Annotated in this window: 48 protein-coding genes and 4 pseudogenes (1 of these 52 cut by a window edge); 29 read left to right on the forward strand and 23 right to left on the reverse strand. The window is 72.3% G+C overall.

Annotated features, from left to right (window positions below; translation table 11 throughout):
* The 3 genes from fxlM to ACWDBE_RS22770 form a co-directional block, all read right to left on the reverse strand.
* A protein-coding gene (gene fxlM / locus ACWDBE_RS22760; protein ID WP_449808887.1) for a methyltransferase, FxLD system crosses the window boundary here: on the reverse strand, positions 1-782 show its 5' portion. The gene continues 430 nt to the left of window position 1, outside the view; only the first 782 of its 1212 coding nucleotides appear in the window; it begins with the start codon at positions 780-782; its stop codon lies beyond the left edge, outside the window.
* Positions 783-870: 88 nt separating this feature from the next.
* A complete protein-coding gene (locus tag ACWDBE_RS22765) occupies positions 871-1218 on the reverse strand; it encodes an ATP-binding protein (RefSeq protein WP_449808922.1) in 348 nt (115 codons plus the stop codon).
* 67 nt (positions 1219-1285) lie between these two features.
* A complete protein-coding gene (locus ACWDBE_RS22770; RefSeq protein WP_449808888.1) occupies positions 1286-1495 on the reverse strand; it encodes a hypothetical protein in 210 nt (69 codons plus the stop codon).
* A 512-nt stretch (positions 1496-2007) separates the two neighbouring features.
* Between ACWDBE_RS22770 and ACWDBE_RS22775 the strand changes: the two genes are divergently transcribed.
* Entirely contained in the window at positions 2008-3237 is a 1230-nt protein-coding gene (locus tag ACWDBE_RS22775) for a helix-turn-helix domain-containing protein (protein WP_449808889.1), read from the forward strand.
* A 108-nt stretch (positions 3238-3345) separates the two neighbouring features.
* On the opposite strand, the pseudogene ACWDBE_RS22780 reads toward ACWDBE_RS22775, so the two are convergent.
* A pseudogene (locus tag ACWDBE_RS22780) lies at positions 3346-3733 on the reverse strand (IS30 family transposase); the annotation flags it as partial.
* Positions 3734-4042: 309 nt separating this feature from the next.
* Between ACWDBE_RS22780 and ACWDBE_RS22785 the strand changes: the two are divergent.
* From ACWDBE_RS22785 to ACWDBE_RS22845, 13 genes are all read left to right on the forward strand, one after another.
* Positions 4043-7435 (forward strand): type 2 lanthipeptide synthetase LanM family protein, encoded by a 3393-nt coding sequence (locus ACWDBE_RS22785; RefSeq protein ID WP_449808890.1) that lies wholly within the window; start codon positions 4043-4045, stop codon positions 7433-7435.
* Positions 7432-9642: a peptidase domain-containing ABC transporter gene (locus tag ACWDBE_RS22790; RefSeq protein ID WP_449808891.1), complete on the forward strand. Its 2211-nt coding sequence runs from the start codon at positions 7432-7434 to the stop codon at positions 9640-9642. The genes ACWDBE_RS22785 and ACWDBE_RS22790 overlap by 4 nt, the downstream gene beginning before the upstream one ends.
* A gap of 89 nt (positions 9643-9731) precedes the next feature.
* Positions 9732-9923: a hypothetical protein gene (locus ACWDBE_RS22795; RefSeq protein WP_402399431.1), complete on the forward strand. Its 192-nt coding sequence runs from the start codon at positions 9732-9734 to the stop codon at positions 9921-9923.
* Between the two features lie 46 nt (positions 9924-9969).
* Positions 9970-10158: a hypothetical protein gene (locus ACWDBE_RS22800; protein ID WP_449808892.1), complete on the forward strand. Its 189-nt coding sequence runs from the start codon at positions 9970-9972 to the stop codon at positions 10156-10158.
* A gap of 22 nt (positions 10159-10180) precedes the next feature.
* Positions 10181-10369 carry a hypothetical protein gene (locus tag ACWDBE_RS22805; protein ID WP_449808893.1) on the forward strand — a complete coding sequence of 63 codons (189 nt, stop codon included), beginning with the start codon at positions 10181-10183 and terminating at the stop codon, positions 10367-10369.
* Positions 10370-10391: 22 nt separating this feature from the next.
* Positions 10392-10580, forward strand: a complete 189-nt coding sequence (locus tag ACWDBE_RS22810) for a hypothetical protein (RefSeq protein WP_449808894.1) — start codon at positions 10392-10394, stop codon at positions 10578-10580.
* Between the two features lie 22 nt (positions 10581-10602).
* On the forward strand, positions 10603-10794 hold the full coding sequence (locus ACWDBE_RS22815; protein ID WP_449790592.1) for a hypothetical protein: 192 nt from the start codon (positions 10603-10605) through the stop codon (positions 10792-10794).
* A 208-nt stretch (positions 10795-11002) separates the two neighbouring features.
* Positions 11003-11425: an XRE family transcriptional regulator gene (locus ACWDBE_RS22820; protein WP_449790593.1), complete on the forward strand. Its 423-nt coding sequence runs from the start codon at positions 11003-11005 to the stop codon at positions 11423-11425.
* 110 nt (positions 11426-11535) lie between these two features.
* Positions 11536-12051 carry a ParH-like protein gene (locus tag ACWDBE_RS22825; RefSeq protein WP_449808895.1) on the forward strand — a complete coding sequence of 172 codons (516 nt, stop codon included), beginning with the start codon at positions 11536-11538 and terminating at the stop codon, positions 12049-12051.
* A complete protein-coding gene (locus ACWDBE_RS22830; RefSeq protein WP_449808896.1) occupies positions 12044-13222 on the forward strand; it encodes an MAB_1171c family putative transporter in 1179 nt (392 codons plus the stop codon). The genes ACWDBE_RS22825 and ACWDBE_RS22830 overlap by 8 nt, the downstream gene beginning before the upstream one ends.
* 282 nt (positions 13223-13504) lie before the next feature.
* On the forward strand, positions 13505-17872 hold the full coding sequence (locus tag ACWDBE_RS22835; protein WP_449808897.1) for a LamG-like jellyroll fold domain-containing protein: 4368 nt from the start codon (positions 13505-13507) through the stop codon (positions 17870-17872).
* Positions 17873-17961: 89 nt separating this feature from the next.
* Positions 17962-24477, forward strand: coding sequence for an RHS repeat domain-containing protein (locus tag ACWDBE_RS22840; RefSeq protein ID WP_449808898.1), 6516 nt, complete (start codon positions 17962-17964; stop codon positions 24475-24477).
* A 4-nt stretch (positions 24478-24481) separates the two neighbouring features.
* Positions 24482-25255 carry a hypothetical protein gene (locus tag ACWDBE_RS22845; protein WP_449790598.1) on the forward strand — a complete coding sequence of 258 codons (774 nt, stop codon included), beginning with the start codon at positions 24482-24484 and terminating at the stop codon, positions 25253-25255.
* 223 nt (positions 25256-25478) lie between these two features.
* Here the strand turns inward: ACWDBE_RS22845 and ACWDBE_RS22850 are convergent.
* Positions 25479-25637 (reverse strand): annotated as a pseudogene (locus ACWDBE_RS22850) (ATP-grasp ribosomal peptide maturase); the annotation flags it as partial.
* Positions 25638-25725: 88 nt separating this feature from the next.
* On the opposite strand from ACWDBE_RS22850, the gene ACWDBE_RS22855 reads away from it, so the two are divergent.
* Positions 25726-26103, forward strand: coding sequence for a nuclear transport factor 2 family protein (locus tag ACWDBE_RS22855; protein WP_449790599.1), 378 nt, complete (start codon positions 25726-25728; stop codon positions 26101-26103).
* A 58-nt stretch (positions 26104-26161) separates the two neighbouring features.
* Here ACWDBE_RS22855 and ACWDBE_RS22860 read toward each other — a convergent pair whose 3' ends face one another.
* The gene (locus ACWDBE_RS22860; RefSeq protein WP_449808899.1) at positions 26162-26299 is read right to left on the reverse strand and encodes a DUF397 domain-containing protein; all 138 of its coding nucleotides are present in this window, start codon (positions 26297-26299) and stop codon (positions 26162-26164) included.
* Entirely contained in the window at positions 26262-27209 is a 948-nt protein-coding gene (locus ACWDBE_RS22865) for a helix-turn-helix domain-containing protein (protein ID WP_449808923.1), read from the reverse strand. Before ACWDBE_RS22865 ends, ACWDBE_RS22860 begins: the two co-directional genes overlap by 38 nt.
* 161 nt (positions 27210-27370) lie before the next feature.
* Between ACWDBE_RS22865 and ACWDBE_RS22870 the strand changes: the two genes are divergently transcribed.
* The 5 genes from ACWDBE_RS22870 to ACWDBE_RS22890 all read left to right on the forward strand — a co-directional run bounded on the left by ACWDBE_RS22870 (position 27371) and on the right by ACWDBE_RS22890 (position 30394).
* Positions 27371-27805 (forward strand): ATP-binding protein, encoded by a 435-nt coding sequence (locus ACWDBE_RS22870; protein WP_449790602.1) that lies wholly within the window; start codon positions 27371-27373, stop codon positions 27803-27805.
* Between the two features lie 15 nt (positions 27806-27820).
* Complete coding sequence (locus ACWDBE_RS22875) at positions 27821-28390, forward strand: hypothetical protein (protein WP_449808900.1); 570 nt, start codon at positions 27821-27823, stop codon at positions 28388-28390.
* 40 nt (positions 28391-28430) lie between these two features.
* Complete coding sequence (locus ACWDBE_RS22880; RefSeq protein ID WP_449808901.1) at positions 28431-28967, forward strand: hypothetical protein; 537 nt, start codon at positions 28431-28433, stop codon at positions 28965-28967.
* A gap of 512 nt (positions 28968-29479) precedes the next feature.
* A complete protein-coding gene (locus ACWDBE_RS22885; protein ID WP_449790605.1) occupies positions 29480-29749 on the forward strand; it encodes a hypothetical protein in 270 nt (89 codons plus the stop codon).
* 192 nt (positions 29750-29941) lie between these two features.
* A complete protein-coding gene (locus tag ACWDBE_RS22890) occupies positions 29942-30394 on the forward strand; it encodes a hypothetical protein (RefSeq protein WP_449790606.1) in 453 nt (150 codons plus the stop codon).
* Positions 30395-30557: 163 nt separating this feature from the next.
* Here ACWDBE_RS22890 and ACWDBE_RS22895 read toward each other — a convergent pair whose 3' ends face one another.
* The 11 genes from ACWDBE_RS22895 to ACWDBE_RS22945 all read right to left on the reverse strand — a co-directional run bounded on the left by ACWDBE_RS22895 (position 30558) and on the right by ACWDBE_RS22945 (position 42874).
* Positions 30558-33107, reverse strand: a complete 2550-nt coding sequence (locus tag ACWDBE_RS22895; protein WP_449808902.1) for a collagenase — start codon at positions 33105-33107, stop codon at positions 30558-30560.
* Between the two features lie 156 nt (positions 33108-33263).
* Positions 33264-33635: a transposase family protein gene (locus ACWDBE_RS22900; RefSeq protein WP_449790614.1), complete on the reverse strand. Its 372-nt coding sequence runs from the start codon at positions 33633-33635 to the stop codon at positions 33264-33266.
* A 43-nt stretch (positions 33636-33678) separates the two neighbouring features.
* On the reverse strand, positions 33679-34158 hold the full coding sequence (locus tag ACWDBE_RS22905; protein ID WP_449790608.1) for a hypothetical protein: 480 nt from the start codon (positions 34156-34158) through the stop codon (positions 33679-33681).
* Between the two features lie 65 nt (positions 34159-34223).
* On the reverse strand, positions 34224-34844 hold the full coding sequence (locus ACWDBE_RS22910; RefSeq protein ID WP_449790609.1) for a hypothetical protein: 621 nt from the start codon (positions 34842-34844) through the stop codon (positions 34224-34226).
* Complete coding sequence (locus tag ACWDBE_RS22915; protein WP_449790610.1) at positions 34841-36613, reverse strand: alpha/beta hydrolase; 1773 nt, start codon at positions 36611-36613, stop codon at positions 34841-34843. Before ACWDBE_RS22915 ends, ACWDBE_RS22910 begins: the two co-directional genes overlap by 4 nt.
* Positions 36613-36987, reverse strand: coding sequence for a type VII secretion target (locus ACWDBE_RS22920; RefSeq protein WP_392870403.1), 375 nt, complete (start codon positions 36985-36987; stop codon positions 36613-36615). Before ACWDBE_RS22920 ends, ACWDBE_RS22915 begins: the two co-directional genes overlap by 1 nt.
* Positions 36988-37266: 279 nt before the next feature.
* The gene (locus ACWDBE_RS22925) at positions 37267-37554 is read right to left on the reverse strand and encodes a hypothetical protein (protein WP_449793207.1); all 288 of its coding nucleotides are present in this window, start codon (positions 37552-37554) and stop codon (positions 37267-37269) included.
* 149 nt (positions 37555-37703) lie between these two features.
* The gene (locus ACWDBE_RS22930) at positions 37704-38399 is read right to left on the reverse strand and encodes a hypothetical protein (RefSeq protein WP_449808903.1); all 696 of its coding nucleotides are present in this window, start codon (positions 38397-38399) and stop codon (positions 37704-37706) included.
* Positions 38399-39040, reverse strand: coding sequence for a SigE family RNA polymerase sigma factor (locus tag ACWDBE_RS22935; protein WP_449808904.1), 642 nt, complete (start codon positions 39038-39040; stop codon positions 38399-38401). The genes ACWDBE_RS22930 and ACWDBE_RS22935 overlap by 1 nt, the downstream gene beginning before the upstream one ends.
* A gap of 165 nt (positions 39041-39205) precedes the next feature.
* A complete protein-coding gene (locus tag ACWDBE_RS22940) occupies positions 39206-40429 on the reverse strand; it encodes a glycosyltransferase (protein ID WP_449808905.1) in 1224 nt (407 codons plus the stop codon).
* Positions 40430-40462: 33 nt separating this feature from the next.
* Positions 40463-42874: an ATP-binding protein gene (locus tag ACWDBE_RS22945; RefSeq protein WP_449808906.1), complete on the reverse strand. Its 2412-nt coding sequence runs from the start codon at positions 42872-42874 to the stop codon at positions 40463-40465.
* Positions 42875-43040: 166 nt separating this feature from the next.
* On the opposite strand from ACWDBE_RS22945, the gene ACWDBE_RS22950 reads away from it, so the two are divergent.
* The 3 genes and pseudogenes from ACWDBE_RS22950 to ACWDBE_RS22960 all read left to right on the forward strand — a co-directional run bounded on the left by ACWDBE_RS22950 (position 43041) and on the right by ACWDBE_RS22960 (position 45107).
* Positions 43041-43892 (forward strand): hypothetical protein, encoded by an 852-nt coding sequence (locus tag ACWDBE_RS22950; protein WP_449808907.1) that lies wholly within the window; start codon positions 43041-43043, stop codon positions 43890-43892.
* Between the two features lie 307 nt (positions 43893-44199).
* Positions 44200-44283: pseudogene (locus tag ACWDBE_RS22955) on the forward strand (short-chain dehydrogenase); the annotation flags it as partial.
* 104 nt (positions 44284-44387) lie between these two features.
* On the forward strand, positions 44388-45107 hold the full coding sequence (locus tag ACWDBE_RS22960) for a hypothetical protein (protein ID WP_449808908.1): 720 nt from the start codon (positions 44388-44390) through the stop codon (positions 45105-45107).
* Between the two features lie 229 nt (positions 45108-45336).
* Here ACWDBE_RS22960 and ACWDBE_RS22965 read toward each other — a convergent pair whose 3' ends face one another.
* Positions 45337-45903, reverse strand: a complete 567-nt coding sequence (locus ACWDBE_RS22965; RefSeq protein WP_449808909.1) for a GNAT family N-acetyltransferase — start codon at positions 45901-45903, stop codon at positions 45337-45339.
* Between the two features lie 218 nt (positions 45904-46121).
* On the opposite strand from ACWDBE_RS22965, the gene ACWDBE_RS22970 reads away from it, so the two are divergent.
* The 5 genes from ACWDBE_RS22970 to ACWDBE_RS22990 all read left to right on the forward strand — a co-directional run bounded on the left by ACWDBE_RS22970 (position 46122) and on the right by ACWDBE_RS22990 (position 53184).
* On the forward strand, positions 46122-47066 hold the full coding sequence (locus ACWDBE_RS22970) for a hypothetical protein (protein WP_449808910.1): 945 nt from the start codon (positions 46122-46124) through the stop codon (positions 47064-47066).
* A gap of 118 nt (positions 47067-47184) precedes the next feature.
* Complete coding sequence (locus ACWDBE_RS22975) at positions 47185-51024, forward strand: wHTH domain-containing protein (RefSeq protein ID WP_449808911.1); 3840 nt, start codon at positions 47185-47187, stop codon at positions 51022-51024.
* 187 nt (positions 51025-51211) lie between these two features.
* Positions 51212-52090: a universal stress protein gene (locus tag ACWDBE_RS22980; protein WP_449793217.1), complete on the forward strand. Its 879-nt coding sequence runs from the start codon at positions 51212-51214 to the stop codon at positions 52088-52090.
* 70 nt (positions 52091-52160) lie between these two features.
* Entirely contained in the window at positions 52161-52634 is a 474-nt protein-coding gene (locus ACWDBE_RS22985; RefSeq protein ID WP_449793218.1) for a nucleoside deaminase, read from the forward strand.
* 94 nt (positions 52635-52728) lie between these two features.
* Positions 52729-53184, forward strand: a complete 456-nt coding sequence (locus ACWDBE_RS22990) for an alcohol dehydrogenase catalytic domain-containing protein (protein WP_449808912.1) — start codon at positions 52729-52731, stop codon at positions 53182-53184.
* Positions 53185-53310: 126 nt separating this feature from the next.
* On the opposite strand, the gene ACWDBE_RS22995 is transcribed toward ACWDBE_RS22990, so the two are convergent.
* Positions 53311-55431, reverse strand: coding sequence for an FAD-dependent oxidoreductase (locus tag ACWDBE_RS22995; protein WP_449808913.1), 2121 nt, complete (start codon positions 55429-55431; stop codon positions 53311-53313).
* Here ACWDBE_RS22995 and ACWDBE_RS23000 point away from each other — a divergent pair.
* Positions 55429-55686 (forward strand): annotated as a pseudogene (locus ACWDBE_RS23000) (phospholipase); the annotation flags it as partial. The gene ACWDBE_RS22995 and the pseudogene ACWDBE_RS23000 sit on opposite strands and share 3 nt — an antisense overlap.
* 178 nt (positions 55687-55864) lie before the next feature.
* Here the strand turns inward: ACWDBE_RS23000 and ACWDBE_RS23005 are convergent.
* The 3 genes from ACWDBE_RS23005 to ACWDBE_RS23015 all read right to left on the reverse strand — a co-directional run bounded on the left by ACWDBE_RS23005 (position 55865) and on the right by ACWDBE_RS23015 (position 57472).
* Positions 55865-56233 carry a hypothetical protein gene (locus ACWDBE_RS23005; protein WP_449808914.1) on the reverse strand — a complete coding sequence of 123 codons (369 nt, stop codon included), beginning with the start codon at positions 56231-56233 and terminating at the stop codon, positions 55865-55867.
* Between the two features lie 169 nt (positions 56234-56402).
* Positions 56403-57023, reverse strand: coding sequence for an RNA 2',3'-cyclic phosphodiesterase (gene thpR / locus ACWDBE_RS23010; RefSeq protein WP_449808915.1), 621 nt, complete (start codon positions 57021-57023; stop codon positions 56403-56405).
* A gap of 185 nt (positions 57024-57208) precedes the next feature.
* Positions 57209-57472: a dsRBD fold-containing protein gene (locus ACWDBE_RS23015; protein ID WP_449793223.1), complete on the reverse strand. Its 264-nt coding sequence runs from the start codon at positions 57470-57472 to the stop codon at positions 57209-57211.
* Between the last annotated feature and the right edge of the window lie 199 nt (positions 57473-57671).

Raw genomic sequence — 57671 nt, forward strand, 5'->3', positions numbered from 1 at the left:
TGCTTCAACGCGGCTGCCAGAAGTGCCCCGTCGGCCTGCTGCCCGTTATCCACCCGCAGTGCCACGGTGTCCTCGTGCAGGTAGACGACCTCCTCGCCGAAAGCTCCGGCCCCCTGCATCGCGACGAAGCCGGCCCGCTCGATCGACCGGCTCACCAGACTGCCGCTGTCCAGCTGGAAGGCCACGGATCGGTTGAGGCTGCGCACCCTGATCGGGACGACGATCCGGCCGCCCGGCGCCAACTGCTCCCACCAGGCGGGAGGCAGGTCCCAGGCTCCGACGGTCACCACGATGCGGTCATACGGAGCGTGCTCCGGGACGCCGAACTCGCCGTCGGCGAGCACTACGTTCACCCGCGCGTACCCGGCCTGCGGCAGGAACCGCCTGGCGCGGTCGATGACGAACGGGTCGATGTCCATGGTGGTGACCTCGCCGGCCTCGCCGACCAGTTCCGCGAGGTACGCGGCGTTCACCCCGCCCGAGCCGATCTCCAGCACCCGCATGCCCGACTGAATATCAGCCTGCTCCAGCATGAACGCCTGGATGCGGGGGGCGGAGACGGTGCTGATCGCCAGCCCGCGTTCGTCGCGTTTGGTCACAATGGGCTGGTTGGAGTAGATCTCCTCCATGGGGGCCTCGGGGGCGAAGAGGTGGCGCGGGACCGTGCGGAACGCGTCCGCCACCCGGTCGGAACGGATCGCGTTCAGGTCGCGCAGTTGGTTGATGAGAGCCGCGCTCAGCGACTCGGCGAAAGTGACGGTCTTGTCACTGTCAGTGGTCATGTCCGGGAGCTTAGACACTGTGGTTCCTTCGGTTGAGCGCTTGCAGAAGAACCTTCGTGGTACAAGGAACTTGCCGTGTGGCGCGAAGTCAGCGGATCTTGAGAGTCGCGTGCACGGTCTTGCCGCGAGGGTCGAGGTCGGCGCCCCAACAACCCTTGGCCAGGCGGTTGACCAGCGCCATCCCACGGTGCCCTTCGTCTTCGTTTCCGGCCTGGATCGCCATCGGCAGCGTGCGGGAGCCGTCGCGAACGGAAATCCGGACGGCGCCGGCGTCGATATGGCGGATGCGGACCCGCATCGTCGTCAGGCGGCGGGTGTGTCGGGCGGCGTTGGCGACCAGCTCCGAAAGGATCAGCTCAGCAGTTCCGGTCAGATCGCCAAGGTCCCATTCGCGGAGTTTCCCGCGCCCCGGACGCCGGGCGACGCCGGCCGGTATTTCAGGTCAGCGGTCGCCGGCTGCTTCGCCACCAGGTCCACGAGTTCCTGGGGCGCCATGGCGGTGTTCACCGGGCTGCCCGGCACGCGGCCCGTCTGCGCCGTCCCGCCGCGAGCTGTGACAGCACCGACTTCCGCCGCTTGGCTCTGGTCAGGTTCTCCGCAAAGATCTCGCGGCCGTCGTGATCGGCGACCCAGATGCCCCAGGAGTGCCAGCCGGACGCGGCCTCGATCAGCTCCTGACGCCGGATCTGCTGATCCGCCGAGAGCCTGCTCACGCCGCACCCCCATACCGGATCTCCCGCACCACGGCGCACGGCCACGGCTCTTCGCACCGGTCGCACCGGCCGTAGTTCGCGCGGTGCTCGTCCAGGAGAATCCGGTCCGCGGTCGCGGGGGGTGACCTCCTCACGGTGCACCGTGCGGCGCATCGGCGACGGGTTCGCGGCCGACAGTGTCGCGGCCCCGTTCAAGCTCCACGGGTGCGGTCTGTCGCGGGCAGAATCAGCGCTGGTCACGATCGCTCCTTTCGCCGGGTAATTGGCGGTCCGCCGATGACGGGGGCACCGACGGGCTGCCGCAGCAGCTCAACGTCCGGAGTCCAAAGAGGGGTTGGTCTCCCTCTGCCGAGCGGCATGCACCAACCAAACCGCGTGACGCACCGCCAGGAAACGGTGTCTCCGCGTAACTTCGTGATCGCTTCTCGTGAACTAATACGCCGTGTAGTAGTTCGCCGTGATCAGCGCCGGAAAGGGGTACCGTCCCCCATGACGACAGGGGGTCGGGAACCATGAGCGGAGAGCCGACGATCGGCGAGAACCTTGCCCGGCTGCGCAACCAGGCCGGGCTGACCCAAGAAGAACTCCACACCAAGTCGGGTGTGAGCGTCGCCACCATCCGGGCCCTGGAGCAGAACCAGCGCACCACGGCGTTGATGGGCACGATCTCCAAGCTCGCCACCGCACTGGACGTGAACCGGTCCAGCTTGCTCGGCCAACGCGAGACGCTGCACCAGGACGACGGCCGACGCGACGAGAGCGTGTCCGCGCTGCGGCGCGTGATCCACCCCATCGCCTTCCTTCCGGTCACCATCGTGGAGGCCCCGCCGCTGTCCGAGCTGGACCGCTCGATCACCGATGCGTGGGAGACCTACCACCGCGGCGAGTTCGCCGACCTGGTCGCCGACCTGCCCGTCCTGCTCGAAGGGGTCCGCGCAGCTGTGCGCGACGCTGGAGGAGCCGACCGCCGCAAGGCTCGCGCCGCGCTCTCCCTCGCCTACCAGGTCGCCGCCCAGGCCGCCGGACACCTCGGTCAAGACGACCTTGCCCGCTCGGCGATCGAGTACGCCATGGCCGAAGCCGACCTGGCGGAAGACCGGGTGCTGATCGCCGGGGCTCGCAACGCCCTTTCCTGGGTGCTGCTGCGGCAGAACGAGGGGAAGCTGGCCGGCCTGGTCGCCACCGCCGCCGCCGACGAGCTGAACCCGCGGTTCACCCGCGACAATTATGCGGCCGTGCGGATGTGGGGCAGGCTGCGGCTGTCGGCCGCCACCTCGGCGTCCAGGCAGGACGACTACCAGGCGGCGAAGGAGATGCTGGCGGACGCCAAGCGGTGCACGACGGTGGTGGACGTGGACGCGATGGACTACCTCCACGGGGGCCACCACGCGGCCTTCGGCCCGTCGAAGGTGGCCATGGTGATGACCGAGGTGGCCATGTCCCAGCACAAGCCCGCAGACGCGCTCAAGGCTGCCCGCTCGGTCTCGCCGACGCCGAGGATTCCACCGATGACGCGCGGCCGTCACCTCCTGGACGTGGCTCACGCCCAGACCTGGCAGGAGCAGTACGGCGACGCGGTGGCGACCATGAACCGCGTGTATGGGATGGCCCCGGAGTGGCTGCGCTACCAGGTGCTCGGCCGCGAGGTGATCAGGCAGGTCCAGGAGAACAAGGGACGTCGCCAACTGGCGGGGCTCGCTCAGCTGGCCCGTCATGTCGGCCTGGCCGGACGGAACCGCTGACACCTCGAATCCGGAGCGGACGAGCGGGCGACGGCGTGAGTCCGGAAACGACGAAGCCCCCCGCCTCGGGGCGGTTTCCAGGGGTCGTTGCAACACGTGGTTAGTTGATCAAGCGGCGAGCAGATTGTGCAGGCGCTCGGCTGGGTTTTCCCAGCCGAGCGTTTTGTGTGGACGGCCATTGAGCTCGGCGGTGACCGCCACGAGGTGTTCGGGGCTGTGGATGGACAGGTCGGTGCCCTTCGGGAAGTACTGCCGCAGCAGGCCGTTCGTGTTCTCGTTGCTGCCGCGCTGCCTTGGACTGGCCGGGTCGCAGATGCAGACCGGGATGCCGGTGGTGACCGTGAAGGAGCCGTGCGCGACCATCTCCGCGCCCTGGCCCCAGGTCAGCGAGCGCACCAAGTGGGCGAGCAGTGTCTGGACGGTTTCCACGAGGGGCGTCGCGCACGTGCTCGGCGGTGCGGCCGTTCGGCAGGTGCAGGAGCATCACGTAGCGGGTGTGGCAACGACCGCTGGGACCCAAGCGTCCCGGGGGCGCCTGCGCGCGTTCCGCCAGGTCACGCCGTCCGGCGCGGCCGGGCCGGCCTTGGCAGCTGAGATAAATGGCTTGGGCATGGCTATTCACACCACTTGACGGGCCGTCACGGAGCAAGCAGACTCACTTCGCGGCCATCAGCTCATGTGAATCGATCGGGCACTGATCGAGCACTCTCATTCACAACAGCTGAGCCAGCTCCTCTCCCTCCGGTACCGCGCCAATCCCGTCCGGCCCCCGGATCGTCCGCCCTCCGCGTCCCAGGAGTTCAGCATGCCCTCGAAGACCCCGCCCGATGCCGCGGACACCGCCGCCCCCTGGTCACGCGTCGACCGCGCACCGCTGACCGGCAGCTGGTGGGCGCGCGGCCTGTGGCTCGCCGAGCGCCTGACCGCCGACGGCGAACCGCCCGCCCCGGTGCCCGACAGCCCGGCCGAGGGCAGCCTCGGCTGGCGCGCCGACCGCCGGCTGGCCCGCTGGCGCTCGGCGTTCCCCGACCACACCCCGGACACCGCCGACGCCCAGGCCCGGGCCCTCGGCATCGACCCGCCGCTGCTGCGCCGGCTGCTCGCCGAACACCCCGACAGCCTGGCCTCCCGGACCGCCAAACCGGACTGGGCCCGGTTCGTCGAGGACGTCATGGCGCGCGCCGCACAACGGCCGCCGACGCCCGACGAGGCGCACCGCGGCGAGCCCGGCGACGAGCACGACGCGGCCCCCGGCGACCAACACCAGCACGGCTTCGCCGACTTCGCGGTCCTCGTCGAACCCTTCCTCACCGAGGCCCACCGCCTGCTGGCGGCCTCCGACCCCGCCTCCACCCCCGCCGGGAACGCCACCGCCGACCCGGCCGAGGACGCCCGCACGGCGGTCCGGCGCTCGCTCACCGACAGCCTGCGGGACCAGCTGGTCTCCTCGCTCGGCCGCACCCTGGTCCTGGAACTCCACGTGGCCCGGCTCTCCGGCCAGTTGGCCGGCGACACCCCGCGCGAACGCTTCCGCTCCTTCGTCGCCTGGCAGCGACAGCCCGAGCGGCTGGCCGCGCTCCTCGACGAATACGCCGTCCTGGCCCGGCTGTTGGCGTCCGTCACCGCGAACGCCGTCCACGCGCACCGGGAGTTCCTCGACCGCTTCACCGCCGACCGGCCGTCACTCGTCGAGCGGCTCTTCGACGGGCGCGACCCCGGCGAGCTGACCGACGTCCGGATGGGCCACGGCGACGGCCACGAGGCGGGCCGCTCGGTCGCGCTGCTGACCTTCTCCTCCGGCGCCCGGCTGGTGTACAAGCCCCGGCCGCTGGCCGTCCACGAGCACTTCAACGCGGTGGTCGACTGGTACGACACCGCCCTGCCGGACCTCGGCCTGGGCACCGTGGCGGTGTGGGACCGCGGCGAGTACGGCTGGATCGAGTTCGTGGAGCCGACGCCCTGCGCCGACCACGCGGCGGCCGAACGGTTCTACCACCGCCTCGGAGCGCTGCTCGCCCTGCTCTACGCGCTCGCCGCCACCGACTTCCACTTCGAGAACGTGATCGCCGTGGGGGAACAGCCGATCGCGGTCGACCTGGAGTCGCTGTTCCACGTGGGCGTGCCCCACCTGAGCGGCAGCCCGCTGGTCGACGACGACCCGGCGCAGCACCTGCTCGCCCACTCGGTGCAGCGGGTGGGCCTGCTGCCCTCGGTGCTGGTCGGCGACGGCGGCGCGGTGCTGGACGTCGGCGGGATGGGCGCCGACAAGGGCGCCGTACTGCCCTTCAAGATGCCCGCCTGGGAGGACGGCGGCACCGACGGGATGCGCCTGACCCGGGTGCAGCGCGCCTTCGGGGGCAGCGCGAACCGGCCGAGCCTGGACGGCCGGGACGTCGACCCGGCGAACCACCTGCCGTCCCTGCGCGCCGGGTTCGAGGCCGGCTACCGGACGATCGCCGCCCACCGCGAGGCACTGCTCGCGCCCGACGGCCCGCTGGAGCGGTTCCGGGAGGACACCGTCCGCACCATCGTCCGCGCCACCCGCGTCTACGCCCACCTGCTGAGCGAGAGCACCCACCCGGACGTCACCCGGGACGCGCTCGACCGCGACCGGGTGCTCGGGCTGATCTTCGCCCAGTCCGCCGAGAACCCGGCGCTCCGGTCGCTGCTGGCGCTGGAGGCCGAGGACCTCTGGAGCGGCGACGTCCCGCTGTTCCGCGCCGTCGTCGGCTCCCGCGACCTGCACACCCACCGCGGGCACTCGCTGCCGCGGGCGCTGCCCGAGTCCGGGCTCGACCGGGCCCGGCGGATCATCGCCGCCATGGACGAGCACGACCTCGCCACCCAGGACTGGATCATCCGGGCGGCCTTCGCCGCCCGCGCCACCAACCCGCCGGCGGGCGGACCGGAATCCGCGGCCACCGCCACCCGGCCGGCCCGGCCCGCCCCGGCCGACCCCGACCGCTCCCCCGCCGAGCGCGCCCTGCGCCTCGCCCGGTCCGTCGCCGACCGCCTGATGGCCGACGCGCGCCACACCGGCACACGGACCGGCTGGCTCGGGCTCGACCTGGCCCGGGACCAGTGGCGGGTCACCGCCCTGCGCGACGACCTGTACGGCGGCTACCCCGGCCCGGCGCTGTTCCTCGCCCAGCTCGCCTCCGTCACCGGGGAGGAGCGCTACGCCCAGTGGGCCCGCCGCGTCCTGGCACCGTTCCCGGAGCACCTCGCGCACGCGCTGCACCGCACCCCGAAGCGGACCTGGGGGGCGTTCGGCGGGCTGTCCGGCACCGCCTACGCGCTGGACTGCGCCGCCGTCCTGCTCGACGACCCCGCGCTGGCGCAGCCCGTACCGGAGCTGCTCACCGCGGCCGCCCGCGGCCTCGACGACGACCGGCAGCTCGACCTGATCGGCGGCGCCGCCGGCTGCCTCGCCGTGGCCGAGGCCCTGGTGCGGCGGCACGGCAGCGCCGCGCGGGACTGCGCCCGGCGCTGCGCCCGACTGCTGGTGGAGAAGGCCGAGCCGCATCCCGGCGGCACCGTCTCCTGGCGCACCCCGCTGACCGGCGAACGACCGCTGCTGGGGCTGTCCCACGGCGCCGGCGGGATCGGCTGGGCACTGCTGCGCCACGCCGCCCGCACCGGGGACGCGGACGCGCTGCGCACCGGGCGGGCCGCCCTGGCCTACGAGGAGGACGGCTTCGACCCCGAGCTCGACAACTGGCCGGACTTCCGGGAGCAGACCCCCAGGCCCTGGCAGGCCACCCCGCCCCCGGGCACCATCGCCCACGTGCACGCCTGGTGCCACGGCGCCCCGGGCATCGGACTGCTCCGGGCCGACCTGCCCGCCGCGGTCCGCACCCCGGCGAACGACCGGGCCCTGCTGCGCGCCGTACGCTCGACCGCCGCCTTCGGCCAGGACGGCAACGACAGCCTCTGCCACGGCGGGCTGGGCAATCTGGAGCTGTTCGCCGCGGCCGCCCGCGCCGGCGTCGCGCGGGCCGGGGACCACTTCCGGCGGACCCGCGACACCCTGCTGGCCGGGATCGAGGAGCGCGGCCCGGTCTGCGGCACCCCCGGCGGCATCCCCACGCCCGGTCTGATGACCGGCCTGGCCGGCATCGGCCACGGCCTGCTGCGGATCGCCGCACCCGACCGCGTCGCCCCCGTGCTCCTGCTCGCGCCGCAGGAGGCCCCGTGACCTCCCCGTCCGACGCCGCCCGGACCCGCCCCCGGCGACGCGCCCACCGCGTGCCGCTGCGGCTCCAGTTCACCCGCACCGAGTGCGCCGCGGCCTGCCTGGCCATGGTGCTCAGCCACTACGGACGCGACTCCACGGTGGCCGACTGCCGCCCGCTGCTCGGCGCCGGACGCGACGGCGCTTCGGTGGCCGTACTCGTCGACGCGGCGCGGCGGGTCGGCCTGACCGTCCGCGTCGACCGCGGACCGGCCGCCCTGGAACGACCGCTGCGCGGCCCGGTGATCGCCTACCTGAGGACCCATCACTTCGTCGTCCTGGAACGAGTCGACCGCCGATCCGTCCGGCTGGTCGACCCGGCCGGCGGACGCCGCCAGATCTCCCGGCGGGACTTCGACGAGCTGTTCGGCGACGTGGCCGTCGCCCTGGAACCGGGCGAGCACTTCGAGGAGCGACACACTCCGCTGCGCGACCGTCCGATGGTGCGCTACCTGCGGCGCTTCCTCACCGCCCCGGGCGGCCGCTCGCTGCTCGCCCTGACCGCCCTGGTCACCGGAGGGCTGCAACTGCTCGGCCTGGCCGTCCCGTTGCTCACCCGCACCGTGGTGGACACGCTGCTGCCGCAGCACCGCACCGGCCTGCCCGTCCTGCTGGCGCTGTCCGCCGTCGGCATCGCCCTGCTCACCGGGCTGCTCACCGCGCTGCGCGCGCTGGCCCTGCTCGCGCTGCGCCGGCGCGGCGACCTGGTGCTGACCCGCTCCTTCGTCGAGCACCTCTTCCGGCTGCCGCTGCAGTTCTTCCTCGAGCGTGGACGCGGCGACCTGCTGATGCGCATGTCCAGCGTCTCCAGCACCCGGGAGACCATGACCCAGCAGCTGATGACCGTCGCCCTGGACGGCGTCCTGCTGGTCGGCTACCTGGTCGCCGTGGTGCTGCTGCAGCCCCTGTACCTGCTCGCCGTCGCCCCGCTGTTCCTGCTGCAGCTGTTCCTGGTCCTCCAGTCCCACCGCCGGCTGCGTAACCTCGCCCAACTGGAGCTGGTGGCGCGGGCGGAGGAGCAGAGCTACCTGGTCGAGGCGCTGGAGGCGATCCTGCCGCTCAAGGCGAACGGCGTGGAGGGCCGCGCCGTGGAGCACTGGCAGGGGCTGTTCACCCGCTACCAGGGCGCGATGCTGCGGCGCGGCCGCGCCACCGCCCGGCTCTCCGGGGCCCAGCGGGCGATGACCTCGCTCGGCCCGCTGCTGATGCTCGGCGTCGGCGCCTGGATGGTCATGACCGGCCGCTCCACCCTGGGCACCATGCTGGCCGCGAACAGCCTGGTGCTGTCCCTGCTGGCACCGCTGGAGACCCTGTCCACCACCGGCCAGCTCTACCTCACCGTCAACGCCCAGGTGGAACGCCTCTTCGACGTCCTGGACGCACCCACGGAGACCGGCGGCGGGCTGCGGCTCGCGTCGGACCGGGCCACCGCCGTCGACGTCCACGCGCTGACGTTCCGTTACCAGGCGTCCGGGGCGCCGGCCCTCAGCGGGATCGACCTGTCCGTCGCCGCCGGCGGCAAGCTGGGCATCGTCGGCAGGACCGGCTCCGGCAAGAGCACCCTGGCCCTGCTGCTGCTCGGCCTGCTGCGGCCCGAGGAGGGGACGGTACGGCACGACGGCGTGCCGATCGACCGGCTCGACCTGGCCGACCTGCGTGCCCACTGCGGCGCCGTCCTCCAGGAGTTGAGCCTCTTCGGCGGCAGCATCAGGGACAACCTGACCCTCGGCCGGCCCGACGCCGAGGACGCCGAGGTGATCCGGGCCGCGCGGATCGCCGGACTGCACGAGGACGTGCTGGCCCTGCCGATGGGCTACGACACGCCCGTCGGCGAGAGCGGCTCGGCCCTCTCCGCCGGGCAGCGCCAACGGGTCGCCCTGGCCCGGGCGCTGGTGCACCGGCCCCGGCTGCTGCTGCTCGACGAGGCGACCAGCCACCTCGACCCGCAGACCGAACGCCACGTCGACGGCGCGCTCGCCGAACTCGCCGTCACCCGGATCGTCGTCTCCCACCGGCTCAACGCCGTGCGCAACGCCGACCAGATCCTCGTCCTCGAACACGGCCGGATCGTCCAACGCGGCCGCCACGACGAGCTGATCGAGCAGGACGGCGTCTACCGCTCGCTGTTCGGCGCGGCCGACAGCGACGTACGCCCCGCCCCGAGCCACTGAATCCGACGGGCCCGACGCCCGTCCCCGGAACCCCGGTCGGCCACCCGGCCGCCCGGTCGCGCAACCACCCACCGAAAGGCAGGACCGCCATGAGCGACGACAGCATCGCCCGCGCCTGGAAGGACCCGGAGCACACCGCCCGCGCCACCGCCCCCGCCCACCCCTCCGGCGAGGTCGACCTCGGCCTGATGGTCGGCGGCCTCTCCGACGAGGAGGGCGGCAGCGAGGCCCTCGGCAGCGCCGGCTGCTGCCCCACCTGGGCCACCGGCACCCACTGCTGACGGCCGGCCCACCTCCACTCCCGGAACCCGAAACGGAAGGAACGCCATGAGCGACGAGGACATCGTCCGGTCCTGGAAGGACCCGGAGGCCGCGCACACCGCCCCCGGCCACCCGCTGGGCGAACCGGACCTCACCACCCTCACCGGCGGCGAGCAGGAGATGACCATCTTCGACATGTGCAGCAACCAGACCGCGTGCGGCACCTGCGGCAGCCTCAGCTACGGCTGCTGCTGACCGGCCCGGAAGGAGTCGAACCATGAGCGCCGAGGACATCGCCCGGTCCTGGAAGGACCCGGAGGCGCACACCGCCCCCGGCCACCCGCTGGGCGAACCGGACCTCACCACCCTCACCGGTGGCGAGGAGCAGATCACCGTGTACGACATCTGCACCACCAACATCACCGGCTGCGGCACCTGCGGCAGCTTCAGCTTCGGCTGCTGCTGAGCTGACCGGAAGGAGTCGAACGATGAGCAACGAGGACATCGTCCGGTCCTGGAAGGACCCGGAGGCGCACACCGCCCCCGGCCACCCCCTGGGCGAACCGGACCTCACCACCCTCACCGGAGGCGAGGAGCAGATCACCATCTTCGAGATCTGCGCCTCCATGCAGACCGGCTGCGGCACCTGCGGCAGCTACACCCTCGGCTGTTGCTGAGCGACCGGAAAGGAGTCGAACCGTGAGCGACGACGAGGTCGTCCGGTCCTGGAAGGACCCGGAGGCGCACACCGCCCCCGGCCACCCCCTCGGCGAACCGGACCTCACCACCCTCACCGGAGGCGAGGAGCAGATCACCTACAACGACCTCTGCGGCGACACCGACCGCAGTTGGTGCGGCACCTGTGGCAGCTTCAGCTACGGCTGCTGCTGATCCGCGGGCGCCCCTGCGCACAGGACGTCGGGTCCGGCCCTCTCCCCGGAGGGCCGGGCCCCCGTTCGTTCCGGCGTTCGTTCCCGTGTTCGCCCCGGGGGACCGTTGCCGGGAGGCGGCACCACGCCCGAAGCTACGATGGTTACCCGGCGGCCGGCCCCGTGCTCCAGCGTCGCCGGGACCGGAAGTGACGGCGCAGGAGGCGGAGATGGCGGAAGCCGGGGCGAGCACGCTCGCCGAGAAGATCGAGGCGCTGTTCCGCACGGTCCGGCGCCCCAACCGGGAGCAGTACAGCAACGAGGACGTGGCGCGCGCCTGCCGCGAGGCCACCGGCGAGACCTTCTCGGCCACCTACCTGTGGCAGCTGCGCACCGGCAAGCGGGACAATCCGACCAAGCGCCACCTGGAGGCGCTGGCGGCGTTCTTCCACGTCTCACCTGCCTACTTCTTCGACGACCGCCCCGAGGAGATCGTCGCCGAACTCGCCCTGCTGGAGGCGCTGCGGGACGCCGGTGTCCGGAACATGGCGCTGCGGGCGGTGGAACTCTCACCCGAAGCCCTGGACACGGTCTCCGATGTGATCGAGACTATCGCTCGCCGGGAGGCTGCCAGGGGCAAGTCCTCCCAGTGAGCACGACGTGGTGCCGCCGAGGAGGCACCCCGCGACGGTTGACCGGCCACGTCGGCCCCGGCGGATAGGCGAGGCGCGCATTGCGGTGGATCCGACGGCACGGCGGAATGATGCGGCGCTGCCGCGCGATCAGCGAGTCGCTCGACCTCCCCGACCCGTTCGACGCCGCCGAGCTCGTCGCCCGCCTCGCCCGCGACCGCGGCCGCCCGATCGACCTGATCGCCGTCCCCGCGAAGCCCGGTGCTCCCTGCGGACTGCTGGTGACGACCGGTCAGGCCGACTACATCGTGTACGCCGAGGACACCAGCGAGGTGCACCGCCAGCACATCCTGGTGCACGAGTACGCCCACCTGCTGCTGGGCCACGCCGACAGCCCCTCACCCGACCCCGGGCTCACCCGCGGCCTGCTGCCGCACCTCTCCCCGACGATGATCGGGAAGGTCCTGGGGCGGACCGTCTACCTCGAACCCCAGGAACAGGAGGCGGAGTTGCTCGCCTCGCTGATCCTCAAACGGGCCCTGCTGCCCGGCGGCCGTCCGTCCGGCGCCCAGTCCCGCGACGCCGAGTGGGCGCACCGGCTCTCCCCCCTGCTGGGCACCCGCCGCCCACCGGACCCGCATGACTGACCCCGTCCTCGCCGGCGCCGCGGTCCTGCTGCTCGGCCTGAGCACGTACCGCTTCTTCGCGGGCGGGCGCCGCGGCCGCACGGCGGCCCTGCGCCACACCTGCTGCTTCGCCTGGTGCTTCGGCGCCTTCCTGGCGCTGATGGCCGGTCAGACCCGGGCGGACATCGACCACGGAACCGGCCTGGTGGGCCTGTCCGGCATGTTCGCCGACCACCTCAAGATGGGCTCCGCCGGGTTCCTCGCGCTGACCGCCGTCTCGCTGCGCCGTCCCGCGGACGACGCCCGGGCGCCGCGCCTGCGCCTGCGCCAGGCCGGCACCGCCCTCGCGGTCCTCTCGGCGACCGCCCTGTTCCTGCTCGCCGGGATCCGCGAGGACGGCGGCCAGATGGTGGCCACCGGCGCGTTCGGCCCGGTGGCGCTGGCCGGCTACGACCTGGTCATCACCGGCTACGTGACCTGCTGCCTCGTCACCCTGGCGCGCCAGACGCTGTCCTGGACCCGCCAGGCCGACACCACGGCCCTGCGCACGGCCCTCGGCCTGATCACCCTCACCACCGCCGTCGGCCTGCTCTGGGCGGCGTGGGGGTTCGACGACGTCCTCGGCGCCCTGCGCTCGGGCCGCCAGCTGACCACCGAGGATCCCGTCTCGCTGGTGCTCGGACGGCTGTGCGCGGTCCTGCTGCTGGCCGGCGCCACCACCCTGCTGTGGGCGCGCGCCGGCCGCGCCGCCCGGCGCTGGCGGACCGCGTACCGCAGCTACCGGTCACTCGGGCCGCTGTGGCGGGCGCTGCACGCGGCGTTCCCGCAGATCGCCCTCAGCTCCGGCCGGATGCCACCGGCCGACGCCGAACTCGCGCTCTACCGCCGGGTCATCGAGATCCGGGACGGACTGCTGATCCTGCGCCGCTACCGCACGGCGGAGCCACCGGCGGGGGCCGGCGGCGCGCCCCGCGGCACCGAGGCCGCGGCGCGGGCCGAGGCCACCAGGATCGCGGACGCCCTGACCCGCGCCCGGGCGCGGGATCCCGACGACAGCGCCCCCACCGCGGCCCCTCCGGCGGCCGAGCCCCACCTGCCGCACGTCGGCGGCATGGAGGCGGAGACCCGCTGGCTCGGCCAGATCGCCCAGGCCCTCCGGACCCTGCCGCCCCGGGCCGCCGGGCCCCGCTGAACCTCGCGCGGCGCCCGAACACTCTGTTGACCAGCATGGTTACCGTTCGTTACCGACCCCCGAGTCCAGAACCGGACTCTCCGACCTCTTCCTCGGATGTGAGTTGCGCCACAACGAGTCAGACGGTTTATCCGTTTTTGACTGAGCTGCTCCCCTTCTGACGGTGCATCGGCGCGAGCGTGGATCCTCACGGCTTTCTCATGAACCTTTGACAGTCGTTTAAGCGTCCATGAAGATCCGCTCAAACTTCGCCCAGATACCGGAAGTCGGAGCTTACGCACAGTGAGAACAGCAGCAAGACGGTCGGGCGGCCTGCTCACCGCGGCACTCGCCGCGGTCGCGCTGGCCGCGACCGCGGTGGCCCCGGCCGCCGCCGCAGTCCCCGGCGGAACACCGCCACCCGGCGTGACGGACGCCCAGGACAGCGCGGAGAGCCTGGCCGTCAAGGAAGCCGCCCGCACCGGCAAGCCGGTCGAGGTGCTCGCCAAGCGCGGCGAGTCCAGCGACACCGTCGCCCAGCCCGACGGCAAGCTGAAGACCACCACCTACGTCCAGCCCAAGAGGGTGCGCAAGAACGGCACTTGGGTGGACCTCGACCCGACGCTGCAGACGCTGCCCGACGGCGCCGTCGCCCCCAAGGGCTCCACCGCCGACCTGCGGTTCTCCGGCGGCGGCAGCGAGCCGCTGGTCCGTATGGCGCGGGCCGGCAAGGAGCTGAAGCTCAGCTGGCCGAAGCCGCTGCCCAAGCCGAAGGTCACCGGCGCGACCGCCGAGTACACCTCGATCCTGCCGGACGTGGACCTTCGGCTGTCCGCCACCAAGACCGGGTTCACCCAGGTCATCGTGGTGCGCACCCCCGAGGCCGCGAAGAACCCCGAGCTGGACCGGCTCCGGCTCGGCCTGCACGGCGACGGCCTGACCGTCAGCCAGGAGGCCGACGGCACGCTCAAGGCGAAGGACCCGTCCGGCGGCGGCACCGTCTTCGAGGCGCCCGTCCCGGTGATGTGGGACTCCTCCAAGCCGGCCACCCCGGCCGCGGCCCCCGCAGCCGCCGCCCCCAGGACCCTCAAGGCCGCCCCGCAGGCGGCACCGCAGGCCGAGGCCCCGTCCGCCCCCGCGCAGGACGACCCCGCCGTCTCCGGCTACGGCGACCTGCCCGGCGAGGGCGCGAAGATGACCCGCCTCAAGGTCGACCTGCCCAAGGACGGCCTGGTGCTGTCCCCCGACCAGGCCATGCTGGACGCCCCGGACACGGTCTACCCGGTGATGATCGACCCGGCGTGGAACACCCCGCACGCCGGCGACTGGGCGGGCGTCTCGCGCACCTACCCGAACCAGGCGTACTGGCACTTCACGTACAACAGCACCTACGTCCACGACTGGGGCGTCGGCTACTGCGGCGACACCTCGCGGTGCGCGCCGACCGACGTGAAGCGGGCGTTCTTCCAGGTGCCCAACCCGTTCGCCGGCAAGCAGATCCTCAGCGCCACCTTCGGCACCTACGAGAGCTGGTCGTACTCCTGCGACGCCCGTCCCGTCGAGCTGTGGAACACCGGCTACATCTCCCCCGGCCTGAACTGGAACAGCCAGAACGCCTCCGGGTTCTGGGGCCGCTACCTGCAGACCATCAACACCGCCAAGGGCTGGAGCGGAAGCTGCCCCGGCGGCTGGCTGGAGTACGGCGCGGACGGCGCGGTGCGCAACCTCGTCCAGGACGCCGCCAACTGGGGCTGGCCGACCATCACCTTCGGTCTGAAGGCCCAGAACGAGGGCGACACGCTCGCCTGGAAGCGCTTCACCGACGACGCCTACCTGTCGGTGTACTACAACCTGCGGCCCAACCAGATCCCGATGTCCGACATGACGATGTCGCCGGGCTCGGTCTGCCAGTACCCGGGCATCAAGATCAACAAAATGCCGCAGGTCACCACCCGGGCCACCGACCCGGACGGCGAGGCCATCGGCGTGCAGTTCGCGGTCGGCTGGGACGACGGCACCGGTCTGCGCCGCCGCTGGTGGTCCACCGGCTCGGAGGACGCCGCGCCGGGATGGGACACCTTCAAGGCCTCCGGCTCGATCTTCTCCTGGCCGTTGCCGACCAACCTCCCGCAGAACCTCCAGCTCGACTGGGAGGCCCGCGCCTGGGACGGCGCGCAGTGGGGGCCGTGGTCCTCCGACGGTGACCCGACCGGCTGCTACTTCATCGTCGACACCTCCGCCCCGGACGGCCCGGCGATCACCTCCAACGCCTATCCGGGCTCCAAGGACGCCACCGCGGCGCTCCCGTGGACCGACGGCGTCGGCCGCACCGGCCAGTTCACCCTCAAGTCCGCCGCCACCGACGTGGTCAAGTACCAGTGGGGCCTCGACACCTCGCCGTCCGCGGCGAACGAGGTGGCCACCAGCGGTGGCGCCGGGCAGACGATCCGCGTCCAGCCGCAGACCGCCGGCGTCCACTTCGTCTCCGCCCGGGCCGTCGACGGCGCGGGCAACGCCTCGCAGCCCGAGACGTACTACTTCAACGTCCTCGCCGGGCAGCCGCAGCGCGCCGGCTGGTCGATGGACGACAACCCCGGCGGCACCGCTGTCACCGGCACCGGCGGCAGCTTCGACACCGCCCTCGGCTCCGGCGCCACCCCGGGAGCACCCGGCCACCTCAACGAGGGCCTCTCCCTGGACGGCACCTCCAACGCCTACGCCGAGGCCTCCTCCGCCGTCCTGGACACCTCCCGCAGCTTCACCGTCTCCTCCTGGGTCAAGTTCAACGGAGGCGACTACAACCGCGCGGCGGTCAGCCAGAGCGGCCCGGACTACTACGCCTTCCAGCTCGGCATCGAGAACGTCGGCGGCGTCTCCAAGTGGGGCTTCAAGGTCCAGACCGCGGCCGGCAACCAGGACGCGACCACGATCGGCGTGCAGTCCGCCGACCCGGCGACGACCGGCGCGTGGACCCACCTGACCGGCGTCTGGAACGCCGACGCGAAGACCATCCAGCTGTACGTCAACGGCACCCTCGCCAAGTCGGCCGTCGTGGGCACGGTCTGGGACGGGCACGGCCCGCTGGAGATCGGCCGCAACCGCTGGAAGGGCCAGTGGGTGGGCAACTGGCCCGGCTCGATCGACGAGGTCCGGGTCTGGGACCGCTCCCTGAGCACGACCGAGGTCGCCGACGTGGCCGCGGACAAGCAGCTCGCCACCGGCCGCCCGGCCAAGGCGGTCTGGCACCTGGACGGCGCCTCCGCCAAGCCGGCCGGCACCGCCGAGACCGACAACCTGACCGCCTACAACGGCGTTGCGCTCGGCCAGCCCGGCATCGCCGACAAGGCGATCCACCTGGACGGCGTGGACGACTACCTGCGCGGCACCCGCCCGCAGGTCGACGGCAGCCGGGACTTCTCGGTCTCCGCCTGGGTGAAGCTGCCGGCCCCCGCCGCCAACGACACCACCGCGAAGATCGCCGTCACCCAGATCGGCCAGCACAACAGCGAGTTCTCGCTGTACTACTCCACCTACTGGAAGCGCTGGATCTTCGGCCGCTACAAGGAGGACACCTCCGCCGACACCCTGGTGCGCACCTGGCAGCCCGACTGCACCCCGGGCACCCAGATCAACGGCGCGCCCTGCTTCGCCGGCACCACCGGCGAGTGGACCCACCTGCTGGGCGTCTCCGACACCGCCGCCAAGAAGCTGCGCTTCTACATCAACGGCTTCCTCGTCGGTGAGTCGGACTACACCCAGAACGCGCCGTGGGCCAACCCCGGCCCGCTGCAGCTCGGTGCCGTCAACCGCGAGGGCGTCAACGGCGAGTTCTTCGGCGGCGACATCGACGACGTGCGGGTCTACGACCGCGTCGTCACCGGCCCGGAGGCCGGCGCCCTGGTGCAGCAGCGCCCGCAGCTGGCCGGCCGCTGGAAGCTCTCCTCGGCCACCGGCACCCCGGCCGTCACCCCCGACGAGGGCCCGGCCAAGGCCGGCGCCCAGCTCGGCGGCGGTGCCTCGATCAAGGCCGACGGCGGCGTCCTGCCCGTCCCCGGCACTCTGCTGCTGGACGGCACCACCGGCTACGCGGCGACCGCCTCGACCCCGCTGCACACCGGCCAGAGCTTCACCCTGGCCGGCTGGGCGAACACCGCGGGCGTCCCGGCCCGGAAGATGACCGCCCTGTCGGTCGCCGGCGCCAACAACAGCGCCGTCGCCGTGCGCTGGGTCCCGCTGGGCAACGACGCCACCGGCCAGCCGTACGGCCAGTGGCAGGCCGAGGTCCGCGACTCCGACGCCACCGGCGCGACGCGCACCCTGACCGCGCACAGCTCCGCCGTCTCCGTCATGGAGAACTGGACGCACCTGGCGGTCAGCTACGACGCCTTCACGGACCGGCTGGTCCTGTACGTCAACGGCCAGGTGGAGAACCAGGGCTGCCCGGACGGCTCGACCGGCTGCACCCCGCACATCTCCTGGACCACCGCCCCGCAGCCCTTCGAGGCGGGCGGCGGCCTCCAGTTCGGCCGGAGCAAGGACTCCGGCGCCTGGGGCGAGTACTTCTCCGGTGAGCTGGACGACGTGTGGCTGTACCAGGGCGTGCTGAGCCCCGCGCAGATCACCAAGCTCGCCGACTACAACGTCGAGCTCGCCACCTCCACCGGGGTCTGATCCCCCCTCTCTCTGCGGGCCGGGCGGCTTCCTGCCGCCCGGCCCGTGGTCCGTCACACCCGTTTCACCCCTCAAGGAGTTGTTTCCCCATGAGCAGGAAGAGGTCGGTGCCCCGGCCGACCCGCTCCAGAGTGTCCGCGGTCATCGCGGGCACGCTGGTCGGGTCGCTGCTGCCGGCACTGCCACTGGCCGCCGTCGCGGCGGCCGCGGAACCGTACACCAAGCCCTCGGCGGTCTCCCCGGAGAAGCCGGTCAAGGGCTCGGACTCCAAGACCAAGGACCGCAAGGCCGACACCACCGTCAGCAGGACCGACGGCAAGCACGGCGCCCTGCCCGCCGCGGGCAGCGCCACCGTCGACGTCCCCGGCGAGAAGGGCAAGGCGGTCAAGGCCGGCAAGCTGCCGGTCGCCGTCTCCTCCTCCGGTGCGGCGGGCAAGGCGAAGGTCGAGCTGCTCGGCCAGGACGCCGCCACCAGGGCCGGCATCAACGGCGTGCTGCTGACCGTCTCCGGCGCGGACGAGAACAGCGGCCTGGCCGTCGACTACTCGTCCTTCGCCCAGGCGGCGGGCTCCGGCTTCGGCTCCCGGCTGAAGCTGGTCCGCCTGCCCGAGTGCGCGCTGACCACCCCCGACCTGCCCGAGTGCCGGGTGCAGACCCCGCTGCCGGGCGGCAACGACGTGGCGAAGCAGACCGTCGCCGCGGACGCGCTGACGGCGGCCCCGGCCGGGTCGATGCGGCTGGCGTCCGCGCCGGGCGCCATGGTCGTGGCGGCCACGGCCGGAACGGCCGGGCCGAGCGGCGACTACAAGGCGACGCCGCTCACCTCGGCGTCCTCCTGGTCGACGTCCCTGAACAGCGGATCGTTCAGCTGGTCGTACGACATGCCGCTGACGGCGATGCCCGGCGGGCTGACCCCGAAGATCGGCCTGTCCTACAACTCCGGTGCGATCGACGGGCGGACGGCCAACAGCAACAACCAGGCCTCCTGGGCGGGCGACGGCTTCGAGCTCTCCCCCGGATTCGTGGAGCGCAGCTACAAGGCCTGCGCGGACGACGGTGCGCCCAAGACCGGCTCCGCCAGCCCGGGCGACCTGTGTTGGGCCACCGACAACGCCACCATCAGCTTCGACGGGCACTCCGGCGAACTGATCCCGGTCTCCGGCGACGAGTGGCGGATCAAGGGCGACGACAACACCAAGGTCACCCGCGTCCGCGACAACGGCCGGGGCAACGGCGACAACGACGGCGAGTACTTCCGCGCCACCACCACCGACGGCACCAACTACTACTTCGGCTACAACCGCCTGCCCAACTGGAGCGCCGGCAAGCCGGAGACCAAGTCCGTCTACACCGTGCCGGTCTACGGCAACAACGCGGGCGAGCCGTGCAACGGCGCCGACTTCGCGTCCTCGTGGTGCCAGCAGGGCTGGCGGTGGAACCTGGACCTGGTGGTCGACGCCCACGGCAACGACATCACGTACTGGTACACGCCCGAGACCAACAACTACGGCCGCAACCTGAAGGCCACCGACCGCACCCCCTACATCCGCGGCGGGCGCCTGGACCACATCGAGTACGGCCAGCAGCAGGGCGACATCCACTCGGCCACCGTCAAGCCGATGGGCCGGGTCGAGTTCGGCACCGCCGAACGCTGCCTGGAGAGCAACGCGGCGCTCTGCGACCCGGCGAAGATCGACACCAACCGGCAGTACTGGTACGACACCCCGTGGGACCAGAACTGCAAGGACGGCACCGACTGCACCGGCCAGAACTCGCCGACCTACTTCACCCGGACCCGCCTCACCTCCGTCACCGCCAAGACCCTCCAGGCGGACGGGAGCTACGCCGCGGTCGACACCTGGAGCCTGACCCACAAGTGGGGCACCGCCGACTTCGACTACCAGCTGCTGCTGGACTCCATCCAGCACACCGGCTCCTCCGCCACCCCGGCGATCGCCCTGCCCAAGACCGGCTTCGCCTACAAGCAGATGGCGAACCGGCTCGACAAGGTCGGCGACGGCCGCATGCCGTTCATCAAGCAGCGGCTGGGCACCATCACCGACGAGCAGGGCGGCCAGATCGACGTCAACTACTCGGCCGCGGCCTGTGACTGGAACAACCTGCCCACGCCGCAGAGCAACACCACCCGCTGCTTCCCGCAGATGTACCAGCCGTCCAACGACGTGCCGGTGACCACCGAGTGGTTCAACAAGTACGTCGTCGACGCGGTCATCGCCACCGACCGCACCGGCGGCGCACCCGACATGGTCACCCACTACACGTACCTCGGCGACGCCGCCTGGCACTTCGACGACGAGGACGGCCTGACCCCGGCCAAGCTCAAGACCTGGTCCCAGTGGCGCGGCTACGCCCACGCCCGGGTCGAGACCGGTGGCGTGACGGGGATGACCACCCAGGCCGACCACTGGTTCCTGCGCGGCATGGACCAGGACCGCAACAACCCCGCCGACAAGAACAGCAAGCGCAGCGTCACCGTCGACGACGGCCAGGGCACCGTCCTGACCGACGACCAGGCCTGGTCCGGCTTCGAGTACCGCAGCGAGCAGTACGACAAGCCCGGCGGCGTGGTCCTCTCCAAGTCCGTCAGCACCCCGTGGAAGAAGGAGACCGCCAAGCGCTCCAACGACTGGGGCACCACCACCGCCAACCTCACCGGCACCCAGGCGAGCAGGACCTTCACCTCGCTCGACAAGGGCGCGGGCGCCGCCTGGCGCGAGACCCGCACCTCGACCTCCTTCGACGACTACGGCCGTGCGACGCAGAGCGAGGACCTGGGCGACGTCGCGGTCGGCACCGATGACACGTGCACCCGCACGACGTACGCCGACAACACCGCGGCGTGGATGCTGACCGGCAGCATCCAGGTCGAGACGGTCGCCGCCAACTGCTCGGCAGCCGTGAACCGCGACACCCAGGCGGACGGGACCTCCGCCGTCCTGTCGGACGTCCGCACCCGCTACGACGGCCAGGCCTACGGCGCCGCCCCCGTCAAGGGCGACGTCACCACCGTGCACACCCTGAAGTCCCGCTCCGGCAACCGGGCCACCTACCTGGACGGCACGACCCACTACGACGCCTACGGCCGTTCCGACAGCACCACCAAGCTGGCGTCCACCACGGTGTTCGACACCACGGGCACCACGGCACCCGTGACCACGGCCAGCCCGCTGGCGCAGACCACCACCACCGGCTACGCCCCGGCGAACGGCCGGCCGACCAAGGTCACCACGACCGGACCGCCGGTGGTCGCGGGCAACCCCGCCACCGCCATGGTCTCAGTCGCGGACGTCGACCTGCTGCGCGGCCTGACCATCGACACCGTCGACGCCAACAACCGCCGCACCGACACCCTGTACGACGCACTCGGCCGCACCCTCAAGGTCTGGCTGCCGAACCGCTCCAAGGGCAGCGGCCAGACCCCCAACCACGAGTTCGGCTACACGGACAACGACGGCCAGATCCGCGTCGTCTCCACCAAGGCGCTCAACGCCGACGGCTCCCAGGCCACCGCGTACACCCTGTACGACGGTTTCGGCCGGGCCCGTCAGACCCAGTCCCCCGGGGACAACGGCGGCCGGGTCCTGACCGACACCTTCTACGACGAGCACGGCCAGGCCGCGCTCGCCTACGCCGGCTACTACGCGACGGGCGCGCCCTCCGGCACGCTGTTCAAGGTCGAGGACGCCACCGGCGTCGAGACCCAGACCGCCAGCACCTTCGACGGCCTCGGCCGCGTCGTCAAGTCCACCACCCTGGCGGGCAACGGCGTCGGCACCCCGATCGCCACCACCCTCACCGAGTACGACGGCGACCGGGTCACCGTCACCCCGCCCCAGGGCGGCACCCCGTCGACGAGCATCAAGGACGCCCGCGGCCGCACCACCGAGATCCGCCAGTACCGCGGGGGCTCCCCCGGTGGCGCCTACGACACTATCCGGTACGGCTACGACCAGGCGGGGCACACCACCCAGCTGACGGACCAGTACGGGACGCAGTGGAGCTGGACGTACGACCAGCAGGGCCGACAGGTCAAGACCGTCGACCCCGACTCCGGTACGTCGGTCAGGACCTATGACGACCGCGGCCGACTCGCCACCAGCCGGGACGGCAACAACCAGACCCTGGCCTACGTCTACGACAACCTCGACCGCCAGATCGAGCTGCACTCCGGGTCCGTCTCGGGCCCGCTGCTCACCTCGCAGACCTGGGACCCGGCCGGCAACAAGGGTCTGATCTCCTCGGCCACGCGGTACTCCACCGTCGGCGGCGCCACCTACCCGTACACCACGACCTGGTCGCTGTACGACGCGCTGGGCCGCGCGAACCGCAGCACGCTCAGCGTTCCGTCCGTCCCCGGCCAGGAGGCCCTCGCCGGGAACTACATCAGCGGCACCACCTACCGGCTCGACGGCAAGCAGCAGAGCACCAGCTACCCGGCGGCCGGCAACCTCGCGGCCGAGTCGGTGGCCTACGGCTACGACTCCCTCACCCGGATGATCACGGCCGAGGGTCTGAGCAGCTACCTCACGAACCAGACCTACAGTCTGACCAGCAAGCCGCTGCAAAGCACCCTGTCCGACGGGACCGCGAACAAGCAGCTCTACGTCACCAACGCCTACGAGTGGGGCACCCAGCGGCTGGCGTCCAGCCGCACCGACCAGTACGGCCAGGCGAACCCGCTGCGCGCGGCCGCGTACACCTACGACCAGTCCGGCAACGTCACGTCGATCACCGACACCTCGCGCTCCGGCACTGACCGGCAGTGCTTCCAGTACGACTACCTGGCCCGGCTCACCGAGGCGTTCACGCCGAGCGGCACGGGATGCCCGGCCAAGCCCGACGCCAAGGCGCTAGGCGGCCCGGCGCCGTACTGGACCAGCTGGCAGTTCAACCCCGACAGCACCCGGGACACCCAGACCCGGCACGACACCACCGGAGATCCCGCCAAGGACGTCACCACCAAGTACAACTACCCCGGCCCGACGGCCGCCCAGCCGCACACGCTGAAGAGCACCAGCGGCACCGGCGTCCTCGCCGAGACCGCCGGCTACGACCCCGCGGGCAACACCATCGCCCGCCACCGGGACCTCACCGCCGGGGCCACCAGCGACCAGGCGCTGACCTGGGACGCCGAGGGCAAGCTCGGCAAGGTCGTCGACACCGTCAAGAACGGGCCCGTCACCAGCACGAGGACGACGGAGTACCTGTACGACCCCAGCGGCAGCCGACTGACCTCTCACGTCCTGGACAGCGCGAACCCGAGCGCCGAGAGCTGGACGCTCTACCTCGGCGCCACCGAGCTGACCCTGACCAAGGGCGCGGCCAAGCCCACCGCCACCCGGTTCTACTCGCTCGGCCAGGCCTCGGCCGTGCGGACCGACGACAACAAGGTCGCCTTCCAGGTCGCCGACCACCACTCCACCGCCGAACTGAACGTCGACGCGGCCACCGGAGCAGCGGCCCAGAAGCGGACCACGCCGTACGGCGAACAGCGCGGGACGGCTCCCGCCACCTGGTCGGGCAACCACGGGTTCCTGGGCGGCGTCAACGAGCCCACCGGTCTGGTCCACCTCGGAGCGCGCGACTACGACCCGTCCCTCGGCCGGTTCCTCAGCATCGACCCGCTGTTCGACCCGACCAGCCCCAAGGAGCTGAACGGGTACGCCTACTCGGGCGGCAACCCGACCAGCACCAGCGACCCCGACGGCCGCAAGATGTGCGCCGACGACTGCTCCGGCAACGACATGGCGCTGCACGGCTGGGTCGGCATGAACGGCGTCTTCCACGAGCCGACCATGGGCGACCAGTGCGTCACCCACTGCACCGACGACGGTGACGACGACGAGGTCCCCAGCACGCGTGGTGGCGGTGGCGACGGCGGATCGCCGTCCCCGACCAAGACCACCAAGGGCACCGCGGAGAACCGCAAGAAGTGGCACGAGGCCCGCGTGGCCTGGCTGATGCAGCCGGACAACCCGATCATCGGCGAGTACCTGGAGAAGATCCGGGAGATCAACAAGAAGTACTGCCACCGCTCCGCCCGGGACGGCTGCGGCTTCGCCAACATGGCGCAGGACCTCGTGGACCGGAACTACGTCGAGGACATCGCCGGCCGGATCGACGAGTCCGAAACCCCCTTCGACGAGGACCGGTTCAGGACGCTGACCAAGAAGGGGAGCAACCTCACCACCTGGTCGCTCAGCAACAGCGAGTACGCGATAGCCTTCCAACTGGCTCAGGGCGGATCCCACGTCAAGGCGACACTGGACGACGGCGGAAAGTCCGGAAAGGGTTTCGACGCCTGGGTCGACGGAGTGCCGTCCGAGTTCAAGGAGACCAAGCCCGGACCGAACGCCGTCCACGACAACATGAGGAAGTCCAACGGGAAGGGTGCGGTGCGTACCTACATCCGCATGCCGGACGACTACTCCGCCAAGACCGCCATGGCGAGCCTGGACGACTACCTGCGCAGGCGGAGTTCGGACTTCCAGGAGTACCACATCTGGGCGGCCGGAGACCCGAGCGGCTGGAGCATCAGCGGCACGATCGGTGGCGGCTACAAGTGCAAGGGCCACGGGTGCTGAGACCATGTCGACCGATGCCGCCATCCTGGTAAGACGACCCTCCGGTCCCGCCCTCACCGCCCGGGAGATCTCCGACGTCCTCACGCTGACCGCCGATCCGCTCACGGATCCGTGGCACCACGTCGTGGGCACGGACGGGTCGAAGTTCCGGCTCCGGCTGAGCAGCGCGCCCGGCGACCTCTCCGGGCCGGCCGTCGAGTCGTCCGGTGCCGGGGAGCGGGACTACGACTGCTTCATCCACGTGTCCATCTACTGGACGACCGAGGAGACCGACGACAGCATCGGTTCGCTGCGGGCGTTCTGCCGCTCCCTCGTCGCCGAGCTGCACACCGTGTGGCCGGAGGCGGAGTCGGTGTTCGAGGTCGATGACGCCTACAGCTACCGGGCCCTCCCGGAGCCGTCCCAGGGCGTGGTCGACCTGCGGCTGGGGAGCGGGGCTCCGCCCGCGGAGCTCGGCTTCTCCCTGGTCGAGGCGGCCAACCGCGCCGCCTCGGGCACCGGACTCGTCTTCAGCGAGGACGAGCCCGGCCGGCACATCGTCCCGTCGGACGGCGCGGGCGACTCGGTGACCTACACCGTGTCCCACCGGGCGGAGGAACTCCCCTTCGCTGCCGGGGCGCGCTCCGCCGCCGCCCCGCTCGACGCCCGGAAGTTGGGCGAGTTCACCGAGCGCCTACTCGCCGAACTCGCCCGGCACACCGACGGCGCCGACCTGGCCTGCTGGGTGAACGGCCGGCTCTACCGCTACGAGGTGGAGCTCACGCCGCCGCTCGACTGACCTGATGCGCACTGAGGGGCCCCGACCGCTGCCTGCGGTCGGGGCCCTGCGCGCATTCGACATCGGCCCGCCCACGACGGCCGACGTTCGTAGGCGGGACACTGTGTGCGGCGCTGGAGGCGATCGCCGTCGCGGCGCCCGGGTGGCCTGCCTCGTGGACGGATCCGAACGGGACCAGCTCAGCGGTGCACCGGGGCGGACGGATACATCCTGCACGAGGCCGTCACCTCCGCCACGGCCCCGGCGATGGCCCGGCGATCGCCGAGGTGGAGCCGCAACCCTGCCAGGCCCATTGCCCGTTGGGGCTGCGTTCCAGGAAGTACCGGTCGTCGGTGGCGGTCACCGCGAAGTCGAACGCACCGTAGACCAGCCGGAACTCGGCTGGTGCGGTAACCGGGAAGGTTCACCGTGATCGGAAGGCGGTCCGTGGTTGGGTCGAGCGCACGCGAAACGGCTGGTATTACTGGGGTATGCAGGAAGAGACCGCACGCTCCGCGATCGACACGTTCATCTCCGCGTTCAACGCCTCGGACGACAGCTATGTGACTGCCCTGCTCTCCCAGGCCCTGACCTCAGACGTGATCTTCTGGGGGCCGCTGGGTCGCACCGAAGGGATCGGGGCGGTCGAGCGGTTCGTGCTGGACATCCGACGCCACCCGGCCGGGACCGGCACGATGGTGCGCTGCTCAGCGGTGGACATGCCTGACGAATGGGCCCGGTACCAGTGGGTCTTCACCACGCCTGACGGAGGCCCCCGCCTGGCGGGAACGGATGTCGTCCACCTGCGACGGAGCCTCATCGACCAGATCATCGTCTTCGCGGGGGAGATCGAGCCGTGCGCCTCCTGATTGACGTCCTCCCGGTCCTTTAGGGCCGGGAGGAGGTCAGGACACTGCTTAGCGGGCGTCAGTTCCCGATCGGGAACTCACCCGCCTGGATCGCGGCGATGAAGGAGTCCCAGGAGGCGGCCGGGAAGACGAGCGCCGGGCCGTGGGGGTCCTTGGAGTCACGCACGGGGACGAGGCCGGGGAATCCGGGGGCCACCTCGATGCAGTCGCCGCCGTTGCCGCCGCTGTGGCTGCTCTTGCGCCAGGCGGTCGCGTTGAGCTCGATCCTCGTCATCAATGAACCCCTTCAGCGCATCGGCGATCAGTGCAAGCGAGTCGGTGACTGGCAGTGCCGCCCCGTGGGCCAGATCATAGCTGCGGCGATGCGCCGCCACGATCGCCGGATCGTCACTGGCGTGCCCGCGATCCAGACTCTCGGAGTACACGCAGTTCCGACCGTCAGGCATCTCCAGCATCACCATGGACTTGTCGATGATGGCCTGTCGGGAGCCGAATGGCGCGACCTGGATGATCACGTTCGGGAGTTCCGCAACAGTCAGCAGGTGTTCCATCTGGCGTCGCATGACACCGGGACCGCCGAAGACGGTTCGAATGGCGCTCTCGTCCAGAATCACCAGCAGCAGCGGGCCCTCCGGATCGAGGAAGCGCGTCTGCCTCGCCAGTCGAGCCGCCGTCCGCTCCTCGATCTCTTCTGGCTTTCCGGCCGCATCGCTGATGCCGAAGACGGCCTCCGCGTACTCCCGGCACTGCAGCAGTCCGTGAATGACGGCCAGTTGGAAGATCCGTGCGGCTACCGCCTCGGCTTCCATGTCGACATGGATCTGGAACCAGTTCGGGTGTTCAACCTCGGCATTCCAGTCGACCCGATCCCAGAGCCGCTTCAGCGACCCGCCCGTGTCGAGCAGCACGTCGGCCCGCTCGACCATCTCCGGCGGCATGCGCCTCTGGCCGGACTCATACCTTGTGATGTTCGGTCGAGTGCAGTGCAGGAGCCTCGCCAGCTGCTCCTGCGTGTAGCCGGCCACCTCCCGGTAGAACCGCAGCTCTTCGCCGAAGATCCGTGCCGAACTGGCCGTCACTTCGCTCTTCAGCCGCCGGTGTGCCATGCCCGACCCCTTACGTACCGCATGTGTCTGGTACCTGATTTCGGCCATCACCGTACCTCTGCACCCCGGACACTTGAGACCGGAACGCAGTCATCTGCCTGCATAGCGTGATTGCGCGCTCCTGTCGCACGCCCCCCTCTGCCCCCGTGAGGTGCTCCCCCATGCTCAAAACCCACCAGCCCCGCGCGTTCGTCGCCCGCCTCGACTCGCGGACCGAATCCACGCCCCTGGCCCGCTACATGCTCCGGGCCTACCTCTCCGGGCTCCCCTCGGGCGAACGCTACGGCGACACGGCCGAGTTGATCCTCGGAGAGTTGTTCGCCAACGCCGTGCAGCACTCGGACGCGCCCGACGACCGGCACGTCGAAGTCCGCTTCTCGCTCGTCAGCTCCCGCCTGCGGATCGAAGTCCACGACGCCGGCTCCGGGTGCCCCGCCCTCCACGTGCCTGCCCCCGACGACGAGCACGGACGCGGACTCTTCCTCGTCAACAAGATCGCCGAACGCTGGGGCAGCGCCACCCGCCCCGGCGGCATCGGCAAGTTCGTCTGGGCCCACATCGCCCCCGCCCCGGCCCCCGCCCTCGTCACCGTCTGAAAGCCCGAACCCCCCATGAACCTCGCGACCCTCGCCCGCCACACCCTCTCCCGGGGCGCCACCCCCGCCGCCACCTACGCCCTGCTCGCCCGCCTCGGGCACCAGCCGCTGCCCGTCGCCCGCGCGGTCTGCCTCGCCCTCGACATCCCCCTCGCCGAGACCACCCGCCGCCTGGCCGACTGCCACGACGCCCTCCTCGCCGACCCCCGCCCCAACACCGAAGCCGACACCGGCGAACTCCTCGAAGCCCTCGGCGTCTTCGACATCCCCAAACCCCTCACCCCCACCGAACTCGCCGTCGTCGACCTCTTCCTGGTCGCCATCGACGCCATCGGCGGCATCCGCCCCGGCCACCAGCACGGCCTCACCCGCTGGTTCACCACCGGCAACCTCACCGCCGCCTACCTCTCCCTCACCGCCACCCACCCCCTCCCCCGCACCGGAGACCCCACCACCTACTGGACCACCCTCACCACCGCCGGCGAACTCCTCACCACCACCCCCAACCCCGACCCCCGCATCCGCTACGCCCTCACCCACTGCCGCACCCAGACCGCCACGCGGCGATCACGGCAGGCAGAATGACCACGGTGGCGCACGCCGCCACGGCATCAGGGAGCCCCGCATGGCCGACCACTACCCGTACCGCATCGTCACCAGGCGCGGCGACCTGACGCTGATCTGGCGTCCCGGAGAGGGTGATGCCCCCGACGAGTTCGTCGTCGACGAACTCGGCAGCCTCCTCGCCTTCGCTGAGCTCGGGCCGCTGCAGGAATCCTGCGACCGCAACGGCTGGGAGCTCGTCCCGGAGGGCGAGGGCACGCTCGATCTGGCCGCCGTACGGCGGTGGGTCGAGCACCCCGGCCTCCCCGACCCGGTCGCGGCGGTCGAGTTGCTGGACGCGTGGAACTTCTTCGAGGACCTCTCCCACACCCTGAAGGGCGGCCCAGCCCTTCCGTCCCAGGGGCCGGTCCATGACAGCGCCTACGAGAAGCTCTTCGGCGGCGAAGCCCTCGACGCGTCCGCCGGCGAGGAAGCCTGGACGGACGAGGAGACCACGGCCGTGCGCGAACTCCTCCGCGCGGGGCTGGACCTCTGGGAACGGGCCGTGCACGGATCCGGTGTCGGCCGATCGGCCACTACAGCCGCTACGGCCAGATGACGACGCCGTCGCGCACGACCAGCGGCATCAGCCGATGTTCCTCGTAGAACCGGGTGTATCCCAGGAGGATGCTGCCGTCCGCGAGCCGGTAGAGGAGTTCACCGGTGAGGTCGAACTGGTCGGGGGATCTCCTGCCGTCGGTCGCGGGCGTCAGGGTGCTGTCGGTCGACGTGGACGTCGAGTCGGTGAACGTGCAGGTCGAGTGCTCGGCGGTGGGGCACAGCTGCCCGGGGTGCGGGGACTGGTCGATCCGGGTGCACAGCTCCTACCTGCGGTTTCCCGTCGACGGTCCGGTCGGGGGCAGACGGGTCCGGTTGAGCTTGCGGGTGAGGCACTTCGTAGGCGGCAACCCCGGAGTTCGGGCGGTGGACGTTCGCCGAGCAGATCGAAGGGCTGACACGACGCCACGGCCGGTGGCCCGAGCAGTTGTGGGCCACGCTCGCCTCGGTCGGCCTGGCGGCTTGCCGGGCGGGCCGGCGCCCGGCTGGCCCGCCGCCGTGTTCGGGGTGTCGGTGAGCCGGATCACGGTGCTGCTTCTGGCCGAGGAGCTTCCCGACCCGGTGCCGCCGGCTCCTCGGGTGGTGGGCATCGACGAGTACGCGACGCGCAAGAGCCGCGCCTACGGGACGGTGCTGGTCGACGCCGAGATCCGCCGGCCCGTGGACCTGCTGCCCGACCGGGAGGTGTCGAGCCTGGCGGTCTGGCCGACGGCGGAGGCCGCGAGCCGGACGGCGGGGAGGTGGTTCACCCGGCGTTCGACGCGGGTTCGCCCGAGGTGGTAGCCGCATTGGCCCAGCCGGGCGGATTTACGTCACCCAGGATTGACTTTCAGACGGGCTGGCATATCGAAGGCAAAAATGGGTCGGAGCCTTGGAATCGCATGACAAAGTTTGGGTCATGGCACACGTGAAATGTCACATGGCTAGCAGTGCCTGTCTTCGAACGGTTTCTCACATCGTCTGAAGGAGAAGACCATGAACCGCATCACCCGCATCGCGGTGGGCGCCGCCGGTGCCGCCGCCCTGCTCGCGGCGCCCGTGCCGGCCTTCGCCGCCGCGACCGGCGCTGACACCGCCACCGCCACGGTCACGACTTGCAAGTACGGCCTCCAGGCCGGGTTGGCGACCTACGCCTGCGCAGACGTCACCGGCAGCAGCATCGTGATCTACGGGAAGATCGGCCTTGCCGGCCCGCCCGACGGGCCGGTGTCGTGGCAGACCCTGTACACCAATCTGTCGGCCGAGGTGGTCGGCGGCAACTCGCTTGGCTCCGTGAGCGGGAGCACGGCGTTCCATTCCACCGCGGTACAGGTGAACGGCTTCACCGCCACCGCCCCGTGCGGTTCGACAGTGCGTGCCACCTTCACGGTGCAGGGAAGCGGCCCATGGGGCACTCGGCCGGTGGTGGAAGTTCCGGTGACTTGCTGACGCTCCATCAATGTGACTGCCAAGGCCGGGAGTTGTCAGCATCCTGGGCTCGGCCGCCGCGGCGGCCTGCATGGACCTCGTCCGCCGCAGAGGCCCACATGGATGCCCTGGCTCACGCATCCCCGGGGATGCGTGAGCCAGGGCATCCGGGCTCACGCGCCGGTCAGTACTGGGTGGTGACGGTGACGCCGCTGAAGGCGGTCTTGCCGTAGAGGGTGATGTAGCGGTAGCCGGCCGTGGTGTTGGTGACGGTCACGGTCTGGGTGGTGCCGCTGTTCGTGGAGGAGGCGGCGTAGTCCGTGTTGGAGGCCCAACTGGTGGGGTTGTAGTAGAGGTAGGCGGTCCCGGTGCCGCCGGTGGCGGAGACGGTCAGCGTGGTGGTGCCGGCCGGCATGTAGATGTACATCATGTCCGCACTTCCGGCCTCGGCGGAGCGGTCGGCGCGGAAGCAGTTGTAGTCCAGCTTCCGGGTGTCGGGGTCGGTGCAGGCCACCGGTGCGGCCGGGGCGGTGACGGTGACGGTCCGGTTCGTGGTGGCCGTCTTGCCGTTGCTGTCGGTGACGGTGAGGGTGACGGTGTAGCTACCGGCGGCGCGGTAGGACTTCGCCGGGGAGGCCGCGGTACCGGTGGTGCCGTCGCCGAAGTTCCAGGCCCAGCCGGTGATGCTGCCCTTGCCCGCGGTCTCGGTGGAGCGGTCGGTCAGCTGGACGTTCAGGCCCCGCGTCGTGGCGTCGAAGGCCGCCTTCGGGGTGCCCGCGGTGAGGCAGGTGTCGGTGGCGCAGGTGTCGACCCACCTGGTGAAGTCGGCGTCGTAGGCGGTGCCGATGCCGTTGTAGTACGCGTAGGCGCGGGCGTAGTCGCCGGCGCGGAAGTAGCCGAGCATGGTCTGGACGACGCCCGGGTACCGCTCGATCATGTAGCGGGCGGCCAGGTAGCCCCAGTGGTAGGTGCGGACGACGTCGCTGTTCAGGTACGTGCTCTGTAGCAGGGTGCTGAGCGCGTAGGTGTGCTTGGGGGCCCAGGAGACCGCGTTGACGTCGGTGACGCCGCGGTAGGTGTAGGAGACGTATTCGGCGACGCCCTCGATCCACCACAGGTCGGGCACGCTGGTCTGCTGGTAGAAGTCGCCCTTCATGTCGTAGCGGGCGTCCAGGACGTGGGCGTACTCGTGGTTGAGGTTCCAGATCCGGGCGGTGAAGCCGTTCTCGTTCGGGTGCCGGTACATGAGGGAGACCGGCTGGTTGGCCGGGTCGCTCGGGGTCCCGGTCAGGGTGACCCCGCCGTTGTTGGTGTTCGCCTCGTATATCGCGCCGGCGTAGGTCTGGTAGTCGGCCTGGCTCGCGAAGACCACGAGCTGCACGGACGACTCGTACTGGCCGGGGATGGGGCCGTTGTCGCGGACGAGGCTGTGGAAGTACGCGTCCTCGCCCTTGAGGTCGGCGCAGACGGCGGCGAGTTCGGCCGCGGTGAGGTCCTGGGCCAGGACGGTGAGGGTGGCGTTGCAGGTCTGCCTGATCGGCAGCACCGCCTTGGTCAGCCGCTGCTTCAGGTCGCAGACGCCGTAGTAGGAGCACTGCTCCTTGTCGAAGAAGGCGGCCGTGTTGGCCGTGCCGACCCACAGCGGGGCGGTGGGGCCGGTCATCGACGAGCTGTCGAGCAGGGCCTTGGCCAGTGGGCGGATCCTGGCCTGGAAGGCCGGGTACTTGACGAACCGGGTCAGTTCGATGCCGGCGTTGGACTCCAGGAAGCCGGGGTAGGTTCCGAGCAGGTCGTGGTGGGTGCGGGTGAACGCGTCGAGGGTGTCGATGATGCCCGGGTCCGCGGTCACGGCGTCGACGAAGGACTTGAACTGGTGGCCCCGGTCCAGCGCGTTGAGGGCGCTGTTGACGTAGGTGAGCAGGTTCTTCGAGCTGTCGTACGCGCTGGTGTAGCCGTTCAGCACCTGCCGGTAGGTGTTCAGGTAGCGGCCCTGCTGCCCGGCGCTGTCGGTGAGGATGATGACGTCGTTGGCGACCTGGCCGTTCGCGTCGGTGACGTCCGCGGCGTGCGGGCCGGCCAGGAAGGCGTCGATGCCGCGTGTGACGGCGGCGGTCAGCGTCGCGTCGTAGGGGCCGACGTGCGCGAGGTCCTTCTCCTGCACGTAGTAGCCCGCGCGCAGGTACAGGACGACCTGCCAGGTGTCGGCGGAGTTGTCGCCGGGGTAGGAGGCGGCGGCACTCTGGAAGGCGTCGGCCATCGTCGCCATCTGGCTCTGGCGGAACAGTGCCGAGGCGTACGGGCTGCCGCCGAGCAGGAACAGCGAGCCGATGCACTGGGGGGTCGAGGCCTTGACGTAGGACACCAGAGCGGCCCCGGTCCTGCCGGCGAAGTCGGCCGGGGTGCACGACTGGGCGGTGACCGGCCCCGCCACGAGCGCGCGCGGTGCGGCCTTGGCCAGGCCCTTGTCCGGGCCGGTCTCTTCCGGCGCCGTGACGGACAGCGGGTTGACCAGCGGCAGTTGCGCGGCCGTGAGCCGGCGGGCCTGCGGCGCGGCGGGGCTCTCGGGATCGGCGAACGGGCTGCCGGGCACCTCCGACGAGCTGCCGGAGGGCTGGTACGTGTTCGAAGCGGCCGGTCCGGGGGTGACCGGCGTGGGGGCGGCCTGGCTCGGTCCGGCGGATATGCCGAGCAGGACGGTGCCTGCCGCGGCAGCCGTGGCCAGCAGCCTGGACATGCGTGGGAGCGGACGCATCGTCTATTCCTTTGTGGGGGAAACGCGAACGGAGCGCCACGGACGTCGGGACGTGGGAGGCATCCGAAGCGTGTGACGCACCGTCTCACAAGACCGGCGGGGCGATCAATAGGGTGTGACATGTCACCTGTCTCGGATTCACCTCTGCCGAAAACGGCGGCCCTGGCACACCGGGGCCTGGCAGGCGAAGCGGTGCACCCGCAGGGCAACCGTCACGGGCCGCCCGCAGATGGGCAGATCCGACGGATAGCGCAGGTAGGAGCCGTGGACCCGCTCCGACCACGTCCCGCAATCCGGACATGACGCACCCGGAGCAGCCACGCGGGCGGCGATCCGCACCACCGCACCGGACGCTTCGACACCGAAGACCTCCACCTGGGGCAGCACGGGAACAGCGACTCGCCGCGTGGCACCTCCGTGGCCGACTCCCGGTGCGCGTCGGTGAGTCGCCGAACCGTTCCACACTGGCCCGAGGACTCCGGCGCGGCAATACCCGGCACCGATCCCCATGTGATGCGCAACCGCTACGATCACGGCTACACGGGACGCCCCGTCAGCACGACCAGAACGGGTCGTCGTAGCGGGGGAACACGTCGAGCCGACCGTCGGGCAGGGTCGGCTCGGGCTCGTAGGTGCCGAAGGGGTCACGGTCGCGGATGACCGGGATGGGGCCGACGGTGGCCTGGACGGTGATGTTGCCGGCGGCGCCGAAGAGCATGCACACGCCGTACCCGTCCGGTGTGGCGGCGAACATGGCGGGCTGGCGGGGGTTGACGGCGGTCATCCGGTATCCCCGGGCCTTCCAGCCGCGTTCGGTGATCCCCAGCAGCGCGCCGTACCGGGAAGGGGCGACCTTCGTCATCACATGGCGGTCCCGGGTGGCGGTGGCGTAGCCCAGGGACCGGTCCTCCGGGCCGGCCGTCTGCTCGGTGGAGCGGGGCCAGGCGTCCCAGTACCGCAGCGGGGGGCGGATGGCGGACATCGCCTCGTCGAGAAGCGCGTCGAGGGCCTGGACGGCCTGTTCGGGGGTCATGCGGAGACTTTCGGAGCGAGCGGGGAAGCGGGGCGGCGGCCCCGGGACGGCCGAGGACCCGGCGATCAGACGGACCAGTACGGGTCGTCGTACGTCGGCATGACGTCGGGGGCCCCGCCGGCCGTGGTCGGCTCGGGCGTGGGGGTGCCGAACGGGTCCTGGCCCTCCGGCACCGGGATCGGGCTGACGGTCGCCCCGATGTCGATGTTCCCGGCGGGGTGGATGGTGATGCTCACGCCGTGGCCCTCGGCGGTGGTGGCGAACAGGGCCTGGAGGTTGGCGGGCCCGGCTTCGACCTTGTAGCCCTTGGCCTGCCAGGTGTTGCGCACCGCGTCCAGCAGGGCGCCGTACTTGGCGGGGGCGACCTTGGTCATGACGTGGCGCTGGCGGGAGGCCTTGGCGTAGCCGAGGGAGTGCTCGTCCAGGCCCTTGGAGTACTGCACGGTGGCCTCCGGCCAGGCGTCCCGGCAGCGCAGCGCCGGCTGCACGCCCGAGGTCACCTCGTCGAGCAGGGAGTCGAGCTTCTGCAGGGCCTGCGCGGGCGCCATGAGCGGCCCGGGGGTCCCGCCGCCGCTCCGGCCGCCGCCCGTACCGCCGCCGCCCCCGCCGGCACAGGCGGTGACGCCGAACGCGAGGACGGCGCAGGCGACCGCCAGGACGAGGGCGGGGCGGGGGGAACGGTTCATCGGTGGTCCTGCCTCGTGACGTGGTCGTACTGTCCGGCCACGATCTGGCCGATGTTGTTGACGGATTCCAGGGTCTTCGACTGGGCGTCGTTGGGGTCGGTCATGTAGTCGGAGTGGGAGTCGAAGGAGAGCGACGGCCCGTCGGCGACCGCGAAGCGGTTGGCGCCGAACTGCTTGCTGGCCGGGTCCTGGCCGAACCAGAGCTCGTTCTCGGGGCCGAACCAGTCGTACAGCTTGTCACCGACGAAGCCCCCGAGCAGGGAACCGCCGCCGGGGCCGAGGAGTCCGGTGCCGATCTCGACGCCCGCGGCGTCGTTGGCGACCCGGTCCTTGCTCGGCAGGTGGCTGACCGGGTCGTTCTCCGCGTCGCCGACCCACACGTGCTCGGGGGCGATGTGCAGCTGCGAGGCCTTCTGCGCGCCCGTACCGGGAGAGCCGACGAGAATGATGTCGTCGGCGCCGTTGCCGCCGGGCATCTGCGCGCCCAGGCCCACCGTGGTGGAGCCGTAGCTGTGGGCGAGGGCGACCAGGTGCGCCGGCGGCCCGTCGTGGGTGGCGCGCAGGCCGGCCATGAACCGGTCGTAGGAGGCGCCGCCCTTGGACGCGCGGTCGGTCCCCATCACCTCCAGCGGGCGCAGGTCGCCGTCGGCGAGCTTCTCCAGGCCCGGCGGCGGGTCGTAGCCGAGCCAGACCATCGACGCGACCTCGGCGTTGGGGTCGGCGTTGTGCGCGGCGTTCCACACGTTCAGGGCGCGGTCGCCGTCCTTGCCGCCGACGGCGGCGAGCGTGGTGCCCAGCCCCGGCACGTACGCGCTGACGTTCTTCGCGGTGTCCGGGTTGCCGTAGCAGAGGATGCCGCGGCCCTGGCCCTCCTCGCTGACGCCGAGCAGGAACATGGGGGGCTGCTTGTCCTTGCCGGACTCCAGCCGCGCCCTGATCGCGCGGAAGCCCTCGAGCTTCTGCTTCTCGCCGTCCGTCAGCCCGGACTTGTGCTCGTACTCGGTGATGAGGTGGGCGAGGTTGAGCCGGTTGGCCTGGTTCCGGGCCTCCGCCGGGATGCCGTCGCGCATGCCCAGCAGGTCCGGATGGGACTCGATGAGCCGCTGCTGCTCGTCGGGTGCCAGCCCCTTCCACCAGGAGTTGACCTCGGTGGGCTGGGCGCCGGCGGGCGGGAACCCGGCGGCCATCAGGTCGATGCCCTGCTGGGTGACGGCCTTCAGGTCGGCGGCGGCCTTGTCGGCGTCGAGCCCCGTGCCGTTGCGGGCCCGCGCGGTCAGGTCGTCGAGCAGTTTGGCGACCTTCTGGTCGGCGTTGTCGGCGATGCCGACGGCGTGGGATATCCGGTTCGCGAGTGCCTTCGCCCGTTCGGGGACGTTGTACCCCGGGTCGTTGCGCTCGGCCTGGGACGGCGGGGGCCAGGACACGGCGCCGTCGTCGGCGACGGTCAGCCCCAGGTTCTGCGCCTCCTGCAGCGCGACCTTCAGCTCGGACTGGGCCAGCAGGAAGTTCTCCGAGGCCTCGCGCAGCAGCCCGGAGACCGCCGACATCTCGGTGTGCGCCGCGTCCAGACGGGTGCTGGTGCGCTGGAGGGAGGCGTTGGCGGCACCGGCGGCGTTGCCGACCCAGTTCGCGTTGAGGATGTGCTTGGTGACCTCGTGCTGCATCGTCTGGACGTGCTTGCCGAAGTTGCCGGCGAGGGTGTCGTACGCGGTCGCGGCCGGCTGGAGGCCGGACAGGTCGGCGTCGCGCAGCTGGGCGAGGGTGACCATCAGCCACCCGCCTGCGGCTTGAGGGAGGCGGCGCTGTTCTTGTCCGCGTTGCGGTAGCCGGCGGCGGTCTGGCCCAGCTTCAGACTGACCTGGTCGACCTCGGTGGCGAGGTTCTTCAGGCACTCCTCCCACGCGGTCGCGCAGTTCTTCAGCGAGGCGCCGACGCGCCAGCCGGACAGGGCGGCGGCGGCCTTGTCCGAGGGGTCGTGAATGGTCTTGAGCTCGTTCGGCATCGCCTCGGCGGTCTCCTTGGCCGCCTTGGCCGCCGCGTCCAGGTCCGCGGGGTTGACGCCGAAGGTCGGCGCGATCGGCGCCCCGGCCGGCGGGAGCCCGTAGAGCCCGACCGGTCCGCCCGGGTCCGCGTAGGCGTTCATGGTTGTCCGTCCCCCTGCTCGTCGACCTGTGGTGCGCGGACGAACCAGCCCTGGGGCGGCAGCGTGGCGATCGAACAGTCATGCGCCCGAACTGGTTCATTCGTGCAGGTGAACGTAGCAGACCCGGCCCGTCCCCTGGTGCCCGGCCGGCGCAGCGCCGTGGCGGCCCGATCAGGGCGCGACCGAACTGACCGGAAACTCGGGCGCGTTGGCGGCGCGGACCGACCTCTGGAGTCCCGCCGCGCGGCGAGGCACCGCGCGGCGGGACGACGCTCCGGCCTACCGCGCGGCGAGGCGGCGGCCGAGGTCCTCCAGATAAGGGGCGCCGTAGGCGTCCGTGAGGTCGTCGAGGTCGATCATCGGCGGGATGTCGATGACGGGCTGACGCTCGACGAGGAAGGCCACCGTCTCCTGGACGATCCTGGTCTCGTCCGCGCCGGTGACCTGCGGCAGGTCGAGGACGCCGTCGGTGACCCGGATCCGGGTCTCGGCCTCGACGGCGCCCTCACGGACCCGAACCAGGTGCTCGTGGTCGCCCAGGGGCTCGACCTGGATCTCAACTCCCATGGCAGTCTCCGCCTTTCAGTTCCGCTCGGTTCCGCGTGGCCCGGGCCGCGAGGCCGTGAAGCCGGGAGGCCGTGAAGCCGTGGGGTCGCGGCTACGTGGATGCTAACCCCCCGTCGGCACGGCGCTGGTGCGGGCTGCCCGTACCGGGTTCAGGGCGAGACCGTCTTGCTCGCCAGCACCCTCCCCTGGGCGTCGTACGCGGCGATCCTGATGCCCTGGAGCGGGTCCGCCTCCCGAACATGGGCAGTCGCGTCGCCGGGCCCCCAGAGGTAGCCGGTGGCGTAGCCCGGGTCGCCGGGGAGCGAGGCGACGGTGGCCCAGTACGACCGGCCGCCCACCTCGACGGCCATCCGGGCCACCTGTCCGGGCCCGCGGTAGACGAGGTTGTACAGCGCCTCCTGGTACTGCGGGGGGTTCCCGTAGTACTGCATCGTGATCTCGGTCGCGCCCCCCGCCCAGGAGTGCCCGCCGCAGCCCGGACCGCTTCCGTACGCAGGGGCGTCGTGGATGCAGATCTCCTGGTCCTTCAGCTGCATCCACCAGTCCTGGCGGCCCAACGGCAGCTGCCTGCCGGGCTCCACCACCACGGCCTCGGGAGCCGGCCCCTCCGGCAGCCGCGGAGCCTGCGAGGCCGGCCCGACGGCCGTGCCCCCGAGCTGCGCGGACAGCACCGTGGCCGTGCCGGCCACCACGGCGAGCGCGGCCACCACCACCGACGCGCCCATCGCCACCCGGCGCCGCTGGCGGCGCACGTGGACCCGCACGGGCCCGGCGGACCAGTCCGCCACCGCGACCCGGGCCGCCTCGTCCCGCAGGGCGCCGCGCACCATGTCCTCGGTGTCCATCACCTGTTGCCTCCGTTCGTGCCGTCGATCGTCGAGTCGGTGTCCACCGCGCGCGCTGCCTGTGGGGCGTACGGAGCCAGCGCCGGGTGGGCGCGCAGTTTCGCCAGGCCCCGGCTCGCCTGGCTCTTCACGTTGCCCGGCGAGCAGCCGAGCACGTCGGCGACCTGGCGCTCGCTCATGTCCTCCCAGTAGCGCAGGACGACCACGGCCCGCTGGCGCTGCGGCAGTTCGGCCAGCGCCTGGAGCAGCACCGAGCGCTCCTCGACCTCGCGGTGGCCGCCGCTGCCCGCGGTGGACGCCCGGTCGGGCAGGACGGGCACGAGCAGTTGCCTGACCCGGCGCCGCCGGTGGCGGCTCAGGTTGTTGTTCACCAGGGCCCGGTGGACGTAGGCGTCCGGCTCGTCCAGGCGGCTGATCCGGGACCAGTTCCTGAAGACCTTCGCGAACGTCGCCTGCACCACGTCCTCGGCCTCGTGATGGTCGCCGGTGAGCAGGTAGGCGGTGCGCACCAGCCGCCGCCAGCGCGTGGCGGCGAACGCCTCGAAGTCGGGCTCCCACCGGCCGGGGCCGTCGGCGGACACCGTTGCCGTGACGGGCCGGGGCCGGTCCTCCGGTGGGACGTGCAATGTGCTCGCGGTCATCCGATTCCTCTTCGCGTCCACGCGACGGCCCGACCGGACCGCCGCTCTGCCCTACTCACCCCCGCGCCGCGGAAGGGGTTGCACGGCTCGGCCGGCGAGAACGGCCGGCGGGGACGGTCGGTGGGGACAGTCGCGGAGATCGGCGGCGAGAACGAGCGGCGGGGCTCAGCGGCCGGGGCCGTCGGCGATCCGGGCGACGTGGGACAGGACCGCCCCGGCGCCGTCCTCGGCCGCCATGAGCCCGGCGACGGCGGCCGCGCGGCGGCGGACGGGCTCGGCCAGGGCCGCCGTGATCGCGGCGGCGAGGCGTTCGGCGGTGAGCTCCGCGAACGGCACGGGCTCCGGGGCGACCCCCAGCCGGTGCAGCCGCGCCGCCCAGAACGGCTGGTCGGCCATGACGGGCACCGGTACGGCGGGGACGCCGGCTCGCAGCGCCGCGCCGGTGGTGCCCGCTCCGGCGTGGTGGACGACCGCGGCCGTGCGGGGGAAAACCCAGTCATGGGGCACGTCGCCGACGGACAGGACGCCGTCGCCCGCCGCCTCCAGCCCGGCCCAGCCCGCCTGGACCACCGCGCGCACACCCGCCCGCCGCACCGCCGCCGTCACCAGCTCGCCGAGCCGCGCCCCCTCCCCCGGCGCCATGCTGCCGAACCCGATGAACACCGGCGCCGGACCGGCCCTGAGGAAGTCCACCAGTTCGGCCGGGGGCTGCCAGCCCTGTGGCCGGGCGGGCCACCAGAAGCCCGCCACCTCGACCGGGGCCGGCCAGTCCGCCGGGCGCGGCAGCAGCACGGGGCTGTAGCCGTGGACGACCGGACGGGTGTGCCCGAGCGGTTCCGGCGAGGTCGTACCGGGAAGGCCGAGGCGCTCGCGCAGCCGGGCCACGGCACCCGAGAACAGCCGCTCCGCGCTCCGCAGCCGCTCCTGCCCGGCGGCGAGGTTGCCCTCCGGTCCCAGGTCCCCGCCGCCGGCGGGGCCGGGCAGCGGGAACTCCCCGGTGGCGAAGGCGGGCGTGAGGTACGTGCCGAGGACGGGCACGCCATGGGCCTCCCCGGCCGTCAGACTGAACGGCGACGGGGCGAAGGCGGTGAGCAGCAGGTCGGCCCCGCCGGCCACGGCGTCCGCCACGCCGTCGGCGAGCCCGTCCACGAACGCGGCCGTCACCGCGCGGGTCTCCGCCGGGGACGTCGCACGGGCCCTGTCACGGATGAACGCCTCCGGGTCCCCCGGCACTGGCCGGTGTTCCAGGCCGCAGGACTCGACCAGCGTCGCGAAGGTCGGATGGGCGGCCACGGCGACCCGGTGCCCGGCGTCCACCAGGCGTCGGCCCAGGCCGGTGAACGGAGCGACGTCCCCGCGGGAGCCGGTCGTGACGATCAGAATGCGCATGACGTGATTCTCCACGGCGGACCGGTGCCGGCATCAGGACTCGGCGCCGGCACCGGGGTCCGCCGGCGCCCGTTCCGTGGGCCCTGACCACCGCCGGCTCCCGGCGGGTTCGTCGCGCTGCTCGTACGTCCACACCGCGAGCTGGGTGCGCGAGGCGAACCCCAGCTTGTCCAGGATGCGTTCGACGTGGTTCTCCGCGGTGCGCTGCGCGATCGTCAGGCGCGCCGCGATGTCCTTGTTGGTGAGGCCTTCGGCGACCAGTTCCGCGATCTGGCTCTCGCGCCGCGTCAGTCCCGGCACCCCGGCCGCGTCCTCCAGTACGTAGGCCATCGCCTCGTCCACGGTGGCGCGCGCTCCGCGGCGGAACTCCCGGTCGAAGGCGGCGGCGGGCAGCGCCTCCCGCGCCGCGGCGTCGAAGCGCAGGTGCCGGGCGCGCATGAACGGCGCCGCGCCGAGTCGCCCACCCAGCGACTCCCACAGCAGGTGCAGCACGCCCAGGAGCCGGGCGGTGCGCCGCGGGTCGTCCCGGGTGCTCCACGCGATGACCTCCACGCACATGGCCACGTCCCACCAGTCCTGGAACGGGCGCAGCCGGGCGATGGCCGCCCTGGCGTGCGTGATCGCGTCGGCGGGCGCGTCGGCGCGCAGGGCCAGCAGGGCGCGGGCGAGCAGGGCCATGCCGCGCAGCCATGACTCGTCGTGCGCGCGGGCGGCCTCCTCGACCTCTCGGCACGCCTCGTCGGCCACGGCGGACTGGCCTCCGTAGGCGTTGGCGATGGCGAACTTGACCCGGCATTCGAGGGCTGCGTCGAGGCAGCCGAGCGCGCGGAACTCGCTGTGCGCCCGCGCGAACAGCTCGGCGGCGCTCGCGAAGTCCTCCCGCCAGACGGCGAGGATCCCGTGGTGGTGCCGCACCCAGGCCGACTCCCGCCGGTGTCCGCCCCGGCCGGCCACCGCCTCGCAGGCGGCGAGGGCGCGGCGGACCTCGTCCTCCGGATCGCCCCGCAGGATGCGCAGGTACGTCTCGGTGACCAGGGCCTGTACGCGGACGGCGGCGTCCGGCCCGGCGTCGTCGCCGCCCTCGCCGTGGGCGCGGTCGGCGGCGAGCAGCTGCGACAGCCAGTGGCACCCCTCGGGCAGCAGGCCCGCGGTGATCCAGTAGTGCCGGGGCGACACGGCCAGCGCCAGACCGGCCCGCGCCTGCCCGCGCTCCAGGCAGTACTCCAGGGCCGCGCGCAGGTTCGGGTGGTCCAGGCGCAGCCGCGTGAACCAGTCGACCTGCCGGGGCCCGAACCACTCCCGCCCGGCTCGTGCGGTCAGTTCGGCGTACCGGTCCCGGTGGCGGCCGCGCAGCGCGTCGAGCGAGCCGGACGCGGCCAGCCGCTCGTACCCGTACTCCCGTACCGTCTCCAGCATGTGGTAGCGCGAACGCCCGTTCACCTGGCGGCGGTTGACGATCGACCTGGCCACCAGGCCGTCCAGGGCGTCGAGCAGGGCGGCGGGCGGCAGTTCGGCGTCCGCGCAGACCTGTTCGAGGCCCTCCAGGTCGAACCCGCCGCGGAACACCGAGGCGCGTGCCCAGAGCAGCCGTTCGCGCGCCGTGCACAGGTCGTGGCTCCAGTCGATCAGCGCGCGCAGGGTGCGCTGCCGGTCGGTGGCGACGCTGCTCCCCCCGGTGAGCAGTGCGAACCGGTCGGTGAGCCGCTCCAGGATCTCCTGCGGCGTCAGGCTCCGGATGCGGGCCGCGGCCAGCTCGATCGCGAAGGGCAGCCCGTCCAGGCGGCGTACGAGCTCGGCGACGGCGGCGGCGTCGGCCCTGGTCAGGGTGAAGCCGGGCAGCACGGCGGCGGCCCGGTCGGTGAACAGCGCTACGGCCGGGTTGCCGCTCACGGCGCGCAGGCCGTGGCCGGTACCGGCGTCCGCGTCCGCGTCCGGCACCGGCAAGGGCTCCACGGGGAAGACCTGTTCGCCCGCGATGCCGAGCGGCTGCCGGCTGGTCGCCAGGACCCGCAGCCCGGGCGCGGCACGCAGCAGCGTGTCGGTGAGGCGGGCGCACGCGTCGATCAGGTGCTCGCAGTTGTCCAGCACCAACAGGGCACGCCGCTCGCGCAGCCGGGCGGCGAGGACGGTCGTCGCATCGGCGCCGGGGCGGCCCGGGTTCGCCGCGTCGAGGGTGCCCAGGACGCTGGGGGCGAGCAGCTCCGGGTCCCGCAGGTCGGCGAGTTCGGCCACGTACACGCCGTCGGGGAAGGCGGATCGCGCCGCGCCCGCCGCCACGCGCAGCGCCAACCGGGTCTTGCCCACGCCCCCGGTTCCGCTGAGCGTGACCAGGCGCGCGCCGGAGAGCAACCGGGCGATCCGGGCCGTCTCCGCCCGCCGCCCGATCAACGGCGTCAGTGCGACGTCCGGGCCGGCGAACGTCCCCGTGGCTGCCTCCGATTCCATGGGCCGCCATCTTACGGACGCACGGGAATTGAGTAGTTCTCCCGTTGCCCCGCCGCGCGAACCCGCCCGAGACTCGACAACCGCGGTATCGGGCGATCGAGTGAGGTGTGTGTTGTCGGCAGGCGCGGCAGCGGGGTCGGAGCGGACCGGGCGGCTGGGGCAGCGGGTGTGGACCTACCAGGGGGGCTACGCGCGCAGGCCCCTGAGCGCGTTCTTCGTGCTCCTCATCGTCTTCGTCGTGCTGTGCACCCTCGTCGGCAAGTACTACGACGAGGACTCCTCGTTCCGCCTCGCGTTCTGGGCGGTGGTCGTGGCGGACGTGCTGTCCCTCGCCCTGTGCGTGCGGCACGCCAGGATCCGGATCCGGGAGTACGAGCACGGCTTCGAGCTGCGCCGGCCGGGGCGCCGCACGCTGCGGTACGCGTGGCAGGAGATCGCGTCCGTCGAGTCGACCCGGGTGTCCGTCCACATCAACTTCGCGCACTCGCACGACGTGCTCAAGACCGTGATCCGGCCGTACACGGGCGGCCGGATCCGAATCAGGGGCCTGGACTACATCAAGGTCCGCGAGGAGTGCGGCTTCTGGAGGATGATCTCGAGGCCGCACCCCACCACCGGCGAACGTTTCGTGGCGACCGCGTCGCAGGCCGTCGCCGAGGCCCGTGCGCAACGCCTCGTGGACGAGCTCGGCGCGGGCGGCTCGTTCCGCTGGGGCGCCCTGACCTTCACCGCCGAGGGGATGACGCTCGCCCCCTTCACCGGGCCGGTCGCCTGGTCCCGGATCACCCTCGTCTCCGCGAACCCGAGCAGCGGCGTCCAGCTCGACGTACAGGGGCTGTCCGCGCACGTCGGCAGCCGGGCCCTGTCGGCGCGCGCGACGAAGAAGGGCTACCGCACCAACGGGGACCGACTGGAGGTGTTCGTGCCCGTCCGCCGCCCCGGCTCGGACTACGCGGCGCTGAGCATCCTGCTCGCCTACGGCGCCGCCCTGCACAGCGGGCGGGACGAAGGACGGTAGGGCGGCAGGACGGTAGGGCGGCAGGGCCCGGCCTCAGCGAACCGCCGGATGCCGCGTGGTCCCCCCGGTTCCTGCGGTTCTCCCCCGGGAAGCCGGCCGCCCCGCCGGTGAAGGCCGAGGGCGGCTCGGCCGTCCCGCAACTGATGACCGCTCAGATCGTTCCACTCGCACATGACGCATCGATACCGCCGATCGACGGGGGCGGCGCCCCCGTCGATCGACAGGGGGCCGAACGGCCGCCGCCACCAGCGCCCCATGTGCCGAAAAGCACTGGCAGACCGCGCTGATCCGGGAGACGCTGAACTCCATGGCGACAACCCTGATCACCGGCGCCGACAAGGGACTTGGCCGCGAGACCGCCCGCCGCCTGATCGCCGCCGGCCGCCTCGTTCTTTGACTTCACACCCGCCGCGCCACGAGCATGGCCGCGACCACCGGGGAGGGCCTGTGACGGAACGCACCGTCCGATTGTCGAAGCGCGGACGACGGAATCGCTTGACCGCCGCAGCGGCCGTAGCCGTTCTCGGTGGCGGCTTCGCGATCAACGCCTGGCTGAACCGGGGCCCCGGCACCGAGGTCCGCGAAGGCCCGGTGGCCGGCCACCCGCTGCTGGTCAGCTCCGACGGCCGCACCCTGACGCTCGACATCGGCTGGGGCTGCGAGAAACAACCCGAGCTCGTGGCCCGCGAGACCGCCGGCGCGGTGAAACTCTCCCTGCGACACACGGTCGACCCGAGGGGCTGCGACCTGGGCGGCCTCGGACGGATCACGGCCCACCTGAACGAACCGCTCGGAACCAGGGCCCTGAACGACGCCACCGGCAAGCCCGCCGTCCACTTCGACGAGCGCGACCTCCGGCGGCCCGCGTTCCTGCCGGAGAACTACTACCCCTACCCCGCGGACAGGATGGTCCACCTGCCCGGCCTGGCCCCGCTCCCGACCGACACCCCGGCCTGGGCCGGCGGATACCGACTCGGAACCGGTCCGGAACGGGGGTCCCTGATCATCAGCCAGACCCTCCGCGGCAGCGCACCACCGGCCGGCCGGGCCACCAGCGTCAAGGGCCACCCCGCGACCATCACACCGGCGGACCCCAACGGCGGGCCCCGTTCGGTGACGTGGTCGGACGGGACGTACACCTTCGTGGTCACCACCGGCGGCCCGCCACGCCTCTCGGACGAGGAACTCGTCCACGTCGCGGAGAACCTGGGGTAGCCGACACCACGACCGGCACCACCCTGGCCACGGGCCGCCCGGTCCTCGACGTCGGGAACTGCGCCGCCACGGGGCGTCGTCCGGACCACCGGCGCGCACGTCGTCACGGCCGGCTACAGCGGTGACACGGTCTACGAGGGCAACAACGGGAACCCCGAGACCATCACGGTGACGGTGGCCCCCTGAGGACGCCGCGGGAGCGCCGCTCCCCCGGTTCGACGTCCGCCGGTCAGGCCCTCTCGGTCTTCCACTCCCGGGCGAGCGTCGCGTAGACGTACTCGCTGCCCCAGCGCTCGCCGTCGAGGTCGTTCTCGACGAGGTGCGCCTCCCTGCGCATGCCGAGGCGCTCACAGACCCTCATCGACCCGGTGTTGAGCACGTCGAGACGGGCGAAGATCCGGTGGGCACCCAGCTCGGCGAAGGCCAGCGCGGCCACCGCGCGCGCCGCCTCCGTCGCGTAACCCCGGCCGCCGTACGCCGGGTTGAAGGACCAGCCGATCTCGACCTGGCGCGCCGACGCGCTCGCGAGCTTCAGCACGACCTCACCGACGACCTTCGCCTCGCCGGCCGGGCAGACGGCGACCACCAGGTCGTCGCCGTCCTCGGACCACGCGGTGCCGGCCGCCCGCCGCGTCAGGCTCTGCACGCACTGTTCACGGGTGAGCGGCGGCCGGTAGAGGTAGCGGGCGACCTCGGGCAGGCCCTGGAAGGCGTGCAGGTCGTCGAGGTCATCCGGCGTGAACGGACGCAGCAGGAGCCGTTCGGTGCTGACGGGCAGCAGCGAGAGCACGGTCATCGATCGTTTCCTCCCCGAGAACTGCCCGCCAGCCTAACCGGCCGGACCGCGAAGCCCACTCCGATTAACGGCCGCCAGGCCGCCATCGGCCGCCGTGGGCCGCCGCGGGCCGCCGTGGGCCGCCGGACCTGAGTACACGTACTCAGGCCATCCCCGCGGCCGTGCGACAGAATCGGCCGCCGGAACGAGATCGCGGAGGGGACGGCGGGAGCGTGGGCATGCCCTGGGGGACGTCGCGGCGGATCGACGGAATCGCCTGCTGGCGGGCGGTCGTGGGATCCCGGACGGCCAGGTCGGCGCTGGTGGGGGCCGGGCTCGGCGCGGTGGCGCTCCTGCTCACCGCACTGCCGTGGCAGCGCCTCCTCCCGTGCGATCCGCAGCAGGGGTGGAGCTGCCTGGGGTGGGCGCTGCTGCTCGCCCCGGCGGCCGCCCTCCTCGTCTTCCTGACGAGCTGGCTGGCGCTGCGGCTGGCGGGCGTCCGGCCGGCCTGGCGGGTGGCCGCCGCGGCCGTCGTCCTCTCCTGGCTGCAGTTCGAGCTCGAGGCCCGGGCCGGGGCCTGGAGCCTGCCGGACGGGTTGCTGCCACTCGCCGACGCGGCGCTGTTCGCGATCGCGGCCGCCCTGACCGTGCCCGGGCCGCTCCTGTGGCGGCGCTGGGCCGTGCTGTTGGTCGTCCTCGCCCTGCTCTGGCCGCTCTCGGCGCTCGTCGGGGACCACCGCACGGACGACCGCGCCCGGAACGAACTCACCGACGTGGGCGTCCCGTTGTACGCACCCGATGTCGCCGGCTACCGCCTGCGGACTCCGCTGACCAGCAAGCCCGGCTCGTGGTTCGGCTTCCTCCTGCTGCCCGACCGTCAGGGCGTCGACCCCGACGACCTGAACCGCTGGGCCATCCGGGTGACCGTGGAGCCCTTGACGCCCGCCTTCAGGCCACCCGTCTGCGATGCGACGAGCCTCGGCAGCACGGTCGGAGCCGAAGGCTGCGAACAGGTCTCGCCCGACGCCTGGCGCAGGGCCAATCCCTATGTCGTCTTCTACTTCGTCCGCCGCGACGACTACCTGATCGTCATGTCGGCGGACGGAAAGGAGAACACCGAAGCCGATCTGCGCAAGCTGGCGTCGACGCTGTCCGTCCGAACCCCCGACTACTTCCTCCGCTGAGCCGCCCGCGCTCCCGGTGGTCCTCCGGGGCCGACACGAGCCGCTGTCCTCCCGTACGACAGCCGCCCGCCCCGTCCACCTAAGCTGTCCCCACGCGGTGACCGGGGAGGGACAGCGGGTGGATCGGTACAACGTCACGAACACCATCGACGGGGGAACCCAGAAGACGGTCATCCAGGTCGGCTCGATGACGGTCCGGACAGCCCCCGCCCCGGCCGCCCCCGCCCCGCCGAGCGACCCGTGGGTCCGCGCCGTCCTGGACTCCGGAATCTGGGCCCACGCGGCGCAGCGCGACACCGAGCCCCACCGGCGACACGCCGCCCGGCTGGCCGAACGGCTGGCCACCGTCCGGGACGGCGCCGAGCAGCACACCGCCGGGGACCCCTGGGCCGACCCCGGGTTCGCGACGCGGTTCGCGGACCGCGTGGAGTGGCTGCTCGGTGAGCCCGACGGCGCGCTCGACCTCTACCCGGCCGAGGCCGGACTGCTCGTCCTGCTGCCCTACCTCTACCAGACCCACCAACTCCTGCTCACCGCCTCCCGACTCGAGGCCGACCCCACCGACCTGCGGCCACGGCACGGAGCGACCGGATGGCGCGCCGGCTACCAGTCCTTCCTGACCGGCCACGACCTGCTGGTGAACCGGGCCGAACTGCGCCCGCAGGCAGCATCGGCGACCGGCTGGTGGCTGTACCGCCACTGGCTCGCGCAGGACGACAAGGGCATGGCGGCCCTGGCCGCCCTCGAAGCCGAACTCACCGCGGACAGCGGTCCGTTGACCGAGGCAGTGGGCATCCGGCGCCTGGCCAGGCTCCTCGCCGGCCTACGGATCGGCGCCGACATCTGCAACCCCGAGCACCTCGGCCAGCTGGAGGCCGACGAACTCCTGCCCGGCCCCGGCCGCCAGCGCATCCGCGAGCGGCGGGCCGGCCTGCTGCTGGCCGTCGCCTACGGCGCCGCGATCGAACCCGCCGTGCTCCCCGACACGGTGGTCGAGCACATCGGGGTCCCGAACCCGGTCGATCTCGACGGGCTGCGGCGGACCCTGGCCACGACGGCGTGGGGCGGCTCCCCCGAGCTGCCGGTCCTCAAGGCAGTCTGCGAGCACGAGGCCGTCGTGGAGGCCCTGCGCGAGCACGCGGCGCGCCTGGACGGGCTGCTCCTCGCAGTCGGGCGCGCCGTGCCCGACCGGATCGCCCAGCCCATGCCGCCCCTGCCCACGCGGATCTCCGCAGACGGCGTCGTCCCGGCGGAGGGGACCTTCACCAGCGGCGCACGGTTCCGACTCGACGACCGCCGGGTGCGCGGCCTGCTGACCGGCACCCAGCTCTACAAGGACCGCGACCTCGCCGTACGCGAGCTGTACCAGAACGCCCTCGACGCCTGCCGCTACCGCAGGGCCAGAACCCAGTACCTGGAGCGCTCCGGCCGGCCCTTCCACCCGTACGAGGGCCGGATCGACTTCGTCCAAGGCGTCGACGAGGACGGCCGCGAGTACTTGGAGTGCACCGACGACGGCATCGGCATGGGCGAGGCGGAGCTGCGCGGCGTGTTCTCCAACGCCGGCGCCCGCTTCGCCGAGCAGCCCGACTTCCTGCTGGAGCAGGCGCAGTGGGAACGCGTCGAACCCCCGGTCCGGCTCCACCCCAACAGCCGGTTCGGAATCGGCGTCCTGTCGTACTTCATGCTCGCGGACGAGATCCGGGTGGAGTCCTGCCGCATGGGGCTCGACGGCATGCCAGGACCGCTGGTGGAGGCGCACATCCTCGGGCCCAACCACCTGTTCCGGATCGTCGAGAAGGAGGAGAGCAGCGGTAAACCCGGCACCCGGGTGCGGCTGTACCTGCGGGAGCGGCGCCGCTCCTGGTCCGGGCTGAACGCCCTCGCCAAGGTGCTGTGCATCGCCGAGTTCCCGACGGCGGCGCAGCACGGCGGGCGGAGAAGGGAGTGGAAGCCGGGGGTGTTCGGACGGTCGGGTATCGGAGCGGGCGACCGCCTGGTGGAATGGACCGACAGCCCCGAGGGCGCGCAGGTGATCTGGTGCAAAGATGGCGGCCAACTGCTGGTGGACGGCCTTCGGATCGAACCGCACGAGCGCGTCGGGGTGCTGTCAGGCGACCGGGGTGTCGTGGTGAACCTGAGCGGGGACCACGCCCCGAGACAGCTCAGCACCGATCGTCTCACGGTGCTCGAGGACGTGTCCCCCCGCGTCGAGGAACTGCTGGCGGGCGCGGCACCCGCCCTGGTGGCGAGCGGAGCGAAGTTCTTCACCCCGACGTGGCTGCGGAACGTCGCCGAGAGCAGCCCGCGGACAGCGGATCTGGTGGCGGAGGCGGCCTACGGGTCCGGAGCCGGCTTCCGTAAGCACGGACAACCGACGGATCTCGCCACAGCCGGTTGGTTCCCACTGGACCAGGCGATCCACGAAGGCCTCCTGACAACCAGCAGCCGCACGCCACGACCGACGGACACGGGCTTCCACGCGCTACCCGACCACATCCTGCTCTGGCGGATGCTCGCCCACGGAAGCACCGATCTGCTGCGTCAGCTCGTCGAACTGGTACCGGAACTGGCTGGCCCGCACCACGTGGCCAGGGCTTGGCCGTCGGACCTGGAGGTGCTCACCGGAAACCGGGGTTTCGCCCACACCGGACGGGCGGACGTGTTCACTGCCGCTCGTCGCCTCGGCTGTAGTCCGGCCGGCCCAGCGGAACGGCGGAGGCTCTTCGGAGTGGACGACCTCGTTGTCGCCGAGACTGCCGACTCGAATGACCGGGACGGTTCGGACATGCGCTGGATCGATGACCAGCACGGTCGCCGCCGCTCGTTCGAATCGATCGGCGGCCTGCTGGAGGTCGGCGCGACGCTCGGAGTGAGCGCGGCGCAAGCGGCGGCACGGCTGCGAGCGTACGGCATAGCCGTCGTGCCCGAGGATCTGCCGGAAGGCGCCCCTGACGAGACGGATCTCCAACTGCTCTACCGGGACGGCGAAGTCGCCATGGGCAACCCGATCTGGAACGACGGGCCCGTACCACCCGGCCACGTGGCCCAGGCCGCTCTACAGACCGGACTGAGCCCGCTGGAGGTCCGGCGTCGACTCGAACACTATGGCCTGACGGTGGAGCCGTTCGAGTTTCCCGAGCGACCGGACGAGATGTATGTCGACTGGCTCAGCCGGGACCACGACGGGATGTGGCCGTGGGCGAGTGCCGCCGGGCCACTTCCGCCCTGGCAGCTGATGTCCGCTCAGGAATGGTCGGGCATGTCCGCCGACGACGTGCGGGCCGAGTACGAGCGCCTCGGCTTCACCCTGCCGCCACGGCCGAACTGCCGGGAGTCACTGGACGACTTCGACCTGCTGGCCGGTGAGTGGGAGGTCGACTGGTCGCCCTTCCGAACGGACCGTGCCCCGACCTTCCACCAGCTCATGGAGGTGGCGGAGAATCTGGGGCTCAGCCTGCGGGCACTGACCAGCCGGCTGGCCGCGTACGGGGTGCGAACGGGCATGGTCCTGCCACCGCGCCCGACCGAGCTCGATCGCGAACTGTTCCGCTACGAGGACATGGCCCAGAGCATCTCGGACGACGACGTCTGGTGGTACTGGCTGAGCCCGGACGACGAGATCCCGTTCTACCTGCTGGTCCTTGCCGCCAGGGACCTGGGCCGACGTCCCCGGGAACTGGCGGCCCGGCTGCGCTCCTACGGTCTGCGCGTGTCCCGCGACGACCTCCCGCCCGGTCTCACCCATGGAGCGGCCCTGCGTCTGCTGACGGCCGACGGTCTGGTGATGCCCGGCCCGAAGGACCCGCCGATGCTGCTCGCTCATCTCGTCCGCGTCGCCCGGTGTGTCGACCTGCCCGTGCAGGAGACAGCCCAGCACCTCCGCGACCTCGGCGTCCACGTCGGTGACCTCGCGGCCACCGTGCGGGCGGCTCTGGCACGCGTGCCGCTCGCCTGACCGGCCAGGACGTCCCCGGCGTAGCACCGCAGGCCCCGCGCCGGGACCGGCCGGACCCTGCCGAAGTCGGCGTTCGGTGGTGCCATGGAAGTACGAACGGCCGGGTCCACGGGCTCGGCCCCGTACCGAGTCAGTCGGATACCGAAAGTCACCGACGGCAACGCCTCACCGACCGAGGAGTCCCACCATGACCTCCGAAAGCCCCGACGACCCCGGCGCTCCCGTCGTCCTCGGCGTCGACGCCCACGAAACCGGCTCGATGGCCGCCGCCTGGGCCGCCGACGAGGCCGCCCGCAAGGGCCTGCCGCTGCGGCTGGTGCACGCCGTGCCGTCGCTGTACCGCGAGTTCCGCCCGTTCGACGAGGGCCGCTACCACAAGGCCCTGCGCGAGCGGGCCGACCGGGCGCTCGACCGGGCCGCCGCCGTCGCCCGGCAGCGCCACCCCGGGCTGGCCGTGACCGCCGTCGTGGCCGAGGACGTCCCGGCGCCCGCGCTGTGTCGGGAGTCCCGCCGGGCCTCGCTCGTCGTCCTCGGCTCCCGGCGGCTGAGCCGGGTGGAGGAGGCGCTGAGCACGTACTCGGTGGCCGTGCCGGTCAGCGCCCAGGCGCACTGCCCGGTGGTCGTGGTCCGCGACCCCGAGCACACCACCCAGGACCCGCCGTACGTGGTGCTCGGCGTGGACGGCAGCCCGTCCTCGGAACCCGCCGTCGACTTCGCCTTCGCGTACGCGGACGAGCGCCGGGCCGCACTGCGCGTCCTGTGGGTCTGGCAGCGCCCGCCGGCCGGCAGCCCGGACGAGCCCGCCACCGAGCAGTTGCTGCACCGCCTGCTCTTCGAGTCCACCGCGGGACGCCACGAGCACCACCCGGACGTGACCGTGACCCACGAGGTCGTGCACGGCCACCCGGTCGAGGAGCTGGCCCGCGCCGGCGAGCACGCCCTCGCCGTGGTCGTCGGCCGGCGCGGCAACGGCGGGTTCACCGGCATGCGCCTCGGCTCCGTCCCCCACGGCCTGCTCCGCCGCGCCCACTGCCCGGTCGTCACCGTGCCCGCTCACCCGCAGTGAGCCCGGACCGGCCGCGTCCTGCGTTCGGCCCCCACTCGCTCCGCCACTTCCGCCCCTGAGGAGTCCGCCAGTGACCGACCACACCCGCACCCACCTGCTCACGGCCATCGACCTCGCGGCCTCCGCCCGCGCCCACGGCAACCACCCCTTCGGCGCGCTGCTGACCGACCTGGACGGAGGCGTCCTGCTCACGGCCGAGAACACCGTGCTGACGGACCACGACGTCACCGCCCACGCGGAGACCAACCTGGTCCGGCAGGCCTGCCGCACCCTGGCCCCGCACCTGCTCAACGGGACCGTCCTGTACAGCAGCACCGAGCCCTGCGCGATGTGCGCCGGAGCGATCTACTGGAGCGGCATCCGGCAGGTCGTCTACGCGCTCTCCGCCAGCGACCTGAACGCCATCGCCGGGGTGGACCCGGACGAACCGGTGCTCGACCTGCCCTGCCGCCAGGTCTTCGCCGCCGGCGGCAGCACCGTGGCGGTCTCCGGCCCGCACCTCTTCGAGGAGGCCTCCGCCGTGCACACGGGGTACTGGGGCTGACGGACGACGGAATGGGAGGACAGCCCCCGGACGTCCGGTCCCGCAGGCCGAGCGGCGCGGGGGGCACGAGTGGCACGAGTGGCAGGAGACGGCGATGAGCACGACGGAACCCCTCCCCACGGAGACCGACGCCTGGGTGGTGGACCGCCCGGGGCCGGTCGGCGGTCCCGGGCCGGGACCACTGGCGTGGCAGCGGCGGCCGCTGGAGGCGCCCGGGCCGCGGGAGATCCTGGTGGAGGTGGAGGCCTGCGGGGTGTGCCGCACCGACCTCCACCTCGCGGAGGGGGACCTCTCCCCCAGGACGGCCCGGTGCACCCCCGGGCACGAGGTGGTCGGCCGCGTGCTCGCGGTCGGCGCGGACCCCGAGGGGTTCGGCGTCGGGGACCGGGCCGGGGTGGCCGGGGCCGCAGGCGCGGCGGGCGTACGACGCGCCGAAGGAGGACTTCCCCGGGGTGGGCCCGGCGCGGATCAGCCGGGCAGGGAGGCGAACGCCACGCTCGCGGACTTCGTCTGCGCGAGCACGAGCAGTCGCTTCGACACCGTGTCGTAGCGCAGCCCGAGCGAGGTGAGGGTGGGCAGCACCTCCTGGGGCCTCTTCAGCTCCGGCAAGAACTTCTTCGGCTTCCCCTGGCACGGCCAGGGATGAGGACGAGGGGACCCCGCCCGGCGGGCGGGGTCAGCCGAGGTCGAAGGTGTTCGGCAGGCCGAGGCGGTAGCGGGCCTCGTCGACCAGCTTGAGCGGTTCCAGCTCCGGGGGCCGGAACAGGCCCCAGACCCGGCAGCGTTCGGCGGTCGAACCGTCCGCGTCCAGCAGGGCGTTGACGGCGCGGCGCGCGGACTCGTTGGCGCCCTCCATGGTGGCCAGGTCGACCTCGGTGCGGACGTAGTCGCCGGCCAGGAAGAAGTTGCCCACCGCGGTCGTGGCGGAGGGCCGGCGGTAGAGCGTTCCGGCGGGGTGGACCAGCAGTTGCTCGCGGTTGGCCGGCGCCGGCCCGCCCAGACCGGTGACGGCCGGGTCGAGGAACCACGAGTGCACGTCCGCGTCGGCCGGCCACCCGGCACCGGGCCGGTCGAAAGCCCGCCGGCACTGCGCCCAGACCTCGCGGGCCACCTCCTCGCGGGTGCACTCCTTGGCCGTGCGGCCGTAGAGGATCCCGGGCCTGTCCCACTCCGAGACGCAGACCGACAGGCAGTCGCGCACCGTTCCGTCGCCGTAGGCGGCCGCGAAGTCCCGGTCCCAGAACTGCGCCTGGCCGACCGCGGTGAGCGACCACGGGGAGTCCAGGCAGACGGCGTGGCCGTGCACCGACCTCACCGGGCGGCGCAGGTAGAACTGGATGCCCGTCATCCAGTCCGTGCCGATCGCGTCGCAGCGCGCCAACTGCGGATCGGCGGCGCGCAGTTGCGGGCCCCAGGTGGCGCGGGCGTGCTCGACCGGCAACGCGCTGAGGTAGTGGTCGGCCCGTACGGTCTCGGGGTCGCCGCCGCCGGCCGGTGCCACCCGCACCCCGGCGATCCCGCCCTCGGCGTACAGCACCTCCAGCACCTCGGTCCCGGTACGGAACTCGACGCCCAGCGAGGCGAGATGGGCTGCCCACGGGTCGATCCAGGCCTCGCTGGTGGGGCCGTTCAGCACCCGGTCGGGCTGTCCGTCGCCGCCGCGCCCGAGCAGGCCGTTCAGCAGGAAGGCCTCGACGACGGTGCGGGCCACCGTACGGGTGCTGGCCTGCTCGGCCCGGGTCGCGACCAGGTCCCGGGTCAGGCCGACCCCGAGCAGGCGCTGGTAGTCGTGGGACATCCGCCCGGCCCCGATGAAGTCCCACCACGGCACCCGCTCCCACTGCTGCTCGCGGCGCAGGTCGCAGCTGGTCAGGTGGACCAGGAGCCGGTCCACGAAGTAGGCCAGCTCGTCGGCGGGCAGGTGCAGCACCTCGTCCAGCGCACCGCCCAGGATCCGCCGCAGGCTGTCCGGGGCCAGGTCACCCAGGTCGAGCGGCCGGGTGAGGGACCGGAACGGGAGCAGCAGGCCCGGGCGCGGGGCGTCGAAGGCCAGCAGCGCCTGGGTGGCGGCGCGCAGGTTGTCGTGGACGCCACCGGGGTTGCCGGGGACGGGGATGCGGCGCAGGGTGTCCGGCAGGTTGCGGTAGAAGCCGGGGAAGAACCGGAAGCCGTGCTCCCCCGGCAGCGCCCGCCGGCCGCCGGCCGCACTGCCCGGCACGTCCATGCTCCTGGCCTTGCCCCCGAGCGCTGCGTGGTACTCGTACACCGTCACCCGGTAGCCGCGCTCGGCGAGTTCGTGCGCCGCGCTCAACCCGGACACCCCGCCGCCCAGGACCGCCACGCTCCGCCCCGGGCCGCCGCGGGCGCCGGCGCCCGCGGCGCGCGGAAGCGCGGCGGCACCGGCCGCTTGCCCGACAGCCATGGCGCCGCCCAGCGCGGCGGCCCCGGCGAGGAACTGGCGGCGCGTCCGCCCGTTCGCCGCGGCCTCCGGCAGGCCTTCCGTCGACCCCATGATGCGCGCACCTCCACTCCCTGGCCGCCCCGGACGGCGGGTGCGGCCCCCGGTGTGCAACGACCGGAACCGGCGCCGGTCACCACCCGTCGCCGGCCCGGTTGCGGGGCCGGCGCGGGTGTGGCGGCCGGGGACGGTGGGGTCGTCCTCCGGCATGGTGGTCTCGCGCAGGCCGAGGGGCCGGACGATCCGGCGGTCGACCTCCTGCTGCCAACTGCGTCCGGTGATCCTCTCGATGAGCATTCCGAGCAGGATGTAGTCGGTGTTGGAGTAGTGCCAGTCCACACCTCGGTGCTGCGGTTCCTGGAGCGGTTCACCGGGGTCCGGTCGGCCACCGTCACCGACTGGCGTCGCCGCACCTTCGGGGACCTGACCTCGGCCTTCCAGTTCCATCGCGGCGTGCGCCGGGCCCCGGCGCCGCCCGCGACCGCCGCGCAACTCGAACTGGCCGAGTACGAGGTGGCGCACTGTCCGGCGCCCACCCTGCCGGGCGCGGGCCAGCAGTTCCCCGTCCAGGAGCCGGGCTACCGTCCGCACCTGCCCCATGGACCCCACGGGCCCCACGGCCTCGGTAGCGCTCGACCGCTTTCGGCCCGGGGCCGGGCCCGGGTCTTGATCCGGGTCCAGACCCGAGCCCCGGGCCGGGCCCCGGGCCCCGGGCCCGGCTCACACCGTGCCGCAGGTGTGGAAGCCCCTCGGCTCGCCGGGTGGCTGAGCGTCAGTAGGCGGCCTTGGCACGGTCGTTGAACCAGTCGGGCAGGCTTGCCCACCATTCACCCGCGCCCGCGTCGAACGTCATGCCGTCGCCCGACAGGTGCACGACCTGCCCGGAGTAGGCGGCCCAGCTCCTGAGCGAGGAGACCTTGTGGTTGACCAGGACCGGGAAGACCGTCCAGGTCCCGATCTTGAACTCCCAGCAGTCACCCGAGTAGTTGTAGTCGGTGAACACCTGCCCGTACCCGGCCTGCCCGTAGTGGGTGCAGTTGCCCGCCGCGTGGGCACCGGGCACAGCGGCGCCCAGCGCCGCCACGGTCGCCACGGCGACCATCCCCGCCTTGAGGCGGGGCAGTCCGAACGTCCGGGACATCTCGGTCCTCTCCTGACATGGTGTCTGCCACACGTGATGATGACAACGACGTCGGGCCCCCGACCAGTGGGAGGCCCGTACCGGTAGGAGTTCGTGATCCGGCGTCGACGGATTCCGGACGGATCTCCGGCCCGGTGCCGGCTCCCCGCCATCCGCGGGTACCGGCCGGCTACGAGTCGGTGAGAGCGCCGTCGCTCCCCGCCTGGACCACGCTGGTGCCGAAGCGCCACGCATCGATGTCGCGATAGCGGATCGGCCCGGGGCCGCGGCCGATGTTGCTGCCGACCAGGTGGAGACGTTCGGTCCACCACGGCCGGCCCACGAACCCGGTGAGGCCGGCCGCGGCCAGCGGAACGCTGACGGCGTCGTCGCGGCGGGCGCGTGCCAGCGTCAGATGGGGGCGCAGCGGCCGCTCCCTGAACTCGATCCCGCAGGACCTGACCAGGTCCCGGACGTCGGCGGCGAGCAGGTGCAGCTGCTCCAGGTCTCCGTCGATCCCGCTCCACAGCAGTCGCTGGTCGAAGTGGCCGCCGCCGCGCAGGCGCAGGTTCAGGGCGGGGTGCGACGCGGCGGCACCGGCCAGCGCCGATCGCAGCGGCGGCACCGCCGTGGACGGCAGTTCGCCGAGGAAGGCCAGGGTGATGTGCCAGTCCTCGATCCGGTTCCACCGCAGTCGCGGGTACCCGGCGTAGGCGGGTTGCAGGGCCCGGGCCAGCTCGTCCTTGGCGTCGTCGGGCGGAGCCAGTGCGATGAAGACGCGCAGGGTCGAGCGTTCGGGGTGATCGTCCACGAGGGGGGAGGGTAGCCGAGGGCGGGTCGACCGTGCTCGCTCCTGCCGGACGGGCCGGGCCCAGCCGTGAGTTCGGGTGGAGGACGGCCCGTCCACCCGGACGACGTCCTGAGTGATCCCGGGCAACGCCGGTAGGCCGCCGCCCGGGCGACGGTGGGCCCAGTAGATCGGCTCAGTAGACCAGCTCAGTAGATCAGGTAACCCGGACGGTGCCCTTCGTCGTCGATCTCCCCGGTGGCCTGGGTCCGCAGTTTGTGGGCCAGTTCCTCCAGGGCCCGGGAGGCCGCGACCTCCTCGCCGATCCTGGCGAGCGGACGGTCGTCCGCGCTCTTCGTGGACTCGCCGTGCGCGCTCAGGCCGGGCGCCCTCGCGCCGGTCAGCCTGGCCTCGCACGTCGTGTGCACGCCGTCTTCGTCGAAGCTCAGCTCCACGTCCCACTCGTTGTGCATGCCACACCTCCTGGCGGCGGCCCCCGTCGCGCTGTCCGGACCGGCACGGACGGAGGCCCGCAGCGGCCGCTCTCACCAGCGTGCGCCTGCCTGGCCGCTGGCGGCAAGCGCTACCGGGGGCGCCCGGCGCGCGGCGCGCCGTGTCGTCGCGCGACCGGCCCAGGCACCCGCCCGGCGGTAGGCTGACGGGAGCGGCCGC

It is taken from the genome of Kitasatospora sp. NPDC001132 (assembly GCF_053598415.1).

What these genes read in the sequence shown, in the direction of transcription:
- ACWDBE_RS22830 (WP_449808896.1), top strand. Translation starts at nt 12,044, where the DNA reads ATGACTGACCCCGTCCTCGCCGGCGCCGCGGTCCTGCTGCTCGGCCTG.
- ACWDBE_RS22870 (WP_449790602.1), top strand. Translation starts at nt 27,371, where the DNA reads ATGCTCAAAACCCACCAGCCCCGCGCGTTCGTCGCCCGCCTCGACTCG.
- ACWDBE_RS22795 (WP_402399431.1), top strand. Translation starts at nt 9,732, where the DNA reads ATGAGCGACGACAGCATCGCCCGCGCCTGGAAGGACCCGGAGCACACC.
- ACWDBE_RS22785 (WP_449808890.1), top strand. Translation starts at nt 4,043, where the DNA reads ATGCCCTCGAAGACCCCGCCCGATGCCGCGGACACCGCCGCCCCCTGG.
- ACWDBE_RS23015 (WP_449793223.1), bottom strand. Translation starts at nt 57,472, where the DNA reads ATGCACAACGAGTGGGACGTGGAGCTGAGCTTCGACGAAGACGGCGTG.
- ACWDBE_RS22845 (WP_449790598.1), top strand. Translation starts at nt 24,482, where the DNA reads ATGTCGACCGATGCCGCCATCCTGGTAAGACGACCCTCCGGTCCCGCC.
- ACWDBE_RS22915 (WP_449790610.1), bottom strand. Translation starts at nt 36,613, where the DNA reads ATGGTCACCCTCGCCCAGCTGCGCGACGCCGACCTGTCCGGCCTCCAG.
- ACWDBE_RS22930 (WP_449808903.1), bottom strand. Translation starts at nt 38,399, where the DNA reads ATGGACACCGAGGACATGGTGCGCGGCGCCCTGCGGGACGAGGCGGCC.
- ACWDBE_RS22980 (WP_449793217.1), top strand. Translation starts at nt 51,212, where the DNA reads ATGACCTCCGAAAGCCCCGACGACCCCGGCGCTCCCGTCGTCCTCGGC.
- ACWDBE_RS22925 (WP_449793207.1), bottom strand. Translation starts at nt 37,554, where the DNA reads ATGGGAGTTGAGATCCAGGTCGAGCCCCTGGGCGACCACGAGCACCTG.
- ACWDBE_RS22905 (WP_449790608.1), bottom strand. Translation starts at nt 34,158, where the DNA reads ATGACCCCCGAACAGGCCGTCCAGGCCCTCGACGCGCTTCTCGACGAG.
- ACWDBE_RS22820 (WP_449790593.1), top strand. Translation starts at nt 11,003, where the DNA reads ATGGCGGAAGCCGGGGCGAGCACGCTCGCCGAGAAGATCGAGGCGCTG.
- ACWDBE_RS22880 (WP_449808901.1), top strand. Translation starts at nt 28,431, where the DNA reads ATGGCCGACCACTACCCGTACCGCATCGTCACCAGGCGCGGCGACCTG.
- ACWDBE_RS22910 (WP_449790609.1), bottom strand. Translation starts at nt 34,844, where the DNA reads ATGAACCGTTCCCCCCGCCCCGCCCTCGTCCTGGCGGTCGCCTGCGCC.
- ACWDBE_RS22935 (WP_449808904.1), bottom strand. Translation starts at nt 39,040, where the DNA reads ATGACCGCGAGCACATTGCACGTCCCACCGGAGGACCGGCCCCGGCCC.
- ACWDBE_RS22920 (WP_392870403.1), bottom strand. Translation starts at nt 36,987, where the DNA reads ATGAACGCCTACGCGGACCCGGGCGGACCGGTCGGGCTCTACGGGCTC.
- ACWDBE_RS22840 (WP_449808898.1), top strand. Translation starts at nt 17,962, where the DNA reads ATGAGCAGGAAGAGGTCGGTGCCCCGGCCGACCCGCTCCAGAGTGTCC.
- ACWDBE_RS22970 (WP_449808910.1), top strand. Translation starts at nt 46,122, where the DNA reads ATGCCCTGGGGGACGTCGCGGCGGATCGACGGAATCGCCTGCTGGCGG.
- ACWDBE_RS22825 (WP_449808895.1), top strand. Translation starts at nt 11,536, where the DNA reads ATGCGGCGCTGCCGCGCGATCAGCGAGTCGCTCGACCTCCCCGACCCG.
- ACWDBE_RS22940 (WP_449808905.1), bottom strand. Translation starts at nt 40,429, where the DNA reads ATGCGCATTCTGATCGTCACGACCGGCTCCCGCGGGGACGTCGCTCCG.
- ACWDBE_RS22875 (WP_449808900.1), top strand. Translation starts at nt 27,821, where the DNA reads ATGAACCTCGCGACCCTCGCCCGCCACACCCTCTCCCGGGGCGCCACC.
- ACWDBE_RS22895 (WP_449808902.1), bottom strand. Translation starts at nt 33,107, where the DNA reads ATGTCCAGGCTGCTGGCCACGGCTGCCGCGGCAGGCACCGTCCTGCTC.
- ACWDBE_RS22800 (WP_449808892.1), top strand. Translation starts at nt 9,970, where the DNA reads ATGAGCGACGAGGACATCGTCCGGTCCTGGAAGGACCCGGAGGCCGCG.
- ACWDBE_RS22900 (WP_449790614.1), bottom strand. Translation starts at nt 33,635, where the DNA reads ATGGGGATCGGTGCCGGGTATTGCCGCGCCGGAGTCCTCGGGCCAGTG.
- ACWDBE_RS22990 (WP_449808912.1), top strand. Translation starts at nt 52,729, where the DNA reads ATGAGCACGACGGAACCCCTCCCCACGGAGACCGACGCCTGGGTGGTG.
- ACWDBE_RS22855 (WP_449790599.1), top strand. Translation starts at nt 25,726, where the DNA reads ATGCAGGAAGAGACCGCACGCTCCGCGATCGACACGTTCATCTCCGCG.
- ACWDBE_RS22805 (WP_449808893.1), top strand. Translation starts at nt 10,181, where the DNA reads ATGAGCGCCGAGGACATCGCCCGGTCCTGGAAGGACCCGGAGGCGCAC.
- ACWDBE_RS22810 (WP_449808894.1), top strand. Translation starts at nt 10,392, where the DNA reads ATGAGCAACGAGGACATCGTCCGGTCCTGGAAGGACCCGGAGGCGCAC.
- ACWDBE_RS22890 (WP_449790606.1), top strand. Translation starts at nt 29,942, where the DNA reads ATGAACCGCATCACCCGCATCGCGGTGGGCGCCGCCGGTGCCGCCGCC.
- ACWDBE_RS22865 (WP_449808923.1), bottom strand. Translation starts at nt 27,209, where the DNA reads ATGGCACACCGGCGGCTGAAGAGCGAAGTGACGGCCAGTTCGGCACGG.
- ACWDBE_RS22965 (WP_449808909.1), bottom strand. Translation starts at nt 45,903, where the DNA reads ATGACCGTGCTCTCGCTGCTGCCCGTCAGCACCGAACGGCTCCTGCTG.
- ACWDBE_RS22945 (WP_449808906.1), bottom strand. Translation starts at nt 42,874, where the DNA reads ATGGAATCGGAGGCAGCCACGGGGACGTTCGCCGGCCCGGACGTCGCA.
- ACWDBE_RS22775 (WP_449808889.1), top strand. Translation starts at nt 2,008, where the DNA reads ATGAGCGGAGAGCCGACGATCGGCGAGAACCTTGCCCGGCTGCGCAAC.
- ACWDBE_RS23005 (WP_449808914.1), bottom strand. Translation starts at nt 56,233, where the DNA reads ATGTCCCGGACGTTCGGACTGCCCCGCCTCAAGGCGGGGATGGTCGCC.